The sequence below is a fragment of the Mesorhizobium sp. CNPSo 4688 genome, assembly GCF_057784295.1.
Map to the genome: position 1 here is coordinate 338,256 of NZ_JBWLUY010000002.1, position 55,177 is coordinate 393,432.

57 protein-coding genes and 1 pseudogene (2 of these 58 only partly in view) are annotated in these 55,177 nt (G+C 64.0%); 35 read left to right on the forward strand and 23 right to left on the reverse strand.

The window, feature by feature from the left end:
- From AC04SH_RS04665 to AC04SH_RS04680, 4 genes are all read right to left on the reverse strand, one after another.
- Positions 1 to 5 carry the 5' end (the start) of a hypothetical protein gene (locus AC04SH_RS04665; RefSeq protein WP_488574104.1) on the reverse strand. 238 nt of this gene lie to the left of the window's left edge, so only the first 5 of its 243 coding nucleotides appear in the window; its start codon is at positions 3 to 5; its stop codon lies beyond the left edge, outside the window.
- 18 nt (positions 6 to 23) lie between these two features.
- Complete coding sequence (locus AC04SH_RS04670) at positions 24 to 527, reverse strand: invasion associated locus B family protein (RefSeq protein WP_112560070.1); 504 nt, start codon at positions 525 to 527, stop codon at positions 24 to 26.
- Positions 528 to 845: 318 nt separating this feature from the next.
- On the reverse strand, positions 846 to 1,208 hold the full coding sequence (locus tag AC04SH_RS04675; RefSeq protein ID WP_477235528.1) for a YkvA family protein: 363 nt from the start codon (positions 1,206 to 1,208) through the stop codon (positions 846 to 848).
- Positions 1,209 to 1,340: 132 nt separating this feature from the next.
- Positions 1,341 to 1,637 carry a 4a-hydroxytetrahydrobiopterin dehydratase gene (locus AC04SH_RS04680; protein ID WP_488574105.1) on the reverse strand — a complete coding sequence of 99 codons (297 nt, stop codon included), beginning with the start codon at positions 1,635 to 1,637 and terminating at the stop codon, positions 1,341 to 1,343.
- Between the two features lie 102 nt (positions 1,638 to 1,739).
- On the opposite strand from AC04SH_RS04680, the gene AC04SH_RS04685 reads away from it, so the two are divergent.
- Positions 1,740 to 2,252, forward strand: a complete 513-nt coding sequence (locus AC04SH_RS04685) for a low molecular weight protein-tyrosine-phosphatase (RefSeq protein ID WP_488574106.1) — start codon at positions 1,740 to 1,742, stop codon at positions 2,250 to 2,252.
- On the opposite strand, the gene thpR is transcribed toward AC04SH_RS04685, so the two are convergent.
- Both thpR and AC04SH_RS04695 read right to left on the reverse strand, forming a co-directional pair.
- Entirely contained in the window at positions 2,156 to 2,752 is a 597-nt protein-coding gene (thpR, locus tag AC04SH_RS04690) for an RNA 2',3'-cyclic phosphodiesterase (protein ID WP_477235534.1), read from the reverse strand. The two genes, AC04SH_RS04685 and thpR, sit on opposite strands and share 97 nt — an antisense overlap.
- 137 nt (positions 2,753 to 2,889) lie before the next feature.
- The gene (locus AC04SH_RS04695) at positions 2,890 to 3,534 is read right to left on the reverse strand and encodes an arylesterase (protein WP_488574107.1); all 645 of its coding nucleotides are present in this window, start codon (positions 3,532 to 3,534) and stop codon (positions 2,890 to 2,892) included.
- Between the two features lie 85 nt (positions 3,535 to 3,619).
- Between AC04SH_RS04695 and AC04SH_RS04700 the strand changes: the two genes are divergently transcribed.
- From AC04SH_RS04700 to AC04SH_RS04715, 4 genes are all read left to right on the forward strand, one after another.
- Entirely contained in the window at positions 3,620 to 4,318 is a 699-nt protein-coding gene (locus AC04SH_RS04700) for an ABC transporter ATP-binding protein (RefSeq protein ID WP_488574108.1), read from the forward strand.
- Positions 4,318 to 6,867, forward strand: coding sequence for an ABC transporter permease (locus tag AC04SH_RS04705; protein ID WP_488574109.1), 2,550 nt, complete (start codon positions 4,318 to 4,320; stop codon positions 6,865 to 6,867). The genes AC04SH_RS04700 and AC04SH_RS04705 overlap by 1 nt, the downstream gene beginning before the upstream one ends.
- 241 nt (positions 6,868 to 7,108) lie before the next feature.
- Entirely contained in the window at positions 7,109 to 7,849 is a 741-nt protein-coding gene (locus AC04SH_RS04710) for a Bax inhibitor-1/YccA family protein (RefSeq protein ID WP_112560076.1), read from the forward strand.
- A gap of 118 nt (positions 7,850 to 7,967) precedes the next feature.
- Positions 7,968 to 8,546, forward strand: a complete 579-nt coding sequence (locus AC04SH_RS04715) for a GNAT family N-acetyltransferase (protein WP_477235542.1) — start codon at positions 7,968 to 7,970, stop codon at positions 8,544 to 8,546.
- A gap of 100 nt (positions 8,547 to 8,646) precedes the next feature.
- On the opposite strand, the gene AC04SH_RS04720 is transcribed toward AC04SH_RS04715, so the two are convergent.
- The 3 genes from AC04SH_RS04720 to acnA all read right to left on the reverse strand — a co-directional run bounded on the left by AC04SH_RS04720 (position 8,647) and on the right by acnA (position 13,525).
- The gene (locus AC04SH_RS04720; protein ID WP_488574110.1) at positions 8,647 to 9,036 is read right to left on the reverse strand and encodes a DUF2794 domain-containing protein; all 390 of its coding nucleotides are present in this window, start codon (positions 9,034 to 9,036) and stop codon (positions 8,647 to 8,649) included.
- A gap of 666 nt (positions 9,037 to 9,702) precedes the next feature.
- The gene (locus tag AC04SH_RS04725) at positions 9,703 to 10,512 is read right to left on the reverse strand and encodes a DUF1223 domain-containing protein (RefSeq protein WP_488574111.1); all 810 of its coding nucleotides are present in this window, start codon (positions 10,510 to 10,512) and stop codon (positions 9,703 to 9,705) included.
- A gap of 322 nt (positions 10,513 to 10,834) precedes the next feature.
- A complete protein-coding gene (gene acnA / locus AC04SH_RS04730; RefSeq protein WP_488574112.1) occupies positions 10,835 to 13,525 on the reverse strand; it encodes an aconitate hydratase AcnA in 2,691 nt (896 codons plus the stop codon).
- Positions 13,526 to 13,810: 285 nt separating this feature from the next.
- Here acnA and ccmA point away from each other — a divergent pair, with 285 nt between their 5' ends.
- From ccmA to AC04SH_RS04755, 5 genes are all read left to right on the forward strand, one after another.
- Positions 13,811 to 14,413 carry a heme ABC exporter ATP-binding protein CcmA gene (gene ccmA / locus AC04SH_RS04735; protein ID WP_488574113.1) on the forward strand — a complete coding sequence of 201 codons (603 nt, stop codon included), beginning with the start codon at positions 13,811 to 13,813 and terminating at the stop codon, positions 14,411 to 14,413.
- A 193-nt stretch (positions 14,414 to 14,606) separates the two neighbouring features.
- Positions 14,607 to 15,272 carry a heme exporter protein CcmB gene (gene ccmB, locus AC04SH_RS04740; protein WP_488574114.1) on the forward strand — a complete coding sequence of 222 codons (666 nt, stop codon included), beginning with the start codon at positions 14,607 to 14,609 and terminating at the stop codon, positions 15,270 to 15,272.
- Between the two features lie 105 nt (positions 15,273 to 15,377).
- Positions 15,378 to 15,557, forward strand: a complete 180-nt coding sequence (ccmD, locus tag AC04SH_RS04745; RefSeq protein ID WP_477235554.1) for a heme exporter protein CcmD — start codon at positions 15,378 to 15,380, stop codon at positions 15,555 to 15,557.
- The gene (locus tag AC04SH_RS04750) at positions 15,554 to 16,135 is read left to right on the forward strand and encodes a DsbE family thiol:disulfide interchange protein (RefSeq protein ID WP_477235556.1); all 582 of its coding nucleotides are present in this window, start codon (positions 15,554 to 15,556) and stop codon (positions 16,133 to 16,135) included. Before ccmD ends, AC04SH_RS04750 begins: the two co-directional genes overlap by 4 nt.
- A gap of 15 nt (positions 16,136 to 16,150) precedes the next feature.
- Positions 16,151 to 17,194, forward strand: coding sequence for a DUF2332 domain-containing protein (locus AC04SH_RS04755; RefSeq protein ID WP_488574115.1), 1,044 nt, complete (start codon positions 16,151 to 16,153; stop codon positions 17,192 to 17,194).
- 10 nt (positions 17,195 to 17,204) lie between these two features.
- Here the strand turns inward: AC04SH_RS04755 and AC04SH_RS04760 are convergent, their stop codons facing one another.
- Complete coding sequence (locus AC04SH_RS04760) at positions 17,205 to 17,372, reverse strand: hypothetical protein (protein WP_112560088.1); 168 nt, start codon at positions 17,370 to 17,372, stop codon at positions 17,205 to 17,207.
- A 288-nt stretch (positions 17,373 to 17,660) separates the two neighbouring features.
- Between AC04SH_RS04760 and AC04SH_RS04765 the strand changes: the two genes are divergently transcribed.
- Positions 17,661 to 18,581: an SMP-30/gluconolactonase/LRE family protein gene (locus tag AC04SH_RS04765; protein WP_488574116.1), complete on the forward strand. Its 921-nt coding sequence runs from the start codon at positions 17,661 to 17,663 to the stop codon at positions 18,579 to 18,581.
- Positions 18,582 to 18,746: 165 nt separating this feature from the next.
- A complete protein-coding gene (locus AC04SH_RS04770; RefSeq protein ID WP_013528835.1) occupies positions 18,747 to 18,953 on the forward strand; it encodes a tautomerase family protein in 207 nt (68 codons plus the stop codon).
- A 251-nt stretch (positions 18,954 to 19,204) separates the two neighbouring features.
- Here the strand turns inward: AC04SH_RS04770 and AC04SH_RS04775 are convergent, their stop codons facing one another.
- The 8 genes from AC04SH_RS04775 to AC04SH_RS04810 form a co-directional block, all read right to left on the reverse strand.
- Positions 19,205 to 19,735, reverse strand: coding sequence for an NADPH-dependent FMN reductase (locus AC04SH_RS04775; protein WP_488574117.1), 531 nt, complete (start codon positions 19,733 to 19,735; stop codon positions 19,205 to 19,207).
- A 36-nt stretch (positions 19,736 to 19,771) separates the two neighbouring features.
- Entirely contained in the window at positions 19,772 to 20,392 is a 621-nt protein-coding gene (locus tag AC04SH_RS04780; protein WP_488574118.1) for a pyridoxamine 5'-phosphate oxidase family protein, read from the reverse strand.
- A 65-nt stretch (positions 20,393 to 20,457) separates the two neighbouring features.
- Positions 20,458 to 21,129, reverse strand: coding sequence for a septation protein A (locus AC04SH_RS04785; protein WP_112560237.1), 672 nt, complete (start codon positions 21,127 to 21,129; stop codon positions 20,458 to 20,460).
- A gap of 61 nt (positions 21,130 to 21,190) precedes the next feature.
- Positions 21,191 to 23,194, reverse strand: coding sequence for a signal recognition particle-docking protein FtsY (gene ftsY / locus AC04SH_RS04790; protein ID WP_488574119.1), 2,004 nt, complete (start codon positions 23,192 to 23,194; stop codon positions 21,191 to 21,193).
- Positions 23,195 to 23,206: 12 nt separating this feature from the next.
- Positions 23,207 to 24,511 (reverse strand): tRNA (N(6)-L-threonylcarbamoyladenosine(37)-C(2))-methylthiotransferase MtaB, encoded by a 1,305-nt coding sequence (gene mtaB, locus AC04SH_RS04795; protein ID WP_488574120.1) that lies wholly within the window; start codon positions 24,509 to 24,511, stop codon positions 23,207 to 23,209.
- A complete protein-coding gene (gene dapF / locus AC04SH_RS04800; RefSeq protein ID WP_488574121.1) occupies positions 24,511 to 25,395 on the reverse strand; it encodes a diaminopimelate epimerase in 885 nt (294 codons plus the stop codon). The genes mtaB and dapF overlap by 1 nt, the downstream gene beginning before the upstream one ends.
- Before the next feature lie 73 nt (positions 25,396 to 25,468).
- Positions 25,469 to 25,630 carry a DUF1328 domain-containing protein gene (locus AC04SH_RS04805; protein WP_488574122.1) on the reverse strand — a complete coding sequence of 54 codons (162 nt, stop codon included), beginning with the start codon at positions 25,628 to 25,630 and terminating at the stop codon, positions 25,469 to 25,471.
- Positions 25,631 to 25,693: 63 nt separating this feature from the next.
- A complete protein-coding gene (locus tag AC04SH_RS04810) occupies positions 25,694 to 26,704 on the reverse strand; it encodes an MBL fold metallo-hydrolase (protein WP_488574123.1) in 1,011 nt (336 codons plus the stop codon).
- A gap of 274 nt (positions 26,705 to 26,978) precedes the next feature.
- Between AC04SH_RS04810 and AC04SH_RS04815 the strand changes: the two genes are divergently transcribed.
- A complete protein-coding gene (locus tag AC04SH_RS04815; protein ID WP_112560096.1) occupies positions 26,979 to 27,518 on the forward strand; it encodes an AprI/Inh family metalloprotease inhibitor in 540 nt (179 codons plus the stop codon).
- Between the two features lie 30 nt (positions 27,519 to 27,548).
- Positions 27,549 to 28,760, forward strand: a complete 1,212-nt coding sequence (gene zapE / locus AC04SH_RS04820) for a cell division protein ZapE (protein WP_488574124.1) — start codon at positions 27,549 to 27,551, stop codon at positions 28,758 to 28,760.
- Between the two features lie 4 nt (positions 28,761 to 28,764).
- Here the strand turns inward: zapE and AC04SH_RS04825 are convergent, their stop codons facing one another.
- Positions 28,765 to 29,103 (reverse strand): hypothetical protein, encoded by a 339-nt coding sequence (locus AC04SH_RS04825; protein WP_488574125.1) that lies wholly within the window; start codon positions 29,101 to 29,103, stop codon positions 28,765 to 28,767.
- 30 nt (positions 29,104 to 29,133) lie between these two features.
- Positions 29,134 to 29,553, reverse strand: coding sequence for a GNAT family N-acetyltransferase (locus AC04SH_RS04830; protein WP_488574126.1), 420 nt, complete (start codon positions 29,551 to 29,553; stop codon positions 29,134 to 29,136).
- Positions 29,554 to 29,785: 232 nt separating this feature from the next.
- On the opposite strand from AC04SH_RS04830, the gene mdh reads away from it, so the two are divergent.
- The 10 genes from mdh to lpdA all read left to right on the forward strand — a co-directional run bounded on the left by mdh (position 29,786) and on the right by lpdA (position 41,055).
- A complete protein-coding gene (gene mdh, locus AC04SH_RS04835) occupies positions 29,786 to 30,754 on the forward strand; it encodes a malate dehydrogenase (protein ID WP_112560100.1) in 969 nt (322 codons plus the stop codon).
- A gap of 19 nt (positions 30,755 to 30,773) precedes the next feature.
- On the forward strand, positions 30,774 to 31,967 hold the full coding sequence (gene sucC / locus AC04SH_RS04840; RefSeq protein ID WP_203280382.1) for an ADP-forming succinate--CoA ligase subunit beta: 1,194 nt from the start codon (positions 30,774 to 30,776) through the stop codon (positions 31,965 to 31,967).
- Between the two features lie 4 nt (positions 31,968 to 31,971).
- Positions 31,972 to 32,343, forward strand: coding sequence for a cupin domain-containing protein (locus tag AC04SH_RS04845; protein WP_488574127.1), 372 nt, complete (start codon positions 31,972 to 31,974; stop codon positions 32,341 to 32,343).
- 3 nt (positions 32,344 to 32,346) lie between these two features.
- Positions 32,347 to 32,844: a DUF1579 family protein gene (locus AC04SH_RS04850; RefSeq protein WP_488574128.1), complete on the forward strand. Its 498-nt coding sequence runs from the start codon at positions 32,347 to 32,349 to the stop codon at positions 32,842 to 32,844.
- A 12-nt stretch (positions 32,845 to 32,856) separates the two neighbouring features.
- Positions 32,857 to 33,759, forward strand: coding sequence for a succinate--CoA ligase subunit alpha (gene sucD / locus AC04SH_RS04855; protein WP_477235587.1), 903 nt, complete (start codon positions 32,857 to 32,859; stop codon positions 33,757 to 33,759).
- A 141-nt stretch (positions 33,760 to 33,900) separates the two neighbouring features.
- Complete coding sequence (locus AC04SH_RS04860) at positions 33,901 to 36,888, forward strand: 2-oxoglutarate dehydrogenase E1 component (RefSeq protein WP_488574129.1); 2,988 nt, start codon at positions 33,901 to 33,903, stop codon at positions 36,886 to 36,888.
- A gap of 60 nt (positions 36,889 to 36,948) precedes the next feature.
- A complete protein-coding gene (odhB, locus tag AC04SH_RS04865) occupies positions 36,949 to 38,241 on the forward strand; it encodes a 2-oxoglutarate dehydrogenase complex dihydrolipoyllysine-residue succinyltransferase (RefSeq protein WP_488574130.1) in 1,293 nt (430 codons plus the stop codon).
- Positions 38,242 to 38,316: 75 nt separating this feature from the next.
- Positions 38,317 to 38,805 (forward strand): hypothetical protein, encoded by a 489-nt coding sequence (locus tag AC04SH_RS04870; RefSeq protein ID WP_488574252.1) that lies wholly within the window; start codon positions 38,317 to 38,319, stop codon positions 38,803 to 38,805.
- Positions 38,802 to 39,557, forward strand: coding sequence for an SDR family oxidoreductase (locus tag AC04SH_RS04875; RefSeq protein WP_488574131.1), 756 nt, complete (start codon positions 38,802 to 38,804; stop codon positions 39,555 to 39,557). Before AC04SH_RS04870 ends, AC04SH_RS04875 begins: the two co-directional genes overlap by 4 nt.
- A gap of 91 nt (positions 39,558 to 39,648) precedes the next feature.
- Positions 39,649 to 41,055, forward strand: coding sequence for a dihydrolipoyl dehydrogenase (gene lpdA, locus AC04SH_RS04880; protein WP_488574132.1), 1,407 nt, complete (start codon positions 39,649 to 39,651; stop codon positions 41,053 to 41,055).
- A 737-nt stretch (positions 41,056 to 41,792) separates the two neighbouring features.
- Here the strand turns inward: lpdA and AC04SH_RS04885 are convergent.
- Together AC04SH_RS04885 and AC04SH_RS04890 are read right to left on the reverse strand one after the other, a co-directional pair.
- The gene (locus tag AC04SH_RS04885; protein WP_488574133.1) at positions 41,793 to 42,860 is read right to left on the reverse strand and encodes a TraB/GumN family protein; all 1,068 of its coding nucleotides are present in this window, start codon (positions 42,858 to 42,860) and stop codon (positions 41,793 to 41,795) included.
- A gap of 62 nt (positions 42,861 to 42,922) precedes the next feature.
- Positions 42,923 to 43,861 (reverse strand): tyrosine recombinase XerC, encoded by a 939-nt coding sequence (locus AC04SH_RS04890; RefSeq protein WP_488574134.1) that lies wholly within the window; start codon positions 43,859 to 43,861, stop codon positions 42,923 to 42,925.
- Between the two features lie 96 nt (positions 43,862 to 43,957).
- Between AC04SH_RS04890 and rimM the strand changes: the two genes are divergently transcribed.
- Together rimM and trmD are read left to right on the forward strand one after the other, a co-directional pair.
- Positions 43,958 to 44,557, forward strand: a complete 600-nt coding sequence (gene rimM / locus AC04SH_RS04895; protein ID WP_488574135.1) for a ribosome maturation factor RimM — start codon at positions 43,958 to 43,960, stop codon at positions 44,555 to 44,557.
- Positions 44,554 to 45,252 (forward strand): tRNA (guanosine(37)-N1)-methyltransferase TrmD, encoded by a 699-nt coding sequence (gene trmD / locus AC04SH_RS04900; RefSeq protein WP_488574136.1) that lies wholly within the window; start codon positions 44,554 to 44,556, stop codon positions 45,250 to 45,252. Before rimM ends, trmD begins: the two co-directional genes overlap by 4 nt.
- Here the strand turns inward: trmD and AC04SH_RS04905 are convergent.
- On the reverse strand, positions 45,234 to 45,986 hold the full coding sequence (locus AC04SH_RS04905; protein WP_488574253.1) for a sulfite exporter TauE/SafE family protein: 753 nt from the start codon (positions 45,984 to 45,986) through the stop codon (positions 45,234 to 45,236). The two genes, trmD and AC04SH_RS04905, sit on opposite strands and share 19 nt — an antisense overlap.
- Positions 45,987 to 46,307: 321 nt before the next feature.
- Here AC04SH_RS04905 and rplS point away from each other — a divergent pair, with 321 nt between their 5' ends.
- From rplS to AC04SH_RS04950, 9 genes and pseudogenes are all read left to right on the forward strand, one after another.
- Complete coding sequence (gene rplS, locus AC04SH_RS04910) at positions 46,308 to 46,859, forward strand: 50S ribosomal protein L19 (protein ID WP_488574137.1); 552 nt, start codon at positions 46,308 to 46,310, stop codon at positions 46,857 to 46,859.
- A 428-nt stretch (positions 46,860 to 47,287) separates the two neighbouring features.
- A complete protein-coding gene (locus AC04SH_RS04915) occupies positions 47,288 to 47,716 on the forward strand; it encodes an organic hydroperoxide resistance protein (RefSeq protein WP_488574138.1) in 429 nt (142 codons plus the stop codon).
- Positions 47,713 to 48,210, forward strand: coding sequence for a MarR family winged helix-turn-helix transcriptional regulator (locus AC04SH_RS04920; protein WP_488574139.1), 498 nt, complete (start codon positions 47,713 to 47,715; stop codon positions 48,208 to 48,210). The genes AC04SH_RS04915 and AC04SH_RS04920 overlap by 4 nt, the downstream gene beginning before the upstream one ends.
- 237 nt (positions 48,211 to 48,447) lie before the next feature.
- Positions 48,448 to 49,248 carry a basic amino acid ABC transporter substrate-binding protein gene (locus tag AC04SH_RS04925; protein WP_488574140.1) on the forward strand — a complete coding sequence of 267 codons (801 nt, stop codon included), beginning with the start codon at positions 48,448 to 48,450 and terminating at the stop codon, positions 49,246 to 49,248.
- A gap of 164 nt (positions 49,249 to 49,412) precedes the next feature.
- Positions 49,413 to 50,228 (forward strand): amino acid ABC transporter permease, encoded by an 816-nt coding sequence (locus AC04SH_RS04930; RefSeq protein WP_488574141.1) that lies wholly within the window; start codon positions 49,413 to 49,415, stop codon positions 50,226 to 50,228.
- A 58-nt stretch (positions 50,229 to 50,286) separates the two neighbouring features.
- The gene (locus AC04SH_RS04935; protein WP_488574142.1) at positions 50,287 to 50,922 is read left to right on the forward strand and encodes a class I SAM-dependent DNA methyltransferase; all 636 of its coding nucleotides are present in this window, start codon (positions 50,287 to 50,289) and stop codon (positions 50,920 to 50,922) included.
- A gap of 555 nt (positions 50,923 to 51,477) precedes the next feature.
- Positions 51,478 to 52,887 (forward strand): 3-isopropylmalate dehydratase large subunit, encoded by a 1,410-nt coding sequence (gene leuC / locus AC04SH_RS04940; protein WP_477232455.1) that lies wholly within the window; start codon positions 51,478 to 51,480, stop codon positions 52,885 to 52,887.
- A gap of 162 nt (positions 52,888 to 53,049) precedes the next feature.
- Positions 53,050 to 54,247, forward strand: a pseudogene (locus AC04SH_RS04945) (GGDEF domain-containing protein).
- A gap of 166 nt (positions 54,248 to 54,413) precedes the next feature.
- On the forward strand, positions 54,414 to 55,177 hold the 5' portion of the coding sequence (locus AC04SH_RS04950; protein ID WP_488574143.1) for a GGDEF domain-containing protein. The gene runs 460 nt beyond the window's last position; the window shows 764 of its 1,224 coding nt (coding positions 1-764); its start codon is at positions 54,414 to 54,416; its stop codon lies beyond the right edge, outside the window.

Below are 55,177 nucleotides of genomic sequence, written 5' to 3' on the forward strand. Positions count from 1 at the left end.
GACAAGCTGCAGCTCCAACGGCTCTATTTGCACTTGGCGATGGACGACAACGCGGCCGAGATGCCCTTCAGCGAAAACACATAGGTTGTCGTGTTGCCGCGGCCGGACTTGGCCGACACCTTCATGTCGGTGCCGGTCTTCATTGCGGCGATCAGCACCGGCTCCTCGGCGGCGTTCTCCACCCAGGCCGACTTGCCGCGGGTGAACATCGAGAACGACTTCTTGTCGATGGTGACGGTGGCCTTGGAGCCTTCCTGGAAGGTGTAGCCGGCGATGAATTGCGGCTCGTAGGACACCTGCTGTCCCGGCCGCTGGCTGACGAAGAAGAACATGTCACCATGGTCGAGCGTCGGCGGCTGCTTGTCGGTCGGCACGGTCAGGACGTAGCAGACCTTGCCGCCCTGCGCCTGATAGCTGTAGGTGCCCCAGGCGTTGTGCTGGCCGATCTTGGTCGCCTGCTGCGCCAGCGCCGGCGCTGCAGAGGCCACCAGGACCAGGCTCGAGACTAGTGCAATCAATCCGCGCATCGTTTTTCCCGTATTCCAAATGGTGCGGGGGCAGGCCGGCTTGGCGTCCTGCCCGTCGCTTCATTTTGATTTAATCTGGGTTACCAAACGGTGAATTTCCCCTGGAAAAGGACATTCACCCATGGAAACCACCGCCATTTCCGTGCCGCTTGTTGAAAAACGGCTTTCGCAATGTCCCTGCGGCGACTTGGAGGCCACGAAAGCGGCAAGAGTTTGACTTTTTCAACGGCCGCAGCGGAACCCGAAGCCAAGCCGCTATCGCCCTGTTTGAACGCCGGATTTCTGAAAAACAAGTTCGCTGATGGGACGGCCGCCGGTTCAGCTCTTGTCGGCGATCGCCTCTTTGGCGGCCTGTCGGTGGGCAGGCGTGATATGGGCGCTGACGGCAGTGATCGCTGCGGTCAGCACAGCGATGTCGTCGGTGAAGCCGAGGCCGAGGACGAAATCGGGGATGACGTCGACCGGCAGTACGAAATAGCCGAGCGCGGCGAGCAATATGCCCTTGGCGCGCAAAGGCGTCTTCTTGTCGAGCGCGCAATAATAGGCAGCGACCACCTCTTCCATGAAGGGTATCTGCCGCGCCGCCTTCTTGGCCGTGCGCCAGAATTTCGCGCGCACTTCGCTTTCATCGCCCAGTCTGTTGCCGAAGCCGAAGAAATCAAAACCGGGTTGTTGCGCCATCAATGTCTCCTCTGCTGGCTTTCGCGCACCGTGTTGCGCGCGGCCGGCACGGGAAAATGTGGTGAAAGCCGAACCCCGCTGCAAGAGGATGACCCCGATTTGCCGGCACTGGCCCGTTGCGACGCTGGGCTGTCAGCCGCCGAAATACCCGTTCATCTTCTTGGCCAGCGCGATGTCGAGCGCAGTGACGCCGCCGGCATCATGGGTGTTCAGCGTCACGTCCACCGTCTTGTAGACATTCGACCAGTCGGGGTGATGGTCCATCTTCTCCGCGGCCAAAGCGACGCGGGTCATGAAGGCGAAGGCTTCGGAAAAATTCTTGAAGACGAAGCTGCGTTTGATGGAAGCGCCGTCCGCGGCCAGCGACCAGCCGCCCAGTTCGGCCAGTGCTGCGGCGATGGCGTCCGTGCTGAGTTTTTCTCTCGTCATGATGATTTCCCGTGCTATCCCGATTTTGATCCCACCATAAGGCAAGTTACCCAAACATGCCTTGCGTTTTGGGGTTCCAAATGCACAAACGGCGCATATCGAATGAACGTAAAGCCGATAAATTCCATTCTGTTCGTCTGCCTTGGCAACATTTGCCGCTCGCCACTCGCCGAGGGCGTGTTTCGCGCCGTGCTGGCGGAACGCGGCCTCGACATTGTGCTGGATTCTGCGGCGACGGGCGGCTGGAACCTCGGCGAAGCCCCCGACCCGCGCTCGGTCGCGGTCGCTGCCCGCCACGGCATCGACATTTCCGGGCAGCGGGCGCGCAAGGTCCGGCCGGAGGATTTTGCCCGCTTCGACCTGATCCTCGGTATGGACCGGCAGAATGTCCGAGACCTGAAGGTGATGGCGCCGGCCGGTGCCGGCGAACGCATCCATCTGCTGGCGGAGTTCGCGCAGGGAAAAGCCCGCGACGTGCCGGATCCCTATTACGACGGGGCGGAAGCCTTCGCTTCGGTCTACCGCATGATCCGCGAAGCGTCGGAGGCGCTGGCAAAGCTGCTTGAGGAGCGCGCATCGGCGCCGGACAGCGGCCAGGCTTCCTCGACGATGTAGGGGCCGCCGCCGACCGAATCGCGCGACGACATCAGCACGAAGCGGCCGACGCGGAACGGCAGCGTCGAGAAATTGCCCCGCGCCGACAGATATTGCGCGACGTCGAGCGGGCTCGAATTGCGCAAGCGCGCCAGCGTCACATGCGGTGTGAATTTGCGCGGGTCTGCCGGCAGGCCGAGCCGCTGGCAGATGCGGTCGATCTCGCCTTGCAGGGCGGAAAGGTCGGGCGAGGCGAAAACGCCGGCCCAGACGGCGTGCGGCTTTTTCTGGCCGAAGGCACCGACCCCGGACAGCGTCAGCGAGAAGGATGGGCGGTGAACCCGGTCGAGCGCGTTGGCGATCTCGTCAGCGACATGGCCTTCGACATCGCCGATGAAGCGCAGCGTCATGTGGTAGTTTTCGACATCGATCCAGCGGGCCCCGGGCAGGCCGCCCCGCAAAAGGGACAGCGAAAGCGCGGCGTCACGCGGCATTTCGAGGGCGGTGAAAAGACGCGGCATGGTGAGCCTCCCTTCCTCGAATCGAACTATGCCCCTACCGAATCATCGATATTAAAGCGGGGCAAGTGGTTTGTTGGTCGCAGGCTTTCCCTAATGTTTACCTTACGGAAGGTCGCGCCAGGAGCGAATGTCCGGCCTCAGGCGCCGCCCTCGACCGCTGCAATTGCCTTTTCCACGGTCGGCAGGATGCGCTCGACCATTGCATCGACGCCTTTCGGGTTGGGGTGCAAGCCGTCCTCCAGCTGCAGGCCGGACTGTCCGGCAACGCCATCGAGAAAGAACCGATAGAGCGGCACATCGTATTTCCCGGCCAGCTTCGGATAGATCGCATCGAAGGCGGTCTGGTAGTCGGCGCCGAGATTGGGGGCGGCGCGCATGCCGGCCAGAAGCACGGCGATCTTGCGCGCTTTCAGCTTCGCCAGCATGTCGTCCAGGTTCTTTTCAGTAATGCTGGGCGAGACGCCGCGCAGCATGTCGTTGGCGCCGAGTTCCAGGATGACAAGCTTGGTGCCGTCCGGCACCGACCAGTCGAGCCGCGACAGGCCACCGCTCGACGTATCGCCGGAAACACCGGCATTGGCGACGCTCACATCAAGGCCCTTGGCGCGAAGGGCTGCCTGCAATTTGTCGGTGAAGCCTTCGCCAGGCCCGAGGCCAAAGCCCGCCATCAGGCTGTCGCCAAAGCCGACGATGGTGAATGTCTCGGCCCGCGCCGACGAAATGGCGCCGCAAAGGGTGAGGAAAAGGATGAGCCCTGCGGCAATCGAACGTTTGAAAGACATGCGGCAGGCCCCATATGACCAAGAATTCTTCCGGCGACGGCTTCCGGCAGGCAGAGCCTTCATCTCCATATAGGACGCTTTAATTGTGACAGAAGCCGTCATCGAGCTGAAAGACATATCCCTGACCCTCGGCCAAGGCGCGTCGTCCGTGCATGTGCTGAAAGGCGTCAGCCTCGACGTCACGCGCGGCGAGGCGACCGGCATTGTCGGTCCCTCAGGCTCCGGCAAGTCGACCTTGCTGATGGTTCTGGCCGGACTGGAGCGGGTCGATTCGGGCACGGTGCGCATCGCCGGCGAATCGCTTAACGGCAAAAGCGAGGACCAGATTGCATCGTTTCGGGGCCGAAACATCGGCATCGTCTTCCAGTCCTTCCATCTCATTCCCAATATGACGGCGCTGGAAAATGTCGCGGTGCCGCTGGAACTGGCCGGCCATGCCGATCCGTTCGGCGTGGCCGCGCGCGAACTGGCAGCCGTAGGCCTCAGCAACCGCGTCACCCACTATCCCGGCGAACTCTCCGGCGGCGAACAGCAGCGCGTGGCGATCGCCCGCGCGCTGGCGCCTGCGCCGCGCATTCTCATCGCCGACGAACCGACCGGCAATCTCGACCAGGCGACGGGGCGGCAGGTCGCCGACCTTTTGTTCGCCAAGGCGGCCGAGCGCGGCATGACGCTGGTGCTGGTCACCCATGATCCGGCCCTTGCGGCGCGCTGCTCGCGCCAGGTGTCGATGCGCTCGGGCCGCATCGAGGATGCGCCTCTGCAGGTCAAGGTGCCGGCCTGATGCCGCTGTCGCAGACGCTGAAACTCGCGTTTCGCTTCTCGCTGCGCGAAATGCGTGGCGGGCTGTCGGGCTTCATGATCTTCCTGGCCTGCATCGCGCTCGGCGTGGCTGCCATCGGCGGCGTCAATTCGGTGGCACAGGCGATCACCGCCGGCGTTGCCGACCAGGGCCAGACTCTGCTCGGCGGCGATCTGCGCTTCCAGCTCAACCAGCGCGATACGACGCCGGCCGAAAGCGCCTTCCTCGGTGGCCTGGGTGCGGTGTCGCACAGCGCCAACATGCGCTCGATGGCGCGGCTTGAGGACGGCTCCGACCAGGCGCTGGTCGAGGCCAAGGCAGTCGACGACGCCTATCCGCTCTATGGCGCGCTGCAGACCGAGCCGCAGCTTGGCCGGCAGGATCTGTTCGGCGAGAAATCCGGAATCTTCGGCGCCGTGGCGCCCGACCTGCTGTTCGATCGGCTCAATGTGAAGATCGGCGACCGGTTGAAACTCGGCAGCGCGACATTCGAATTGCGCGCCAGGCTGGTGAGCGAGCCGGACGCGGTGTCGGATGGATTCGGCTTCGCGCCGCGGCTGATGGTCTCGACCGCAGGGCTTGCCGCATCCGGGCTGATCCAGCCGGGCAGCCTGGTCGAGAATGCCTACAAGGTTCGCCTACCGGCCGGCGCTAGCGAGGCCGATCTCAAAAGCATCCAGAAACGGGCCGCGAGCGATTTCCCCGAAGCCGGCTGGTCGATCCGCACGCGCTCCAACGCCGCACCCGCACTGTCCTCCAACATCGAACGCTTCTCGCAGTTCCTGACGCTGGTCGGGCTGACGGCGCTGGTGGTCGGCGGCGTCGGCGTCGCCAATGCGGTGCGCGCCTATCTCGACGGCAAGCGCGGCGTCATCGCCACCTTCAAGAGCCTCGGCGCTTCGGGCGGCTTCGTCTTCACCGTCTATCTCGTGCAGATCCTGATGATCGCCGGCCTCGGCATCGTGCTCGGCCTCATCCTCGGCGCCGTCATGCCGTTCGCGGCGAGTGCCGCGCTGCAGTCGGTCATTCCGGTTCCGGCCGAAGGCGGTTTCTATCCCGGCGCGCTCGGCATGGCGGCGCTCTTCGGGCTGCTGGTGACGCTGGCTTTCGCGCTGCTGCCGCTCGGCCGCGCCCGCGATGTGCCGGCAACCGCTTTGTTTCGCGAAATGGGATTCGAGGGCCGCGGCTTTCCCCGCCTGCCCTATCTTGCCGCAGCGGTCGGCATCGCGCTGGCTCTGGCGGCGCTGGCCATCCTGTTTTCCGGCGACCAGCGCATCGCCTCGATCTTCGTCGGCGCGACGATCTTTGCTTTTCTGGTGCTGCGCCTGGTCGGGGCGCTGGTGCAATGGGTGGCGCGCAAAAGCCCGCGTGTGCGCTCGGTTGCGCTCAGGCTCGCCATCGGCAACATCCACCGGCCCGGCGCGCTGACGCCTTCCGTCGTGCTGTCGCTGGGGCTCGGGCTGACGCTCTTGGTGACGTTGGCGCTGATTGACGGCAATCTCAGGCAGCAGATCTCCGGCAGCCTGCTGGAGCGGGCGCCGAATTTCTTCTTCGTCGACATCCAGAACGGCGATGTCGACGCCTTCTCGGCGCTGGTCGGCAAAGAGGCGCCCAAGGGCACGCTGGTCAAGGTGCCGATGCTGCGCGGCCGGGTGATGGCGCTGAACGGCGTCGATGTCGACAAGGCCGATGTGCCGGCTGAAGGCGCCTGGGTGCTGCGCGGTGATCGCGGCCTGACCTATGATGCCAAACAGCCGGCCAACGCGACGCTGACCGAAGGTAGCTGGTGGCCGGACAGCTATGCCGGCGAGCCGCTGGTTTCGTTTTCCAACGATGAAGGCAAGGCGCTGGGGCTGAAACTCGGTGACACCGTCACCGTCAATGTGCTGGGCCGCAATGTGACGGCCAGGATCGCCAATTTCCGAGAGGTGCAATGGGAGTCGATGGGCATCAATTTCGTCATGGTGTTCTCGCCCAACACCTTTGCCGGCGCCCCGCATGGCTGGCTGGCGACGCTGACCGAGAAGGATGCGTCGGTGGCGGACGATGCCCGACTGCTCAACGCCGTCACCCGTGCCTTTCCGGCGGTGACGACGGTCCGCGTCAAGGACGCGCTCGATATCGTCAACCGGCTGGTCGGCCAACTCGGCACGGCGATCCGGGCTGCAGCCGGCGTGGCGCTGATCGCTTCGGTGCTGGTGCTGGCCGGCGCGCTCGCGGCCGGAAATCGCGCCCGTATCCACGATGCGGTCGTGCTGAAGACGCTGGGCGCCACGCGGCGGACGCTGATCACGGCGTTTTCGCTCGAATACATGCTGATTGGGCTCGCCACCGCGGTGTTCGCGCTTGCCGCCGGCGGCATCGCGGCCTGGTACATCATCACCCGCATCATGACGCTGCCATCGCATTTCATGCCGGAGGTGGCCGTGGCGACTTTGATCTTCGCGCTGGTGATCACCGTCGGCATCGGCCTGGCCGGCACCTGGCGGGTGCTCGGCCACAAGGCGGCGCCGGTGCTGCGCGACCTCTAGGTTTCAAGCGGCAAAGCCGGCCGAATCCGGCCGTTTCCGATTAAATCTTTGTAATGCAGCTGCCGCGAAAGCCTGGAAAACCGGCTTCCGGCGATTCACCAAGCGTTGCAGCCCGTTACGGTCTTGTTCTTGACGTCAAGAACCATCATATTTCGCCACAGGCATGCTGGAGCCCCGCCAGCGGCGCCCAGGCCAAAAAAGGGCCTGACACCGTACGGGGCAGAAGCAACAGAGGATTCCAATGGCTGAGCCCATTCGCAACTACCAGACTTCGGCCGTGCCGGGCGCGCGCGCCGACATTGACCAGGGCCTGCGCAGCTACATGCTGAAGGTCTACAATTTGATGGGGCTTGGTCTCCTCATCACCGGCATCGCCGCCTGGGGCGCTTTCCAGCTCGCCGTCACCGGCGACGGACAGCTGACCGCTTTCGGCACGCTGATCTACGCCAGCGCCTTCCGCTGGGTGGTCATCCTGGCCCCGCTCGCCGCCGTCTTCTTCCTGTCGTTCAGGATCCAGTCGATGAGCGTGGCCGCGGCACAGACAACCTTCTGGGTCTATTCGGGCCTGGTCGGTCTGTCGCTGTCGACCATCTTCCTGGTCTACACCGGTGCCTCGATCACCCAGACCTTTTTCGCCACGGCGGCCGCCTTCGGCGGACTGTCGCTCTATGGCTACACGACCAAGCGCGACCTTTCGGCGTTCGGCTCGTTCCTGGTCATGGGCGTCGTCGGCCTGGTGATCGCCATGCTGATCAACATCTTCCTGCAGTCGTCGGCGCTCGGCTTCGCCATCTCGGCGATCGGCGTGCTGATCTTCGCCGGCCTCACCGCCTATGACACGCAGACCATCAAGGAAATGTACTACGAAGGCGACCAGGCCGACGTTGCCGGTCGCAAGGCGATCATGGGCGCGTTGAGGCTCTATCTCGACTTCATCAACCTGTTCATGTTCCTGCTGCAGTTCATGGGCGATCGCCGCTAAGCGGTCTCCATCCAGGCAACTGGACCAGCTGATATCGAAAGGGCGGCCTAACGGCCGCCCTTTTCTTTTGTGCCGGCCTTTGCTGTGATGGCGGGCAGATGAATCGTTTGCACAAATTATGAGCATTATTGCCATACGAACGGCCCTGGAGGGCGACCTCGACCGAATCACCGAGATCTACGCCGATGCGGTGACGCATGGCACGGCGAGCTATGAACTGGAGCCGCCGAGCCGTGCCGAGATGGGCGCGCGCTTCGACAGCCTGACAGATGGCGGCTTTCCCTATCTGGTGGCGGAAAAGGACGGCGGGTTGCTTGGCTACGCCTATGCCGGCGCCTTCCGGCCGCGCCCGGCCTACCGCTTCATCGTCGAGGATTCGGTCTATGTCGCACCTGACGCCAAGGGCCAGGGCGTCGGGCTGCTGCTGATGCAGGCGCTGATCGAGGCCTGCCGGGTCGCGGGTTTTCGTCAGATCATAGCTGTGATCGGCGACGGCCATGCCGACAGCGCGTCGGTTCGGTTGCACGAAAAGCTTGGCTTTCGCCATTCCGGCCGCCTGGAAGGCTCAGGCTACAAGCATGGGCGCTGGCTGGACACGGTGTTCATGCAGCTGTCGCTGAATGGCGGGGCAACGGCGCCGCCCGATCCGGATTCGCTGCCGGAGCGGAAATTTCGCAAGAGTCTTGGCGGGAAGTGAGCGGGGTTGACGAACTTAGGAACTGGAGAATTGGAGAAAAGAGACTCAGTCCTGGCGTAAATCCCGTTTTTTCCGTTCCCCAAGTCTTCAATTCCGCAGCTCAGGCCTCGACAACTTTCAGCTTGGGATCGAAGACGCCGAGCACGCGGCCGAGTTCCTGGCCGCGCTTGAGGATGCGGCCGCCGGCAGCGATGACGGCGAACGCGCCTTGCCGTCGCGTCAGTTTCGGATCCTTGACGATCTGGAACAGCGGCACTTCGCTGGCTCGGCGGAAGACCGAAAACACAGCGCGATCAGCGAGATGATCGATGGCGTAGTCGCGCCATTCATTGGCGGCGACCATACGTCCGTAGAGTCTCAGGATCTCATCGAGCTCGCGCCGGTCGAAGCGAACCGGCTGGTCGAGGCGTTCGCGTCGCGCCTCCTGCAGCGGGATCAATATTGCGGATGAGTCCCCATCCTCCGCTCCACCGCTGCTGCGATCGGTCATACCGCGATCCCTTTAAAAATGAATCTCGCTTGCAGAAGTTGGCGTGTTCGCGGTGGAATTGCAAGACCCGGCTAACCATCCCGGGGCTGCGCTGTTTTCGCAACGTCCAGTCACTTTTATAAAACGCGGTGTTTGAATTGGTGATGCTCCGCCACATTCCTGCCTTATTTTATCCGCGCTCATGCCCCAATGTCCGACGAATTTACCGGCGTTGCCTGAGACGGTTCGGTCCGGCACCGGCTCGTAAACCCCAAGCCCCCCGCCCACGGGTCTGCGTCGGATCGAACCAACCTCGGACTTTCCTTAGGGAGAGACCGGGTGCGACGATCCCAAAACCTAAATGACCGACGTCAGAAGCAAGCTGACGTCGGTTTTTTGTTGGCTGAAACGGACTTCGGACCACCGCGACTTCGTCATCCACGGGCGGAGCGGAAGCGAAGCGGACGCGCAAACCCGAGGATCCATGCCGCGACGCTTGTCAAAGCATGCTGCCCTCAGGACGGCCGCTGGCGCCTCAGGGCGCCCTACCAAGCAGGCCGCTCCCTATTCTTGACCGCTTTCGTGCGTGGCTGATGTCCCGGCATGGATCCTGGGGTCTCCGCGACGGAGCTTCGCTCCTGCTTCGCCCCAGGATGACGAAGGCGCGGGTCGTTTCGGCACTCTATCTTACGGCTTGTGAATAAAAGCCGCCCCCAAAATCGGGCCGGGTAGGCCGTCCTTGCCGACCGATTGCAGCAGCACGGCGCAGCCGCCTTTCTTGGCGATCTCGGTCATCGGCAATTCGTAGCGCTGCGCCTTGCCGTGCCACATGCCGGCGGTCTGGATACCGGAGACGGCGTTCCAATAGGTCATGCTGCGGCCGGTGTTCTCGCCCTTGGCGATGGTGACCGTCTGCGGCGGTTCGAAATAGACGATGACGACATGGGCGTCGCTCGGGCCGCTGCCGGCGTCGCCGGTATCGATCATGACGCGGTCGCTGGTGCGGCTGACCTTGATGCTGACCCGCATGCCTTCGCCGGATTTCTCCATGCGGGCAAGCGCGCCGTCGACTTCCCTGCGGCTGGCGCCGTTGACGTGGCTGCGGCCATTAATGACGGCTTGCGGCGTGTAGACGGAGCGGGTGCCGAAGGCGCGCATATAGTCATATTGCCGGTCGGTGTTGTCCTTGTTGCTCAGCGTGTCCTGCCAACCGAGATAGTCCCAGTAATTGACGTGGTAGGCGAGCGCGACGACGTTGTCCTTGGCTGCCAGCTCGGCAAAGAAAGCGTCGGCCGGCGGACAGGAATTGCAGCCCTGGCTGGTGAAAAGCTCGACCACGCCCAAGGGCCTGTCAATCTGGGGCCTGTCAATCTGGGGCTTGTCGGTCTGCTGCTTGTCGGCCTGGGTGGTGCCGGACTCCTCGGCAAACCCGGTCCCGGCAAGCGCCGAGAAGGCCAGCGCAAAAGCCGCAAGCCGTAGAGATTGTCGAGGTGCCATGGCCGTTCCGATTCCCGCCGGTGACGCCGGCCTTGTTCTGGTTGCCCAGATTTGTGGCAGAAGCGACAGTCAACGGGAAGTCACGTTGCGGTGAAATTTTTGCTGCCGCAACCGCGGGTATCGCCGCTATGGGCGGAGCACTTCACCGCCCGGTTCGATCGGGAGCATGGCATAAGGAGCTTGCGGCAGATCTTGCTGAGCCCAGCCGGTTTTTACTGCAAGCGAACAGGGCGGAACTTCCGTCCGCCCGGCCAATGCTTTGGAAAGACTGGGCAGTAGGGTTTGTGTCCCCCTACTGCCCTACTGCCGTATTCCCTTCCTGCTACGCAGCCAGGTCGCGCAGCACATATTGCAGGATGCCGCCGTTCTTGAAGTAGTCGAGCTCGTCCAGCGTATCGATGCGGCAGATGATCGGCACGTTCTTCACCGTGCCGTCGCCATAGGTGACCTTGGCGATCATCGTCTGGCGCGGCTTGATCGTGCTCAGCCCGTCGATCTCGACGATCTCGTCGCCCTTGAGGTTGAGCGAGGCCCAGGAGGTGCCTTCCTCGAAGACGAAGGGGATGACGCCCATGCCGACCAGGTTCGAGCGATGGATGCGCTCGAAGGACTGGGCGATGACGGCGCGGACACCGAGCAGGTTGGTGCCCTTGGCCGCCCAGTCGCGCGACGAGCCGTTGCCGTATTCGACGCCGGCGAAGATGACCAGCGGCACGCCTTCCCTTTTGTACTCCATCGCCGCGTCGTAGATCGATTCCTCTTCCTTCGACGGGTAGTGGATGGTGTAGCCGCCCTCGCGGCCGTTCTCGCCCAGCATGTGGTTGCGGATGCGGATGTTGGCGAAGGTGCCGCGCATCATCACTTCGTGGTTGCCGCGCCGCGTGCCGTACTGGTTGAAGTCGGCGACGCCGACGCCGTGGTCGGTGAGATACTTGCCGGCCGGCGACGCCGCCTTGATCGAACCCGCCGGCGAGATGTGGTCGGTGGTGATCTTGTCGCCGAACAGACCCAGCACGCGCGCGCCCTTGATGTCGCCGATCTTGCCGAAACCGGCGGTCATCCCAGCGAAATAGGGCGGGTTCTGCACATAGGTCGAATTGTCGTCCCAGGCATAGGTCTGGCCTTCCGGCGCCTTGACGTTCTGCCAGTACTCGTCGCCCTTGAAGACGTCGGCATATTTGCGGGCGAACAGCTCGCGGGTGACGTTCTTCTCGATGAACTCCTGGATCTCGGCCGAGCTCGGCCAGATATCCTTCAAGTAGACCGGCTTGCCGTCGCGGCCTTCGCCGAGCGGCTCGGTGGTGAGGTCCTTGGTGACGGTGCCGGCCAGCGCATGCGCGACGACCAGCGGCGGTGAGGCCAGGTAGTTCGCCTGCACATCGGGCGAGACACGGCCTTCGAAATTGCGGTTGCCGGACAGCACCGCGGCAGCGATCAGACCCTTATCGTTGATGGTCTTGGAGATCGGCGCCGGCAGCGGACCGGAATTGCCGATGCAGGTGGTGCAGCCGAAGCCGACCAGGTTGAAGCCGATCTGGTCGAGCTCCTTCTGCAGGCCGGATTTTTCGAGATATTCGGCGACCACCTGGCTGCCGGGCGCGAGCGACGTCTTCACCCACGGCTTCTGCTTGAGGCCGAGGCGGTTGGCGTTGCGCGCCAACAGGCCGGCGCCGATCAGCACGCTCGGGTTGGAAGTGTTGGTGCAGGAGGTGATGGCGGCGATGACGACGTCGCCATGGCCGAGATCATGGTCGGTGCCTTCGACGGCGTAGCGCTTGTGGATTTCGGCGGCCTTCTTGTATTCGGTCTCCATCGCCTTGGCGAAGCCGGCCGGAATGCCTTCCAGCGCAACGCGGCCTTCGGGGCGTTTGGGGCCGGCCATCGACGGCACGACCTCGCTGAGTTCAAGCTCGAGCAAATCGGTGAAGACCGGATCGGCCGATCCGGTGTCGCGCCACATGCCTTGCGCCTTGGAATAGGCTTCGACCAGCGCGATGCGGCTTTCCTCACGGCCCGACATTGTGAGATAGCGGATGGTCTCGCCGTCGACCGGGAAGAAGCCGCAGGTGGCGCCATATTCGGGCGCCATGTTGCCGATGGTGGCGCGGTCGGCCAGCGTCATGTTGGAGAGGCCGGGGCCGAAGAACTCGACGAACTTGCCGACGACACCCTTCTTGCGCAGCATCTGGGTGACGGTGAGCACGAGGTCGGTGGCGGTGACGCCTTCTTTCAGCTTGCCTGTGAGGCGGAAGCCGATCACTTCCGGCAACAGCATGGAGACCGGCTGGCCGAGCATGGCCGCCTCGGCCTCGATGCCGCCGACGCCCCAGCCGAGCACGCCAAGGCCGTTGATCATGGTGGTATGCGAATCGGTACCGACGCAGGTGTCGGGATAGGCGGTGGTTTCGCCGTCCTCGGTGTTGGTCCAGACGACCTGACCGAGGTACTCGAGATTGACCTGGTGGCAGATGCCGGTGCCGGGCGGCACGACGCGGAAGTTGCGGAACGCTTGCTGGCCCCATTTCAGGAACTTGTAGCGCTCTTCGTTGCGCTCATATTCGAGCTCGACATTGCGGGCGAAGGCCATCGGCGTGCCGAATTCGTCGACGATGACCGAATGGTCGATGACGAGGTCGACCGGCACCAGCGGATTGATCTTCTGCGGATCGCCGCCGAGCGCCTTGAGGCCGTCGCGCATTGCCGCCAGATCGACCACCGCCGGAACGCCTGTGAAATCCTGCATCAGGACGCGGGCCGGGCGATAGGCGATCTCGACGCCGGCGGTGCCCTTGTCGGTCAGCCAGCCGGCAACCGCCTGGATGCTCTCCTTGGTGACGGAGCGGCCGTCTTCGTTGCGCAAAAGGTTCTCCAGCAGCACCTTCATCGAATAGGGCAACTGGGCGATGCCGGTGAGGCCGTTCTTCTCGGCCTCGACCAGATTGTAATAGACATAGTCCGCGCCACCCACGGTGAGGGTGCGGCGGCAATTGAAACTGTCGAGGGATTTTGACACGTGCGGTCCGTCCTTGTCTGTTCAGCCTGAAAGGGAACGGACGCCGATGGGCATGCAATCACGCGCAAAGGTGCGGGTACGGCCATTTCCGCTGTCCGCTCCCAAGCAACCCGAGCCGTTCAAGGCGGCGCGTGCGCTGGTTCGGCGCAAATTCTCTTCCCGTGCCGACCGCTGGCACGGATGACCCGCATATAGAGAATTTTCTGGAATAGTTCTAGACAGTCGACAGGCAATTTTGTGCGATGCGGCAGCTGTCGCACGGTAAAGTTTTCGGGACGGGCAAGGATGCGGCTGATCGCCGAAAATCTGGGCGGCGAACGCGGCGGCGAGACGGTCTTTTCCGGCATCGGTTTCGTGATTGAGGATGGCCAGGCGCTGGTCGTCACCGGACCGAACGGATCAGGCAAATCGACGCTGCTCAGGGTCATCGCCGGGCTGCTGCCGAAAGCAGAAGGCGACGTGCGGCTTGAAGGCGGCGGCGAGACGTTTCCGACGATCGCTTCGGCCGTCCATTATCTCGGCCATCTCAATGCGATGAAGACGGCGCTGAGCGTGGCGGAAAATCTGCGCTTCTGGCGCGATTTCAATGGCGAGGGCCAGCTGGGTGTCGAAGAGGCGCTGGAGACGGTCGGGCTCGGCGGCATCGGCCATCTGCCGTTCGGGTTCCTGTCGACCGGTCAAAGAAGGCGGGCGGCGATTACGAAGCTTTTGGTCAGCCACAGGCCGCTGTGGCTGCTGGATGAGCCGACGGCGGGGCTGGACAAGGCTTCGGAGACGCGGTTTGCGGGGCTGATGGCGAAGCACTGCGCGGAGGGTGGGATTATTGTCGCGGCGACGCATCTGCCGCTGGGGTTGGATGGGGCACAGGAATTGAGGATGGGGATTTGATGTCGGTGCCAGGCACCCCCCTTTGCCCTGCCGGGCATCTCCCCCTCAAGGGGGGAGATTGGCAGTTCGGGCAACCTGCGCGTTTTCTCACGTTGGAGATTGGCGAAGGCCGAAATTCCATCCAATCTCCCCCCTTGAGGGGGAGATTGCCGGCCGGCCAGAGGGGGGTGCTCAAGTGCGAGCATCTCACATCATGCTAGCCCTCTTCCTCCGCGACATCCGCCTCTCCATCCGCGCCGGCGGCGGGGCATTGACGGGCGTCATCTTCTTCCTCGCCGTCATCGCCACCATCCCCTTCGGCGTCGGACCGGACCTCAAGCTGCTTGCCCGTATCGGCCCGGCGATCCTGTGGATCGGCGCTCTGCTCGCCTGTCTGCTCGGCCTCGATCGGCTGTTCCAGGCCGACCGTGAGGACGGCTCGCTCGACCTTCTGGTGCTGGGCCACGATCGCCACATGCTGGCGCTGACGGTGCTGGTGAAATGCCTGGCGCATTGGGCGGGCAGCGTCTTGCCTCTGGTGGTCGCGGCACCTTTGCTTGGCCTGTTCATGAATATGGAACCGCTCGGCATCGGCGCCACCGCGCTGACGCTGCTGGTCGGCACGCCGGCCATCACCTTCATCGGTGCTGTGGGCGCGGCGGTGGCGGTGGCGCTGCCGCGCGGCGGGCTGTTGATCTCGGTGCTGGTGCTGCCGCTGACCATCCCGGTGCTGATCTTCGGGGTGTCGGCCAGCTACGGCGCGGTGGCCGATCCCGACCCGTTCGCGCAGCCCTTCCTCATTCTTGCCGCGCTGACGCTGTTTCTTGCCGTGCTGGGGCCGGTGGCGGCAGCGCTGGCGCTGCGGCATGGAACGGATTGATGTGGCCGCTGCGGCGCGCCGGCCAATTGCGAAGCCGAAGCGGCAAAGCTATGGGAAGACCATGATCGAGCACGGCGAAGCGACAGCGGAAGGGAAGCGGGCTGCATGAGCGCACACGCCCTCTATGTCACCGCCGCCTATGGCATCACGGCGATCGTGCTGGCCGGGCTGATCGGTTGGATCCTGCTCGACCAGCGTGGGCGCAAACGCGAACTGGCGGAACTCGAGGCGGCCGGCGTGCGGCGGCGTTCGGACAAGGCCGGCACTGGGGCCAGCAAACCATGAGCACGGAAAGCGAAATGCCGGCGCCGCCACGCCGCCGCCTGATCGTGCTGTTGCCGCTGCTGGTTTTCCTCGGCCTTGCCGGGCTGTTCCTGTTGCAGCTTTTGTCGGGGCGCGACGAGGCGGAAGTGCCGTCGGCGCTGCTTGGCCTGCCGGCGCCGCAGACCAATTTGCCGGCGCTGGAAGGGTCAAACCTGCCCGGCCTCGATTCAAAAACCTTCGCCGGCAAGGTGACGCTGGTCAATGTCTTTGCATCGTGGTGCGCGCCGTGCCGGGAAGAACATCCGGTGCTGCTGGCGCTGTCGCAAGACAAGCGCTTCGTCATGGCAGCGCTGAACTACAAGGACGAGCCGCAAAACGCGCGCCGGTTCCTCGGCGATCTCGGCAATCCGTTCCAGGCCATAGGCGTCGACGAAGCCGGCCGTACGGCCATCGACTGGGGTGTCTACGGCGTGCCGGAAACCTTCGTCATCGGCAAGGACGGCAAGATCGCCTACAAGCATGTCGGGCCGCTGACGCCTGATACGGCGCAGACGCTGCTTTTGCCGGCGATAGAGAAGGCGCTGGCGGCACCGGGCTGAGGCACCGGAAACGCGATGGACGAACGAGACATCCGCGATCATTTTCTGGCTCAGGCGAAAGGCTGCGACGGGCTTGGCTCGCCGTTCACCGCGAAATTATGCCGTGCGCTGGCCAAGGTTCTCGACGCAAACACCAGGACCGGGCAGGCGGTGCTCGGCTGGCCGGGCGACGCGCGCGCCGACGGCCTCTCATTGCGGCTCTGCGGCGCGCTGCACGCGTTGGTCCTGACGGGTGCGGATGAGCGACTGACACAACTTTATCCGCCCAACCAAACAAGCGAAGATGAGATCGCGGCGGTGCTGCCGGAAGCAATTGCGCGATCCGACGAGCGGATCGTCGCTGGTCTCGCCGGCGCCCCGCAGACGAATGAGATCGCCCGGTCGGCGATGCTGCTGCCTGGATTTCTGACGGTCGCGCGCGAAACCGGCTTGCCGCTGGATCTGTTTGAGATCGGCGCCAGCGCCGGGCTCAATCTCCTGTTCGACAGCTTTCACTATCGCTATGGCGATGCTGAGTGGGGCGACCCGGCCTCCCCCGTCCGGTTGGCGCCGGAGGTGCGTGGCTGTGCTGTTCCGCTGAATGGAGACATCAACGTTCGCCACCGCTCCGGCTGCGACATCGCGCCGGTCGACTTCGCCGACGCGGCCGCGCGGCTACGGCTTCGGTCCTTCATCTGGGCCGATCAGGCAGCGAGGCTGGCCCGGCTCGACGCCGCGCTGTCACTTGCCGAAAAGTTGCCGCCGCTGCTTGTCAGGGCGGATGCAGCGGAGTTTGTCGAGAAGGCGCTGGCCGCACGGCAGCAGGGCGGCGCCTTCGTGCTCTATCATTCGATCATGTGGCAATATTTGCCGCGGACGACAAAGGATGCCATCACCGCCACCCTGGAGCGGGCGGGCAGACAGGCTACGGCCGATGCGCCTGTCGCAAGGCTGAGGATGGAGCCGCGCGATCCCACAAAGAAGTGGGCAGTGCTCAGCCTGACTCTATGGCCGCTCGGCGAGACACGCCGCCTGGCCCATTGCGATTACCATGGCCGTTGGATCGAATGGATCGGCTGAGCCCGTTCGCTCAGCCGTAGATCTGCTTGCGGACCTGGTAGAGCATTTCCGAGCGATCGGCGCGCAGGTCGGCGAGGTCGCGGCCGGAAAGGTTCTCGATTTCGGCGACGAGGCGGTTGTAGTGCTTGCGCTTGGCAATCGAGGTGCGAGCGCGGGTCATGAGACTGTCGAAGATCATAGCAAGGGTCCTTTCGTGCCGCATATCAGCGGCGAATTTGTTCCTCCCTTGACTGTACGCAGCATGACATAGGAATGGTGCGATGCAAAAAGAAGATGTTGCAATGCACCATTGCACGGAACGCATAGCCGGTTAATGCAGCGCTAACAGCACCATGCACGGCCGGACACCTTTCCGAGCCAACACTGGCCGTGCGCCTTTTGTCTTACAAATTGCGCATGCGCCATCTTGCCTTCTCGCGCGCAGGCTGGCTTGATCCGCGCGTCACGTGATGCCTGGAGGAAAAGCATGGCGGCCGCAGACTATTACGAAATTCTCGATCCGCGTTTCGCGCGGCTGTTCAATGGCAACGCGCAGGTGGAAAAGCTGTTCACCGGATGTCAGTGGGCGGAAGGGCCGGCCTGGTTCGCTGCCGGCCGCTATGTGGTCTGGTCCGACATCCCCAACAATCGCATGCTGCGCTATGACGAGACCGACGGCAATGTCAGCGTGTTCCGTCAGCCCTCCGGCAATTCCAACGGCAACACTGTCGACCGCCAGGGCCGGCTGGTGACGTGCGAGCATTCGGGCCGCCGCGTCAGCCGCACCGAGTATGACGGCTCGATCACCACCATCGCGGCCAAATGGAAAGGCAAGCGGCTGAATTCGCCCAACGACGTCGTGGTGCGCTCCGACGGCTCGATCTGGTTCACCGATCCGAGCTACGGCATCGACACCGACTATGAGGGCGACAAGGCCGAGAGCGAAATCGGCGCCTGCTACGTCTACCGGGTCGATCCCGACAGCGGCGAAGTCGAGGCCGTCATCACCGACATGGTCCGGCCGAACGGGCTTGCCTTCTCGCTGGATGAAAGCCAGCTCTATGTCGTCGACACCGGCCGCACGCATGGCGCACAAAACCCGGCGCATATGCGGGTTTTCAACGTGGGCAAGCACGGCAAGAAGGTGTCGGGCGGCAAGGTGTTCGCCGACTGCACGGCCGGCCTGTTCGACGGCTTCCGGCTCGACGAGGCCGGCCGCATCTGGACCAGCGCCGCCGACGGCATCCATTGCTACGATCCCGACGGCACGCTGATCGGCAAGGTGAAGGTGCCGGAAGTCACCGCCAATTGCGTGTTCGGCGGCAACAAGCTGAACTGCCTCTACATCGCCGGCACGACGTCGCTTTACATGGTGCGGCTGATGGTGAACGGGGCCAAGACCTATTGAGGCTGCTGGAAACGCTTCTCTGGCGGCCCTTGATGGCGCTCCTGCGCATGCTCGCGGCGCCCGTTGCGCTGCGGCTGCCGGAACCACCGCCAAGTGGTTCGCCGGAGCGGATTTCTAAGCCGTCTGCCAGTGGCGGTATCAGACACAATTCAAGGGGAGGACGTCATGCCATTCGTCAACATCCGCATCGTCAAGGAAGTGATCGCCGCTGATCCGGCGGGCAAGAAGGCTGACATCGCCAAAAAGGTCACGGCGGCCATCATGGACGCAACCGGGCTTAGCAATGACGATGTCTGGGTGGTGTTCGAAGAGGTCAATGCGCGTGACTGGTATGTTGGCAAGACCGACGTCGAGACGTTGCGGAAGGGGTAGCGCCTTCCTTCTCCCCTTGTGGGGTGAGCAGCCGGTTCGCGTAAGCGAATTTATCGTCCCAGTGGCACGATGAAAGGCCGACGAACGCCGGGACGCTGCGAAGCAGCGGGGACCCGGCAGGTGGATCGGCCACCACCACCCCGGCCCTTCGCATAGCTAAGGGCGTTCGAAGCTCGAAAAGCCAAGCAATTGGCTTTTCGTCCGCTGAAGCGGACCGCTTCTCACCCCACAAGGGGAGAAGGGAAAGCCGCTCACCGCCCGCGTATAAAACCCGCGAACCCCTGCACCGCGTCGCGCATCGCTCGCTGGTTTGCGCCCTCGCCCAAGATCGTCTCCACCTCCGCCGGCTTCTTGCCCAGCAGCGCGATTTCAAGCGCATCCTCATACATCGCAAACGACATCGTTCGCATGATCTCGGCCAGCGCGGCGCGGGCGTAGAGCGAGCGCGCGGAGGCATGCACCAGCATGGCCGGCTTGCCGACGGCGGCGTCGCGCGAGACCAGCCAGTCGAGCGCATTCTTCATGCCGCCCGGCACGCCATGTGCATATTCGGGGCAGGAGATGATAATGCCGTCTGCGCTGGTGACGGCCGCGATCAGCCGTGCGGCTTCGGCCGGCGTGCGCGCGCCTTCGTCGTCGGGATTGAAGATCGGCAGCCGGCCGAGCCCGTCATAGATGGTTACGCGGCAATCCGAAGGCGCGTTCGCAGCCAGCGCCGCGAGCAGCGCCGAATTGGTCGAGGCGGCGCGCAGGCTGCCGGAGATGGCGAGGAGTTCGATCACGGGAAAACCGGGCAAGGGGCCGGAATGGCCCGAAATCTACCACAGGGTCTTGCTGTAGGCCTCGTCCAGCGAGCGGTCGAAATCGCTGGGCGTTTCGGCATGCGCCATCTGGTCGGACAGGATCTGGCCGAGCGTCGGCAATGTCGCGCGGTCGTACCAGCTGTCAGGCTTCCACAGTTCGGAGCGCATGAAGGCCTTGGCGCAGTGCATGTAGGCGACCTTGACGGTTACCACGACGACGCTTTGCGGTTGCTTGCCGTCGACGGCGAGACGCTCGCGCAAATCCGCATCGACGGTGATGCGGGCATCGCCGTTAATGCGCAGCGTCTCGTTCATGCCGGGGATGAGGAAGAGCAGCCCGACCGAAGGGTTGAGCAGGATGTTTTCCAGCGTGTCCAGCCGGTTGTTGCCGGGTCGGTCGGGAATGGCGATGGTCTTGTCGTCAAGGACAAGGGCGAAGCCCGGCTTGTCGCCTTTCGGCGTCACGTCGGCATTGCCGGCATTATCGGAAGAACCGATCAGCACGAAGGGGCTCTTCCCGATGAAGGAGCGGCAGTGGCCGTCGAGGACCTTTAGTTCCTTGCGCATCGAGGCGTCCGTCGACCGCGGCGTCTTGTAGATCGTCCTCAGCTCGTCGCGCGTGGTGACGAATTCCATGGCCCCTCTCCTCCAATTCCAGAGCAATTCCTTGGGAAACCACCCCTCACCTTCCCGGAATTGGTCTACTTGCCGGCTTCTTCCACCTTCTCGGTCTTATCCTCGATCGAATGGCGCAGGATCAGCGGCATCTGGCTGAAGGTGAACAACAGCGTGATCGGCATGATGCCCCAGACCTTGAAGGTAACCCAGAAGTCGGTCGAAAAATTCCGCCACACCACTTCATTGGCAAGAGCCAGGAACAGGAAGAACAGGCCCCAGCGAAAGGTCAGCTTGCGCCAGCCTTCGGCATCGAGGCGAAAGGCCGAATCGAAGACATAGCCAAGCAGCGAGCGGCCGAAATACAGGCCGCCGAGCAGCACGCCGCCGAACAGCGTGTTGACGATGGTCGGTTTCATCTTGATGAAGACGTCGTCCTGCAGATAGAGCGTCAGCGCGCCGAAGATGAAGACGACGACGCCCGAAACCATCGGCATGATCGGCAAGGTGCGCATCAGCAGCCAGGAGGCAATCAGAGCGATTGCGGTCGCGGCCATGAACAGGCCGGTGGCGACGAAGATCGGCCCGCCGAATTCGGCCAGCACGGGGAATTTCTCGACCAGCCAGGCGCCGCGCGCATTGGCGAAGAAGAACACCATCAAGGGTCCGAGCTCCAGCACCAGCTTGAGCAGCGGATTGACGCTTTCTTTCTTCTTCTGCGGGTCGGACGGGTCGCGTTCGAGGATGGGAGGGTTCATGACTTCCTTCTGACGCATGATCGTGTCCAAAAAGCCGTCAGCTCTTCGAGATCATTGCCTGTTACGCTACGCCCGCGATCGCCCTGGCGAATTCGCTGGCTGAGAAAGGTTCGAGGTCGTCGACCTGTTCGCCGACGCCGATGAAATAGACCGGCAGTTTGTGTTTTGCCGCGATCGCCACCAGAATACCGCCGCGCGCCGTGCCGTCCAGCTTGGTCATCACCAGGCCGTTGACGCCGGCGACATTGCGGAAGATCTCGACCTGGTTGAGCGCGTTCTGGCCGGTGGTGGCGTCGACCGTCTGCAGCACGGTGTGCGGCGCTTCGGGGTCGAGCTTGCCCAGCACGCGGACGATCTTTTCCAGTTCGGCCATCAGTTCGGTCTTGTTCTGCAGCCGGCCGGCGGTGTCGATGATCAGCACGTCTGAGCCAGCCTCTTTCGCCTTCTCGAAGGCGTCGTAGGCGAGGCCGGCGGCATCGGCGCCGATCTTGGAGGCGATGACCGGCGACTTAGTCCGCTCGCCCCAGATCTTCAACTGCTCGATCGCGGCAGCGCGAAAGGTGTCGCCGGCGGCCAGCATTACCGACAAGCCGCCATCGGTCAGTTTTGCCGCCAGCTTGCCGATGGTGGTGGTCTTGCCGGTGCCGTTGACGCCGACCACGAGGATGACATGCGGCTTGTGCGAAAGGTCGAGCTCCAGCGGCATGGCGACATGGGTCAGCACCTTCTCCACCTCGGCCGCCATGATGGAGCGGACGTCGGCGTCCGAGACATCCTTGCCGTAACGGCTGGCAGCGAGCGCATCGGTGACGCGCAAGGCCGTTTCCAGGCCGAGATCGGCGCGGATCAGCACATCTTCCAGGTCCTGCAGCGTGTCCTCGTCCAGCTTCCGCTTGGTGAAGACGCCGGCAATGTTGCCGGTGAGCTCGCGCGACGACCGCGCCAGCCCGTCGCGCATGCGCTGGAACCAGGAGCGCCGCGGCGCCGGCTCCGGCGCTTTGACCGGCTCAGCCTTCTGCTCGACCTTCTTGGTGACGGTCACCTTGCCGGGAGCGGGCTTGGGCTCTGGCGAAGGTTGCGGGGCCGATTGCGGGATTGGTGCCGGCGCAGGTTTTACCTCCCCCTCGATGGGGGAGGTCCCGAGCGCAGCTCGGGGGTGGGGGTGACTGGCACCAACGTCAGCGCTCTCACCCCACCCCGCCGCTTCGCGTCGACCCTCCCCATCGAGGGGAGGGTGGGGCGTTGGCGCTTCTTCCTTCTCCCCGTCCCTATACGGGGAGAAGGTGCCTGCAGGCGGATGAGGGGCGGCGCTGGCTTCTGAGATCGGCTGCGCGGGAGACGGCGCCGGTGGCGGCACCTCGATCGGGGGCGCTTCGGCGGGAACCTCGGCCGGTGTCGGCACCTCGACAGGCGCTGGCTCAGGCAGCCTTTCCGGGCGCGACGGCTCGATCTCCGGCTCGGCCGGTGCCGGCGGCACCTCTTGCGGCTGCGGTTCAGGCTCAGGAGCGGCGGGCGACGCAGGAACTTCCTCCGGCGCCGGCGGCTCGGGTGCCTCCGGCACAGGCTGCGGCTCTTCTGCCGGCGCGGGCTCCGGCAGCGGTTCTGGCTCGGGTGGGACAACCGGCTCCGGCGGCTGCGGTTCCTCGACCGGCTCAGGCTCCGGCTTCGGCTCCTCGACAGGCGCTGGCTCGGGCTTCGGTTCTTCGGGTGCGGGCTGCGGCGCAGGCTTTACCGCCCCCTCGATGGGGGAGGTCCCAAGCGAAGCTTGGGGGTCGGGGTGACTGGCGCCGGCATCGGCGCCCCGCCCCGCCGCTTCGCGTCGACCCTCCCCATCGTGGGGAGGGTGGGGCGCTGGCGCCTCGGGCTCCGTCGCCGGTGTCGGCACAACTTCGGCTTCGGGCGCCTCGTCGCGCTTCAAAAACTCAGGTAGCGCCTGCTCCGCGGCCGGCTTCAGCGCCTCAAGCGCGTCCCATTTGATCGGCGGCAGCGGCGCGGTTTCGTCGACGCGCTCCTCGACGACTTCCTTCTTGCCGAACGAAAATATCTTCTTGAAAAAACCGGCCATGCTTTATCAGTCTCAGGCGGCGCGGGCGGTGAGCGGCGCCGCAAGCAGGCGCGCGCCGTCATGGCCGGTAATGGCGGCCTCGACGATCTCGCCCGGCGCACCGGCAGCGATGGCGGCCAGCGTAAACCCTTCGGTGCGGCCAAGGCCGTCGCGCTCGACCAGGATCGACTGGCGCGTTCCCGGCAGTGACGACAGATGGCGGCGATAGGCGGCTTCGCCGGCGGCGCGCAGCCTTGCGGCGCGCTGCTTCACCAGTTCGCGGCGGACCTGCGGCATGCGCGCGGCGGGCGTGCCTTCGCGCGGCGAGAACGGGAAGACATGCAGATGCGTCAGCCCGCACTCCTCGACGATTTTTATCGAATTCTCGAACATGTCCTCGGTCTCGGTCGGGAAGCCGGCGATGATGTCGGCGCCGAAGACGATGCCAGGGCGCAATTTGCGCACATCCTCGCAGAAGCGGATCGACTGGTCGCGCAAATGCCGGCGCTTCATGCGCTTCAAAATCATGTCGTCGCCCGACTGCAGCGACAGATGCAGATGTGGCATCAGCCTGGGCTCGGTGGCCATCGCATCGAGCAGGTCGTCGTCCGCTTCGATCGAATCGATGGAAGACAGCCGCAGCCGCTTCACGTCGGGCACTTGCTTGAGGATGGTCTTCACCAGCTTTCCGAGTTTCGGCGCGCCCGGCAGATCGGCGCCGAAAGACGTCATGTCGACGCCGGTCAGCACGATTTCGGCATAGCCGTTGCCGGCGAGCCTTTTGACCTGCTCGACCACGGCGCCCATTGGCACCGAGCGCGAATTGCCGCGGCCGTAGGGGATGATGCAGAAGGTGCAACGATGGTCGCAGCCATTCTGCACCTGCACGAAAGCGCGGGCCCGGCCCTCGATGGCGTCGACCATGTGGCCGGCGGTCTCGCGCACCGAAAAAATGTCGTTGACGCGCGCCTTCTCGGTGTCGTTGACGCCGAAATCCGGCAGCGCGCGGTAGGAGTTCGCCTTCAGCTTCTCCTCATTGCCGAGAACGAGGTCGACTTCGTCCATGGCGGCAAAATTCTGCGGTTCGGTCTGCGCAGCGCAGCCGGTGACGATGATGCGCGCCGCCGGGTGTTCGCGGCGGGCCTTGCGGATCGACTGCTTGGCCTGGCGCACCGCTTCCGAAGTGACGGCGCAGGTGTTGAAGATGATGGCGCCGCCTTTGAGCGCGCCGAGGCCGGCACGTTCCGCCTCACGCCGCATCACCTCGGACTCATAGGTGTTCAGCCGGCAGCCGAAGGTGACGACGTCTATGCCTTTTGCGTTGGCAAGACCAGACATCAGGCCGCGCTTTCGGTGTCGCGAGCCCAGCTTCCGGTCGACGGATCGAAACTGCCGGAAAACTCCCATTCGGCAGCGCCGGTCAGGATAACGTGGTCATCGTCGCGCCATTCGACATGCAGCGAGCCGCCGCCGGGCGTCATCAGCGTAACGCTGCGGCCGGTGCGCCGGGTGCGGGCAGCGGCGACCACGGAGGCGCAGGCAGCCGAGCCGCAGGCCTTGGTCAGGCCGGCGCCGCGCTCCCAGGTGCGGATGATCATCGTCTCCGGCGACGTCACCTGGGCGATGGTGATGTTGGCGCGCTCGGGAAAGATCGGGTGGTTTTCGAGCAGCGGGCCGAAACGCTCGAGCTCGTAGGACCAGACATCGCGGTCGACCCAGAAGATGGCGTGCGGGTTGCCCATCGAGAGAGCCGAAGGCGAATGCAGCACCGGCGCGTCGATCGGGCCGATCTGCAATTCGATCATGCGGGTGTCGCGAAACTCTTCCGCCAGCGGAATATCCTGCCAGCCGAAGCGCGGCGTGCCCATGTCGACCGAGATGGTGCCGTCAGCGTGCTCGACGGCGTTGAGGATGCCGGCGCGGGTCTCGAAGGTGAAGTTCTTCTGGCCGGTTTCGGCGGCCAGCGCCTGGACGACGCAGCGCATGCCGTTGCCGCAGGCCTGCGCGCTCGAGCCGTCGGAATTCAATATGTCGATGTAATAGGCGGTGCCAGGTGTGCGGGCGTCGTGGATGGCCATGATCTGGTCGAACCTGGTCGCCGCATCGGCGTTGAGCGCGACCGCCGACGACGCCATCACCCGGTCGGCACGACCACGCATGTCGGCAACAATGATCTCGTTGCCGATGCCGTTCATCTTGGCGAAGGGGGCCGTGCCTGCCATAGCTTCCAGTAGTTCCTGTCCGTTTTGCCGCTATATGGCGGAAACGGGCGGGAATTACCAGTGCGACGGGGTCTCAGGTCACGGCAAAGACGCCGAGCATGATCAGCAGGAAGATGACGAGAACGATGCCGATGAGGATGCGCGCGCCGGTGGCGGCGGCACCCGCCAGTGCCGGCATGCCGAGCAGGCTCGCGGCGGCGGCGACGATCAGAAGAATGATGATCCATTTGATCATGGAAGGGCTCCCGGCCAAATTGCGTTGCGCAAACAACGCGTTTCGACCCGTTGGGTTCCTTCCCTAAGCGTCCGGTACATCCCAGATTTCGCCCGGCCGCAAGGCGCGGAAGCGCTCGTGCGGAACACCCTCTGCCTCCAGCGCCTCGGCCAGTTTTCGAACCGGCTCGTCGACCGGTTCATCAGTGAGATGGAACGTGCCCCAGTGGCAGCCTGCGGCGTGAGCCGCGTTGCACAGCTGCATGCCTTGCACCGCCTCTTCCGGGTTCTGGTGCTGCGGCGCCATGAACCAGCGCGGCTCGTAGGCGCCGATCGGCAGGATGGCGAGGCGAAAGCCGCCATGCTTCTCAGCCATCAGCCGGTAATTGGCGCCGCCATGGAAGCCGGTATCGCCAGCGAAATAGATTTTTCCGGCGGGAGTTTCGACCACGAAGCCGGCCCACAGCGCCATGCGGCGGTCGCGCGCGCCACGTGCCGACCAGTGATGCACCGGCTCGACATGGACAGCGACATCGTTGCCGATGTCGACACGCTCGCCCCAGTCATGGGCGGTCAGCCGCATGCCGGGAATGGCTGCTTCTATGATGGCGTCGTTGCCGAGCGGCGTCAGCACAAGCGGGTCGTGCCTGGCCTTCAGCCGCTTGAGCGTGGCGAGGTCGAGATGGTCATAATGATTGTGGCTGACCAGCACCAGGTCGATCGGCGGCAGTTGGGAAAAGGCGATGCCTGGAGGATTGACGCGCCTGGGCCCGGCAAAGGAGAGCGGCGACGCGCGCGGCGACCACACCGGGTCGGTCAGGATGTTGACGCCGGCGGTCTGGATCAGCAGCGTGGAATGACCGACCATGGTCAGACGCAGCCCGCCGCTGTCGATGCGCGCCGCCGGCTCCGTTGGTTCAAACGGGCTTGGATTGGCTGCCGGCCATTTCGAACGCTCGCCGCTCAGCTGCCATTTGAGCAGATCGGTGAAGCGGCCGGGCATCTGGCCGTCGGGATTGAAGAAGAGAGTACCGTCGAAATGGTCGCTGGGCGGGCCGCTGTAATAGCGGTTGGCGGCTCTCTTTCTCGCGGCCAAGGTTTCGGCTCCGGCAGGTTTCTGTCCTTGCTAGATAGGGATGAGGGCCTCCGGCGCAAGCAGGTGCCGCTGTCGCAACCACTCTACCGGTTCGAACCGCGCTAGAGCCAAGGCACGCCCTCGTCCGCCAGCCATTTTGCGATAAATTTGCAACATTTCTTGCTGCAAACCCTATTTTAACCATATCGGGTTGAAATTTCGCCACCTTCTCCATCTTGGTGAGGGTGAGAGTGTGCGGACGGCTTCCCCCCAGCCGGATCCGACGGAGGTTGAAATGACTTTTTCGAGAAGCGGCCTGGTGGCCGTATCGCTGGCAGCGCTGTTTGCAAGCGGCTGTTCGACCTCGCGTTTTTCATCGATGGATGACCAGCAGCCGGCGCCGCTGCAGCCCGCGCCCGCCGGTACGGTGAGCGGAAGCCAGCTGCCGCCACCGGCAGCGCCGGGCACAACCGACCCGTCGCAATTCCCGACGGCGCCGGCCGGCACTCAGGTCGCCTCGCTGCCGCCGGATGGATCGGCGCCTGCGGGCGCCACCGACCTCACCGCGGCCAGCGTCGCCGGCGTCTGGAACGCCAGCGTTTCCGGACAGAGCTGCAAGGTGGCGACGCCACAGACCAAATTCGGCGCCGGCTATCGCGCCGGACCATTGCATTGCCCCGCACCGATCGACGGCATCAAGTCGTGGAACGTCGCCGGCAAGCAGCTGACGCTCTATGACGAGAATGGCGGCACGCTGGCGCGGCTCTATTCGTCGGGCGGTTCGAAATTCGACGGCCAGACTTCCACCGGCCTGCCGATTTCGCTTACAAGATAAGCTGCCTATCCCTAGACAGCGACGTGACCGATGCATCTGCGTGACGGCCTCCAGACCCATGCGACCGTCAGGCAGCGCTACGACCATCTGGTCGACACCGGCGCCATCGAACGCGATCCGGCGCAGGAGCGTATCGCCGCCGCACTCGACCGGCTGACCGATGAGATCTCGGTCAAGCGGCTGGCGCAGAAGTCGAGTGCGCTCGGCTGGCTGTTTGCCCGCAAGCGCGAGACGCGCGAGGTCGTCAAAGGCCTCTACATCCATGGTGGCGTCGGCCGCGGCAAGACCATGCTGATGGACATGTTCTTCGAACTGCTGCCGGTCCGCCGCAAGCGTCGTGTCCATTTCAACGACTTCATGGCCGATGTGCAGGACCGCATCCAGAAGCACCGGCAGGCGCGCAAGAACGGCGACGCCAAGGAGGACGATCCCATCCCGCCGGTGGCGCTCCAGCTTGCCGAACAGGCCTGGGTGCTGTGCTTCGATGAGTTTTCGGTCACCGACATTGCCGATGCGATGATCCTGTCGCGGCTGTTCTCGGCGCTGTTTGCCAATGGCGTGGTGCTGGTCGCCACCTCCAATGTCGCGCCCGAAAACCTCTATCGCGACGGGCTGAACCGCCAGCTCTTCCTGCCCTTCATCGGCATTCTCGAGCGCCACGCCCATGTGCTGACGCTTGACGCCGACAAGGACTACCGGCTGGAAAAACTCGCCCGCACGCCGGTCTATGTCACGCCGGCGGATGCCGAAGCCGACCGCGTGCTGGACGAGGCCTGGCAAGCGATGACACGCGGGGCGCCGGTCGCCGAAACCACCGTGGCAGTCAAGGGCAGGCAGGTGGCGGTGCCGGCCGCCGCCGGCAATGCTGCGCGGTTTTCCTTTGCCGATCTCTGCGAAAAGCCGCTCGGCGCGCGCGATTTCCTGGCCATTGCCGGCCGCTTCTCGACCATCTTCATCGATCACATCCCGGTGCTCGGCGAAGGCAGGCGCAACGAGGCCAAGCGCTTTATCCTGCTGATCGACACGCTCTACGATCATCACACGCGGTTGGTGGTGAGCGCCGCCGCGCCGCCGCCTGAGCTTTACACGGCCAAGCGCGGCGTCGAGGTGTTCGAATTCGAGCGCACGGCCTCGCGGCTGATAGACATGCAAAGCCGCGACTGGCTGGAAGACTGGGCGGAACGGCAGAAGGCGCAGAAGCCCGAAGGCAGGCATACCGAGCCTCCGGTCGCGATGGCCTAAGCCTTCAAGTGGGCGGCAAGGTTCCGGCAACAACCGTGTAGTGGTCGACGAATTCGGGCTTTTCCAGAAGGTAGTGATCGTCTTCGGGATAGTAGCGGGCCAGTTCGGGTGCATCCCCGGCAAAGCTTCGCACGGCGTCCATTGATGACCACCAGCTCAATGTGACGATCTCCGTCGAGCCATCGTCGCGATCGCGCATAAGCATCTGGAAACCGCGATTGCCGGCCGTAGCCGCGTAGTCGAGGCCTCCCGTCCTCTCGACATAGGCGGCATAGGCAACGCGATCCTGAGTACGGATGACGGACGACCAGCGACGCAGAATGAGCGGTTCTGTCTCAGTCATGGCTAACCTCCCTGTTGTCGTGGCGGCATTCTAGAGCCTGTAGACATACATCACGAATGGCTCGGCTACTGAACCGCGCGATTCATAAAGCGCGCGCGCTGGAAAATTGTCGGGCTCGGTGCCGACCCAGGCTTCGCCGCAGCCTTGCTCGCGGCCAAGCGCGAACATGGCGTCCAAGATCTTTCGGGCGATGCCCTGGCGCTGGAAGGTCGGGGACACGCCGACCTCGTCGATGTAGAGTTCGCTGACCTTGTCGGGGTGGCGGTGGATGACGGCGGCGCACTGGCCGACGACGACATTTTCGGACAGTGCCACGATCATGAAATGGCCTGGTGCGGCGAGATAGGCGGCGAGCCTGTCGGGGCGCACCGGCTCGTCGAACACGTCTTCGGCGATCTGCTTCACAAGGGCGTCATCGCCGGCATATAGTCTTCTGATTTCCACGTTCATTGTGTAAAACCTCTCAAGTCGGCTTACAAACTTTGACGTTTACGTAAATCCCGATGTTTCTAACCGATTGAAATTATTCACTCGAAAATAATCGATTGAATATATTTTCCGCCGGGGCTACTGGATGCGGCGAAATTCGCGGTTCCGCAGCCTTCCGGCCTCTTCCTCGACGCCGTCAACCAGTTCGCCAGAGATTTGGGCGTCGTCACAGACAAAGGGAAAATTTCCTCACATGGCACGCAACAAGATAGCGCTTATCGGCTCCGGCATGATCGGCGGCACCCTCGCTCACATGATCGGCCTCAAGGACCTCGGCGACGTGGTGCTGTTCGATATTGCCGAGGGCATTCCGCAAGGCAAGGGGCTCGATATCGCGCAGTCTTCGCCGGTCGACGGCTTCGATTCCAGGCTGACCGGCGTCAATGATTATGCCGGCATCGAGGGTGCGGATGTCTGCATCGTCACCGCCGGCGTGCCGCGCAAGCCGGGCATGAGCCGCGACGATTTGCTCGGTATCAACCTGAAGGTCATGGAACAGGTCGGCGCCGGGCTGAAGAAGTACGCGCCCAAAGCCTTCGTCATCTGCATCACCAACCCGCTCGACGCCATGGTGTGGGCGCTGCAGAAGTTCTCCGGCCTGCCCAAGACGCATGTCGTCGGCATGGCCGGCGTGCTCGACAGCGCGCGCTTCCGCTATTTCCTGGCCGAAGAGTTCAAGGTCTCGGTCGAAGACGTCACCGCCTTCGTGCTCGGCGGCCACGGCGATTCCATGGTGCCGATGATCCGCTATTCGACGGTGTCGGGCATTCCGCTGCCCGATCTCATCAAGATGGGCTGGACCTCGAAGGAAAAGCTCGACCAGATCGTGCAGCGCACCCGCGACGGCGGCGCCGAGATCGTCGGCCTGCTCAAAACCGGCTCGGCCTTCTACGCGCCGGCCGCTTCGGCCATCTCGATGGCTGAATCCTATCTCAAGGACAAGAAGCGCGTGCTGCCTTGCGCCGCGCATCTCTCGGGCCAGTATGGCGTCAAGGGCACCTATGTCGGCGTTCCCGTGGTCATTGGCGCCGGCGGCGTCGAGCGCATCATCGAGATCGACCTCAACAAGAGCGAGCAGAAGATGTTCGACGCTTCGGTGGCGACGGTGCAGGGCCTGACCGAGGCCTGCGTCAAGATCGCCCCGCATCTCGCCTCGAAGTGATCCCCCGGAGACCATCCAGATGAACATCCATGAATATCAAGGCAAGGCGCTGCTGAAGAGCTTTGGCGCGCCGGTGGCCGAAGGCGTGCCGGTGTTCAAGGCGAGCGAGGCGGAAGCCGCGGCACAAGCGCTTCCCGGCCCGCTCTATGTGGTGAAGAGCCAGATTCATGCCGGCGGCCGCGGCAAGGGCAAGTTCAAGGAGCTTGGCCCGGACGCCAAGGGTGGCGTGCGGCTGGCGAAGTCGGTTGCCGACGTCGTCGCCAACGCCAATGAGATGCTTGGCCACACGCTCGTCACCAAGCAGACCGGCCCGGCCGGCAAGCAGGTCAACCGCCTCTATATCGAAGACGGCGCCGATATCGAGCGCGAGCTCTATCTGTCGATCCTGGTCGACCGCGCGGTCGGCCGCATCGCCTTCGTCGTCTCGACCGAAGGCGGCATGGACATTGAAGGCGTCGCCCACGACACGCCGGAAAAGATCATCACCCGCGCCATCGACCCGCTGGCCGGCGTGACGAGCATCGACGTCGACATATTGGTGGAAGCGCTGGGGCTCACTGGCGATGCCGCCAAGGATGCCGCCACGCTATTCCCGATCCTCTACAAGGCCTTCGTCGAAAAGGACATGAGCCTGCTCGAGGTCAACCCGCTGATCGTCATGAAGAACGGCCGGCTGCGCGTGCTCGACGCCAAAGTGTCGTTCGACAACAACGCTCTCTTCCGCCACCCCGAGCTGATGGAACTGCGCGACACCACCGAAGAGGACGAGAAGGAGATCGAGGCGTCGAAATACGACCTCGCTTATGTCGCGCTCGATGGCAATATCGGCTGCATGGTCAACGGCGCAGGCCTTGCCATGGCGACGATGGACATCATCAAGCTCTATGGCGCCGAACCCGCCAACTTCCTCGATGTCGGCGGTGGCGCGTCGAAGGAGAAGGTGACGGCGGCGTTCAAGATCATCACCAAGGACCCGGCGGTCAAAGGCATTTTGATCAACATCTTCGGCGGCATCATGAAGTGCGATATCATTGCCGAAGGCGTCATTGCCGCGGTCAAGGAAGTCGGCCTGCAAGTGCCGCTGGTGGTGCGGCTCGAAGGCACCAATGCCGAGCTCGGCAAGAAGATCATCAACGACAGCGGCCTCAATGTCGTGTCGGCCGATGATCTCGACGACGCAGCCAAGAAGATCGTGGCGGCGGTGAAGGGCTGAGCGGATGCCTCCGCGCAAGATAAACCTCGTCGAGGCGGCGGATCAGAAGATCACGAAGGTCTTCGATCCGCATATTGCCGGCGATGTCAATGACAGCCAGGCCAAGGTCGCCAAGTTTGGTGAGACCTTCGACTGGCATGCGCATGAGCATGAGGACGAGGCCTTCCTCGTGCTGCGCGGGCGCATCGCCATCGATTTCCGCGACGGTCCGGTCGAGCTTGGCGAGGGCGATTTCATTGTCGTGCCGAAGGGTGTCGAACACCGGCCGCGTTCGCTGACTGCGGAGCCGGTGGTGCTGATGTTCGAGCCGGCAACGACGCTCAACACCGGCAACGCCAAGAGCGACCTCACCGTGACCGACCTGAAGCGGCTCTGACCCATGAACGCGGCTTCCTTTTCCTCGCTCTCGGCCGATCACCAGCGCCTGCAGGCGCTGGTCGGCGCGTGGCGCGGCGAGGAAGAGGTGGCGGAAACGCAATGGGCCGATGGCGGCGCAGCGACGTCGGAAGTGCTGGCAGAGGCTGAGTTCGGCGGCCTGTTCGTGATGCAGCGCTATCGCCAGCGCCGCGACGGCACCGTCTCGTTCGGGTCGCACAGCGTGTTCGGCTTCGACCAGCAGAACAGCCTCGTCACCATGCATCAATTCGATTCGATGGGGTTTGTGCCGGCCTCGCCGGCCACAGGCATATGGAACGGCGATGATCTGGTTCTGGAGCGGTCGTCGCCGCGCGGCTCAGCGCGCGCGACGTACAGTTTCGACAATGCCGATGCCTACCGCATGCGACTGCATTTCAAACCTGCCGGCGTCGACAGCTGGCAAGACATGGTGAGCGGCGTCTACCGGCGCGTCTCGCCTTCCTCGATCAACGGTTTTTAGAAAAGGGCTCCGATGTCCATTCTCATCGACAAGAACACCAAGGTGCTGGTTCAGGGCCTGACCGGCAAGACCGGCACGTTCCACACCGAACAGGCGCTGGCCTATCACGGCACCAAGATGGTGGGCGGCATCCATCCCAAGAAGGGTGGCGAGACCTGGACCGGCGCCAAGGGCGAGACGCTCCCGATCTTCGCCTCGGTCGCCGAGGGCAAGGCCAAGACCGGCGCCAACGCCTCGGTCGTCTATGTGCCGCCGGCGGGCGCCGCCGAAGCCATCCTTGAAGCGATCGAGGCCGAAATTCCGCTGATCGTCTGCATCACCGAAGGCATTCCGGTGATGGACATGGTCAGGGTCAAGGCGCGGCTCGACCGCTCGACCTCACGGCTGATCGGGCCGAACTGCCCGGGCGTGCTCACCCCCGACGAATGCAAGATCGGCATCATGCCCGGAAACATCTTCCGCAAGGGCTCGGTCGGCGTTGTTTCGCGCTCGGGAACGCTTACCTATGAGGCGGTGTTCCAGACCACCAATGTCGGCCTCGGCCAGACCACCGCCGTCGGCATTGGCGGCGACCCCGTCAAAGGCACCGAGTTCATCGACGTGCTCGAGATGTTCCTCGCCGACGACGAGACCAAGTCGATCATCATGATCGGCGAGATCGGCGGTTCGGCCGAGGAAGACGCCGCGCAGTTCCTCAAGGACGAGGCCAAGCGCGGCCGCAAGAAACCGATGGCGGGCTTCATTGCCGGGCGAACCGCGCCGGCCGGCCGCACCATGGGCCATGCGGGCGCGGTCATCTCCGGCGGCAAGGGCGGCGCGGAAGACAAGATCGCGGCAATGGAATCGGCCGGCATCAAAGTATCGCCATCGCCGGCGCGACTTGGCACGACGCTGGTCGAGGCGATCAAGGGTTAGGGCAGTAAGGGAGTAGGGCAGTATGGCAGTAGGGGAATAAGACAGACGGGATAAGCGCGGCTTGCTTTCCTTACTGCCCTATTCCCCTACTGCCCTACTCCCCTCCAACAAAGGAGACGGAGCCAGGCTCCGCAGACAAAAATGGCAAGACAAGATCAGGCCAACGACCAGTTTTCGCTCACCTCTTTCCTCTATGGCGGCAATGCCGACTATATCGACGCGCTCTACGCGTCCTATGAGGATGATCCGGAGTCGGTAAACCCCGAATGGCAGGACTTCTTCGCGGCGCTGAAGGACGACGCCGGCGATGTGCGCAAGAACGCCAAGGGCGCCTCCTGGGCAAAGCCCTCCTGGCCGCTGCAGGCCAATGGCGAGCTGGTGTCGGCGCTCGACGGCAATTGGGGCCTGGTCGAGAGGACGGTCGAAAAGAAGGTCAAGGACAGAGCGGTCACCAACGGCGTCGTGCTGTCGGATGCCGACGTGCACCAGGCGACGCGCGATTCGGTGCGCGCCATCATGATGATCCGCGCCTACCGCATGCGCGGCCATCTGCACGCCAATCTGGATCCGCTCGGCATCGCCAAGCCGCTCGAGGACTATAACGAGCTGTCGCCGGAGAATTACGGTTTTACATCAGCCGACTACGACCGGCCGATCTTCCTCGACAATGTGCTCGGCCTCGAATTCGGCACCATCCGGCAGATGCTGGAGATCCTCACTCGCACCTATTGCTCGACGCTCGGCGTCGAGTTCATGCACATCTCCGATCCCGAGGAGAAGGCCTGGATCCAGGCCCGCATCGAAGGCACCGACAAGGAGATCTCCTTCACCGCCACCGGCAAGAAGGCGATCCTGCAGAAGCTGGTCGAGGCTGAAGGCTTCGAGCAATTCATCGACGTCAAGTACAAGGGCACCAAGCGCTTCGGCCTCGATGGCAGCGAAGGCCTGATCCCGGCCCTAGAGCAGATCATCAAGCGCGGCGGCCAGCTCGGCATGAAGGAGATCGTGCTCGGCATGGCGCATCGCGGCCGGCTCAACGTGCTGTCGCAGGTGATGGCCAAGCCGCACCGCGCCATCTTCCACGAGTTCAAGGGCGGCTCTGCCGCTCCCGACGAGGTCGAGGGCTCGGGCGACGTCAAGTACCATCTCGGCGCTTCGTCGGACCGCGAGTTCGACGGCAACAAGGTGCATCTGTCCTTGACCGCCAACCCTTCGCATCTGGAAATCGTCGACCCGGTGGTGATGGGCAAGGCGCGCGCCAAGCAGGACTATCTGTTCGGCCGCAGCCGCGAGGAGATCGTGCCGCTGGAAGAGCGCGCCAAGGTGCTGCCGCTGCTTCTGCACGGCGACGCCGCCTTCGCCGGACAGGGCGTGATCGCCGAAATCCTCGGCCTGTCGGGCCTGCGCGGCCATCGCGTCGCCGGCACGCTGCATTTCATCATCAACAACCAGATCGGCTTTACCACCAATCCGCGCTTCTCGCGCTCGTCGCCCTACCCGTCCGACGTCGCCAAGATGATCGAGGCGCCGATCTTTCACGTCAATGGCGACGATCCGGAAGCCACGGTCCACGCCGCCAAGGTGGCGATCGAATTCCGCATGAAGTTCCACAAGCCGGTGGTCGTGGACATGTTCTGCTATCGCCGCTTCGGCCACAACGAGGGCGACGAGCCGGCCTTCACCCAGCCGATCATGTACTCCAACATCCGCAACCATAAGACAACGGTGCAGATCTATGGCGACCGGCTGATCGCCGAGGGCCACATCACCCAGGCCGAACTCGACAAGATGAAGGCCGACTGGCGCGCGCATCTGGAATCGGAATGGGAAGTCGGCCAGCACTACAAGCCCAACAAGGCCGACTGGCTGGATGGTGCTTGGTCGGGCCTGCGCACCGCCGACAACCAGGACGAACAGCGCCGCGGCAAGACCGCCGTACCGGTCAAGGTGCTGAAGGAGATGGGCAAGAAGCTGACCGAGGTGCCGAAGGGTTTCGAGGCGCACAAGACCATTATCCGCTTCCTCGAAAACCGCCGCCAGGCGATCGAATCCGGCGAAGGCATCGACTGGTCGACGGCCGAGGCACTGGCTTTCGGCGCCATCCTGCTCGACGGCAACCCGATCCGGTTGTCGGGCCAGGATTCCGAGCGCGGCACCTTCTCGCAGCGCCATTCGGTGCTCTACGACCAGCGCGACGAGACCCGCTACATCCCGCTCAACAATCTGTCGGCGGCGCAGGCGGGCTACGAAGTCATCAACTCGATGCTGTCGGAAGAGGCGGTGCTCGGCTTTGAATATGGCTACAGCCTGGCTGAGCCGAAGGCGCTGACCCTGTGGGAAGCGCAGTTCGGCGATTTCGCCAACGGCGCCCAGGTCGTGTTCGACCAGTTCATCTCCAGCGGTGAGCGCAAGTGGCTGCGCATGTCGGGCCTGGTCTGCCTGCTGCCGCATGGCTATGAGGGCCAGGGTCCGGAGCATTCCTCGGCGCGTCTCGAACGCTTCCTGCAGCTCTGCGCCGAAGACAATATGCAAGTCGCCAACTGCACGACGCCGGCTAACTACTTCCACATCCTGCGCCGCCAGCTGAAGCGCGATTTCCGCAAGCCGCTGATCCTGATGACGCCGAAGTCGCTGCTGCGCCACAAGCGGGCGGTGTCGACGCTGCCGGAGATTTCGGGCGAAAGCTCGTTCCACCGGCTGCTGTGGGACGATGCCCAGCTGCTGCAGAACCAGGCGATCAAGCTGGTCAAGGATTCCAAGATCCGCCGCGTCGTGCTGTGCTCGGGCAAGGTCTATTACGACCTCTATGAGGAGCGCGAGAAGCGCGGCATCAACGATATCTATCTGCTGCGCGTCGAACAGCTCTATCCGTTCCCGGCCAAGGCGCTGATCACCGAATTGTCGCGTTTCCGCAACGCCGAGATGGTGTGGTGCCAGGAAGAGCCGAAGAACATGGGCGCCTGGTCGTTCATCGATCCGTATCTGGAATGGGTGCTTGCGCATATCGACGCCAAGCATCAGCGGGTGCGCTACACCGGACGTCCGGCGGCGGCATCGCCGGCGACCGGATTGATGTCGAAGCATTTGGCGCAGCTCGCCGCCCTGCTCGAAGACGCGCTTGGTGAGTAAAGCAGAATTGGGCGAATAGCTCGGCACACAGAACAGACAGAGAAGAAACGGACAGGCACAATGGCTACCGAAATCCGCGTTCCCACTCTCGGCGAATCCGTCACCGAGGCGACCATCGGCAAGTGGTTCAAGAAGGTCGGCGATGCCATTGCCGTCGACGAGCCGCTGGTCGAGCTCGAAACCGACAAGGTGACGGTGGAAGTGCCTGCCGCTGCTGCCGGCACGCTGGGCGAGATCACCGCCAAGGAAGGTGAGACCGTCGGCGTCGGCGCGCTGCTGGGGTCGATCTCGGCCGGCGGAGCCGCCGCCGCACCTGCAAACAAGCAGGAGGCCAAGCCGCAGGCCGTCTCGCAGGCTTCGAGTCCGGACGCCGCGCATACCACCAAGCAGGCCGCCGCCGAGACGGCCAAGATCGCGGGCGATGCAGGCCCGGTCGAGCCCCGCACCATGCCGCCGGCGCCGGCTGCCGCAAAGCTGATCGCCGAGGCCAATCTGTCGGTCGACCAGGTGTCCGGCTCGGGCAAGCGCGGCCAGGTGCTGAAGGGCGATGTGCTCGACGCGATTTCCAAGGGCGCACCGTCGCAGCCGGCTGAAACGCCGAGAGCCGCACCGGCGCCCGTCGCGGTGCGCGCGCCCTCCTCCGGTGACGATGCCTCGCGTGAAGAACGCGTGCGCATGACCAAGCTGCGCCAGACCATCGCGCGCCGACTGAAGGAAGCGCAGTCGACCGCCGCCATGCTGACCACCTTCAACGAGGTCGACATGTCAGCGGTGATGGCGCTCAGGACCAAGTACAAGGACATCTTCGAGAAGAAGCACGGCGTGAAGCTCGGCTTCATGGGCTTCTTCACCAAGGCGGTCACCCACGCCTTGAAGGAGATTCCCTCGGTCAATGCCGAGATCGACGGCACCGACATCATCTTCAAGAACTATGCCCATATCGGCGTCGCCGTCGGCACCGAAAAGGGCCTCGTCGTGCCGGTGGTGCGCGATGCCGACCAGATGTCGATTGCCGAGATCGAGAAGGACATCGGCCGGCTGGGCATTGCCGCGCGTGACGGCAAGCTGTCGGTCGCCGACATGCAGGGCGGCACGTTTACGATTTCCAACGGCGGCGTTTACGGCTCGCTGATGTCGACGCCGATCCTCAATGCGCCGCAGTCGGGCATTCTGGGCATGCACAAGATCCAGGACCGGCCCGTCGTGGTCGGCGGCCAGATCGTCATCCGGCCCATGATGTATCTGGCGCTCAGCTACGATCACCGCATCGTCGACGGCAAGGAAGCGGTGACCTTCCTGGTCCGCGTAAAGGACAGCCTGGAAGATCCGGAACGGCTGGTGCTTGATCTCTAGAGGCTGGTCGGTTTTGAGCCGGGGAAAGGACTGCGCCGCCGCATGACGACCCATTCCTCGCGCTTCCGGTCCGGAATGGTTTTCACGGCAGTGTGTGCGGTCGGCGTCACGCAAGCTGTATCGACAGCCCATGCCGCCTGCCCGCTGGCGCTTGCCGTCTATGGCGATGCCGAGAGCGATGCCGGCATCGATTTCCGGCCAACGATGGGTGCGGCCACCGTCACCAACGCCTTCAAGATGGCGCTCGACAAGGGCGTCGTGCTCGACGGCATCGTCATGTGGACATCAGGTGTTTCGCGGCCGCACGGATCGCTGATGTACAAATGCCCGACCGGCGACGTCACCGGCGACGAGCTTGCCTACTGCACGGTCTGGCAGGGCGTGATCTACAGCGCCGACGACAGAGGCAACATCGCGCTTCTGGCGGCGGAAGGCACGGACGCACCGCAGAGCCTGATTTTTCCCGATCTCGGGCCATCGCTGCAAATGTCGTCGGCCTTCGGCGCCAACGGTTTCTCGAAACTGCCGTGGGATGTGTTTCTGCTGAAAGGTTGTCAGGAATGAGCGCGGCCATGAAGGTTCTTCTGGTCACTGGCGGCAGCCGCGGCATCGGCGCGGCCACCTGCCGGCTTGCGGCGAAGGCCGGCTACCGCGTGGCGGTCAACTACGCTTCGAACGAGGCGGCCGCCAGGGCGCTGGTCGCCGAGATCGAGGCGGCGGGCGGCGAGGCTTTTGCCGTCAAGGGCGACGTCGGCGTCGAAGCCGACATCGTCGCCATGTTCGAAGCCGTCGATCGCGGCTATGGCCGACTCGACGCGCTAGTCAACAATGCCGGCGTCGTCGACGTCAAGGCGCGCGTCGACGAGATGAGCCTGGCGCGGCTGGAACGCATGATGCGCATCAATGTCATCGGCTCGTTTGTGTGTGCGCGTGAGGCGATCAGGCGCATGTCGACGAAGAATGGCGGCCAGGGCGGCGCCATCGTCAACATCTCGTCGGCGGCGTCGTTACACGGTTCGCCCGGCGAATATGTCGACTACGCCGCGTCCAAGGCGGCGATCGACACCTTCACGCTCGGACTGGCGCGTGAAGTCGCGACTGAAGGCGTGCGCGTCAACGCGATACGGCCGGGCATCATCGACACAGAGATCCACGCCTCCGGCGGCCAGCCAGACCGGGTCGAGCGGTTCCGCGACATGCTGCCGATGAAACGCGCCGGCACGGCGGATGAAGTCGCGCATGCGGTTCTCTATCTTTTGTCGGATGAAGCGTCCTATACGACAGGCGCGATCCTGAATGTTAGCGGCGGCCGCTGAAGGCCACAAATCAAAGGGATAGAGCATGATGGTCTCCGAAAACCGCTTCACACTTTTCGGCATCATGCTCTAGGCAAGAAGGACACCCATCATGGCTTATGACGTCGTTATCATCGGATCGGGACCGGGCGGCTATGTCTGCGCTATCAAGGCGGCGCAACTCGGCCTGAAGGTCGCGGTGGTCGAGAAGAACGCCACTTTCGGCGGCACCTGCCTCAACATCGGCTGCATCCCGTCCAAGGCGCTGCTTTATGCCTCCGAGATGTTCGCGGAGGCCGGCCATTCCTTCGATACGCTGGGCGTCGAGATACCGGCGCCGAAACTCAATCTGAAGAAGATGATGGCGCACAAGGACGCGACCGTTTCGGCCAACGTCAACGGCGTCGCCTTCCTGTTTAAGAAGAACAAGATCGACTCGTTCCGCGGCACCGGCAAGGTGGTCGCCGCTGGCAAGGTCTCGATGACGGCTGAGGACGGCAAGGTCGAGGAGATCGAGACGAAGAACATCGTAATTGCCACTGGCTCGGATGTCGCCGGCATTCCCGGCGTCAAGGTCGACATCGACGAGAAGGTGATCCTGTCGTCGACCGGCGCCCTGTCGCTGGCCAAGGTGCCGGAGCGACTGGTGGTGGTCGGCGGCGGCGTCATCGGGCTCGAGCTGGGCTCGGTATGGGCGCGGCTCGGCGCCAAGGTCACCGTGGTCGAGTTCCTCGACACCATCCTGGGCGGCATGGACGGCGAGGTGTCCAAGCAGTTCCAGCGCCTGCTGTCCAAGCAAGGCTTCGAGTTCAAGCTCGGCGCCAAGGTCACCGGGGTCACCAAGGCCAAGAAGGGCGCGACGGTAACTTTCGAGCCGGTCAAGGGCGGGGCGGCCGAGACCATCGAGGCCGACGCGGTGCTGATCTCGACCGGACGCCGGGCCTATTCCGACAGTCTCGGGCTGAAGGAAGCCGGCGTCGAGGTCGACGAGCGCGGCCGGGTCAAGACCGACGGGCATCTCAGGACCAACGTCGCCGGCATCTACGCCATCGGCGATGTCATCGCCGGACCGATGCTGGCGCACAAGGCGGAGGATGAAGGCGTGGCGGTTGCCGAGACCATTGCCGGCCAGGCAGGCCATGTGAACTACGACGTCATCCCGAGTGTCGTCTACACCAGCCCGGAAATCGCTTCGGTCGGCAAGACCGAGGAGGAGCTGAAGAAGGCCGGCATCGATTACAAGATCGGCAAATTCCCGTTCACCGCCAACGGCCGCGCGCGCGCCATGCTGCACACCGACGGCTTCGTGAAGATCCTCGCCGACAAGGTCAGCGACCGGGTGCTCGGCGTCCACATTGTCGGCTTCGGCGCCGGCGAGATGATCCATGAGGCTGCGGTACTGATGGAGTTCGGCGGCTCGTCCGAAGACCTAGCCCGCACCTGCCACGCGCACCCGACCATGTCGGAAGCGGTCAAGGAAGCGGCGCTGGCCACGTTCTTCAAGCCGATCCATATCTAGGAATTGCTGGAGGGACAGCACTCCTCCTCTGTCCGGCAGAGGAGGGCGGTGAAGGATCGCGACGCTCGCCAAGAGGCCCCTAAAAATAAAACGGCCCGCTTTGCAGCGGGCCGTTCTTCGTTGAAATCAGGGGCCTGATCAGTTGGCCGGTGCGGGCGCCGGCGCCGGGGCCGGAGCAGGCGCGGGAGCCGGGGCTGGTGCCGGTGCCGGAGCGGGCTCAGGCGCCGGGGCTGGCGCGGGAGCCGGTTCGGCGGGCTTCATCGGCTCAGCTGGTGCAGGCGCAGGTGCCGGTGTGCTGGCTGCCGGCGGCTCGGCGGGTGCCGGAGGCTCGCCGCTTCTTCCAAAAACATAGTACGCGACAATCGCAAGGATGACGACGACCAGCGCGATCAGCCAGCCGCTGCCACCGCCCGATTTGGGCGCCGGGCCCGGGTCGTTAGGGTTCGACATAAAAGTGTCCTCCGTGGATGAAAAGCATCAAACAACACCCATCAACGCGCAACCGTTGAACGGGTTTCATACTAGGCCTGGAAATCGCCGAACGCAGGAAAATTCTGATCTGCAACCGGTCGGTGGCCTGTATTTCCCCCGCAAAATCAATCGCGAGTGAGCAAAAAAGAGCTTACCTGTCCTTTTTCGCCAAGAATAGTGCCAACCTGGTCTTCGGACCGCGAATCAGCTGCGGACCCAGACACAACCGAGCCTTGCGTGATTCGGCAGGCAAGGAGCCGCGCAGATCAGTCGACGGCAGTGACAGTATAGCCGGCTTTGCGAAAATCCTCCACCAGGCCTTCGGGGCCGGGAAGATGCAGGGCGCCGACCGCCATGAAGGCGTTGCCCTTGGCCAGGATCGGCTGGGCATGGTCGACCATCACCTTGTTGCGGTCGGTGATCATGGCCTGCTCGAAGGCGGCGTACCCTGCGGCGTCGTCCTCTTCGCCTGGGGACATTGACCGCAGGAGCGGCCAGAACGTGCCGGTGTCGCCGCGCTGGTAGAGCATGATCATGGTCTCGTTGATGTCGTTTATCTTGTCGCCGAGCTTCAGGGTTTCAACCAGCCCCTTGATGTGAAAGGCGATCGGCAGCGAAGCCATGGCGCGGAGCTGGCCGGCGGCGGTTTCCAGGCCTTCCACCGGCTTTCCATTAGCCTTGGCCTCCTCAGCCAGCTTGACGTCGAGAACCGACGCGCCGCCTGCCTGGCGGGCGACCTCGCAGACCGGCAGCGCGACCATGGCCGACAGCAGCCACGGCTTCATCTTGGAGACGCTCGCCGGCGGAATGCCGCGCGCATCGAGCCCCTTGTTCACCACCGCCGCATCCTCCGGCGACAACAGCGACGACAGCGTGGTGCTGTCGGTGAACATCATCAGCTCGGGCTCCTTGAGCATGGCCTCCATCATCTTCTGCTTGTCGAGCACATCGGTGGTTTCGATGATGATGGTGCCGGCGTCGTCGTAGGCCCGCTTGGCGGCCGGCGGCAGCGCGGTCACGCGCGGGTCGGTCATGTGCATGGTGCCGAACAGGAAGGATGGCTTTTCGCCTGATTTTTCCAGCTTCCACAATAGGCCCTTGCCATTCAGCGTCGCCGCCGCCTCGGTCTCGATCCTGGCATAGGTGGCGGGGTCGTCCTTCTGCAGGGCCGACAGCAGATCAGCGCCGGTGCAGACCGGGACGTCGGCATGCGCCTTACCGGCGGCGAGCAGCAGCACGATGAGGAAAGACAGGAAAAACAGCGCGTTGAGCGCGACAAGCAGCTTCAGCGACGCAAGGGCCGCGCGGTCGGCGATGGCGATGACGCGTTTCATGATCGCTTTTCTAGGACCGAAAAGCGGCGAAACGGTTAATCGGCGCCGCAAATTTGAAGAGTTCACGCCCTTGGGTGGGCGGACTCATAGATTTCGAGCAGCCTTGCGGTGTCGACGCCGGTGTAGACCTGTGTCGTCGACAGGCTGGCGTGGCCGAGTAGCTCCTGGATGGTGCGCAAGTCACCGCCGCGGCCGAGCAGATGGGTGGCGAAGGAGTGGCGCAGCGCGTGCGGGGTGGCGGTATCCGGCAGGTTGAGCGCCGAGCGCAGTTTGGCCATGTCGCGCTGGACGATGGCCGGATTGAGCGGTCCGCCGCGGGCGCCGCGAAACAAAAGGCCCTTGGGGTCGAGATGGTAGGGGCACAGTTTGCGGTATTCGGCGATGGCGCGCAGCGCCACCGGCAGCACCGGCACCAGCCGCGTCTTGCCGCCCTTGCCGGTGACGCGCAGCACGGTGTCGGCTTCCGAGGCCAGGTCGACGGCACTGAGGCCAAGCGCTTCGGAAATGCGCAGGCCCGAACCGTAGAGCAGCGTCAGCACGGCGGCGTTGCGGGCGGCGATCCAGGGCTCCTCCGCCAATTGGCCTTCCACCGAGACGACATGTTTTGCGTCGCTGGCGGTGAGCGGCTTGGGCAGCGATTTCGGCTGGCGCGGCGCGCGCAGTGCTGCTGCTCCCGCTGCGTTGGCGAGACCGCGCCGTTCGAGGAAACGCAGCAACGAGCGGATGCCGGCAAGACCCCGGCCGAGCGTGCGGGCGCCGGCGCCGGCGTTGCGCCGCGCGGCAAGAAAGCCACGCAGATCGGCCGGGCGCAGCGTGGCGATGTCGGCAATGCCGGGCGAGCCGCCGCAATGTCCGGTGAGGAAATGCAGGAACTGTCTGGTATCGCGCTCGTAGGCTTCGACCGTCGCCGGCGACAGCCGGCGTTCGCGGGCCAGCATCTTCAGCCAGCTCTCGCGCGCTGCCTGGAGGTCGGGTTTTGCCGGGATGAGAAATTCCTGCATGCGGCCATTGTCAGACAGCCGGGTTAGGAAGCGGTGAAGAAGCTGTCATTGAAATGGCCACGGGAGGGCGTTAGAGCAGGGCAAAGGACATCAGCCATGAGCAAGCCCCAGAACCCCGTCCAGATGGCCGTGATCGGCGCCGCCCACGGTATCAAGGGCGAACTCAGGGTGAAGACCTTCACCGGCGAGCCGCTGGCGCTGGCCGATTACGGGCCGCTCTACGCCAAGGACGGCCGCGCCTTCCAGATCATCGACATAAGGCCCGCCAACACGGTCGTCGTGGTGCGCTTCAAGGGCATTGCCGACCGCAATGCCGCCGAGGCGCTGGCTGGCACTGAGCTGTTCGTCGACCGCTCGATGCTGCCGGACGATGGCGAGGAGGACGAGTTCTACCACGCCGATCTCGTCGGGCTCGAGGTCCGCGACGACAAGGACGCTGTCATCGGCAAGGTGGTCGCCGTGCACAATTTCGGTGGCGGCGACATTCTCGACGTTACACTCGGCGGGCGCAAAGGCGTGCTGATCCCGTTCACCCAGGCCGCCGTGCCACAGGTGGTGGTTGCCGAGGGCTTTGTCCGCGTCGATCCGGCCGCCGCCGGCCTGATCGACGACGAGGACGGCGATGCGCCGCGCGAGGAGGGCTTCGACGCGAAGGGCCGGCCGCGCGGACCCAAGGACGCCGGAGGCAACCGGTGACGTTCAAGGCATCGGTGCTGACGCTCTATCCCGAGATGTTTCCGGGTCCGCTCGGCGTGTCGCTGGCCGGGCGGGCGCTGGAGGCAGGTACGTGGTCCCTGGAAGCGGTCCAGATCCGTACCTTCGCCGAGGATCGCCACCACACGGTCGACGACACACCGGCCGGCGGCGGCGCTGGTATGGTGATGCGCGCCGATGTGCTGGCCAAGGCGATCGACCACACGGCGCCAGAGGGCGATCCGCGGCCAAAACTGCTGATGAGCCCGCGCGGCAAACCGCTGACGCAGGCGCGCGTGCGCGAGCTTGCGGCCGGGCCGGGCGCCGTCATCGTCTGCGGCCGCTTCGAAGGCGTCGACCAGCGGCTGATCGAGGCGCGGAACCTGGAGGAGGTCTCCATCGGCGACTTCATCCTCTCCGGCGGCGAGCCGGCCGCCCTTGTGCTGCTCGACGCCGTGGTGCGGCTGTTGCCCGGCGTCATGGGCAATGCGGTGTCGGGCGAAGAGGAAAGCTTTGAGAACGGCCTGCTCGAACATCCGCACTACACGCGGCCACAGGAATTTGAGGGCAGGCCGATCCCCGAGGTCCTGGTCTCCGGCAACCACAAGAAGATTGCTGCCTGGCGCCGGACGGAATCCGAGAAGCTGACCAAGGAGCGGCGGCCGGATTTACTGGGCGCTCACCCCTTGGTGAAGTAGTAGAACGCCAGAAACAGGCCGACGGCGACGACAAAGCCGCGCACCGCGTTTTGCGGCACGCGCTTGGCGATCCAGACGCCGGCATAGCCGCCGAGCGCGCCGCCGGGGATCATGACGATCGCCTGCGGCCAGGCGACGACGCCGCCTCCGACGAAGACCAGTATGGCAACGGCGGCGATGACCACGGCCAGCATGTTCTTCAGCGCATTCAGCCGGTGATAGTCGCCGGCCTGGGTCAGGCCGAGCGTCGCCAGCATCATCACGCCCATGCCGGCGCCGAAGAAGCCGCCATAGATGGCGGTGGCGAACTGCGCCAGCGAACCGGCCAGCGAGCCGACCGTGGCTTCATGCCCAGGCTTCGGCGCCGGTTTCAGCCACGGCCCGGCGGCGAACAAGGCGGTTGCGGCCAGCAGCAGCCACGGAACCATGACGCGGAAAGACGGGTTGGACAGCGCCAGCAGGATGAAGGCACCGGCCAGCGCGCCGGCGGCCGAGATCAGGCAGAGCAGCAGCGCGCCGCGCCAGAAATGCTTGATGTCGGTCCAGTAGGCGAGCGTCGAGGTGATGTAGCCCGGAAACTGCGTCACCGAGGAGGTGGCGTTGGCGACGATCGGCGGTACGCCGACCAGCGACATGGCGCCGAAGGTGATGAAGGTGCCGCCGCCGGCGACCGCGTTGCATGCGCCCGACAGAAAGCCTGCCGCAAACAGCAGGGCCGCGTCGAGAACGGACATGTCGAAAATCGTCATGAGAGTGGCGCCGGACAAGTATGCGTCGTCCGGCTTAGGAAGCTTGGAGGGTCGGCGCAACCCTGCACTGGACGATTGCGTGGTGGCATGCGACCAAAAAAGACAGGGCCAAGGCGTGACAAACAGGTGAAATAGCTGTATGTGCCCGCCCGAACCGGAAGAAATATCTACCGGACCCGTCAACAATGACGGTGTAGTCGCCCCTGCCCAATGTTTCGACAAAGGGCATAGCCGAGCGGTCAATGGAACTGCAAGGCGAGTGTCGGACGCTCTGACTGTCGGAAGAACAAGAAGTGGACTATTGAGATGGATATCATCCGTCAGCTCGAGGCCGAACAGGCCGCCAAGATCGAAGCCAAGCGCAAGCTTCCCGAATTCCAGCCCGGCGACACCGTGCGCGTCCAGGTCCGCGTGACCGAAGGCACCCGCACCCGCGTCCAGGCCTACGAGGGCGTCGTCATCGCCCGCTCCGGCGCCGGCTTCCAGGAAAACTTCACCGTCCGCAAGATCTCCTATGGCGAAGGCGTCGAGCGCGTTTTCCCGGTCTTCTCGCCGATGGTCGAGGGCGTCGAGATCGTGCGCCGCGGCAAGGTGCGCCGCGCCAAACTCTATTACCTGCGCGACCGTCGCGGCAAGTCGGCCCGTATTTCGGAAAACACCGGCGTGCGCGCCCGCAAGCTGAACGATGAGGAGCGCGATGCGCTGAACGCCGAGAAGGCCCGCATCGAAGCCGAGAAGGTAGCCGCCGCCCAGGCGCTGGCCGCCGAGACGGCCGCCAAGGAAGCCGCCGAGAAGAAGGCCGCCGACGAAGCTGAAGCAGCAGCCAAGGCCGCCGCGGAAACGACCCCGGCCGAATAAGATCTCGACCAAGGATTTTGAAAAGGCGGCTTCGGCCGCCTTTTTTCGTTTGGCGAACAGTTCTTCATGGTTGCGGACACCTTGGCGATTGGCCGAGACATCTGTGCTTCGTCATCCACGGGCGAAGCAAGGAGCGCAGCGACGCGGCGCAGACCCGAGGATCCATGCCGCGACCTCCAGGCGTCGCGCGGTGCAGAACCGACTCTGGTGAGCGCCACCGTCATTCTGAACCGCTGTGCCCGTGTCGACCGTCACGGCATGGATCCTAGGGTTTCCGCGACGGCGCTTCGCGACTGCTCCACCCTAGGATGACGAAGTCCGGGATTCCGGCCGTCGTTCAAAGATAGCGAAAACACAGCAGCGAGAGGCTTGATAGTCCATTACATTGTGTACTAAATAATCGTGTACAAGATAATTGGAGAACTGACATGGCACTCTACACCACACAGGCCCGCGTCACCGGCGGCCGCGCCGGCCATGGCGAAACCAGCGACGGCCTGCTCAAGATCGACCTCGCTTTGCCTAGGGAGCTCGGCGGGCAGGGTGGCGCCACCAATCCCGAGCAGCTGTTCGCGGTCGGCTATGCCGCGTGCTTCGAAAGCGCCATCCGCTTCGTCGCGCGCAAGCAGAAGCTGCCGCTCACGGATGCGGCGGTGAATGCCACCGTCAGCCTGCTTCCCAATGGCGAAGGCTTCAAGCTCGGTGTCGCGCTCGCCGCCGAGACGAAGGGCCTTGATCAGGAGGCGGCGGAAGCGCTTGTATCGGAAGCGCACAAGATCTGCCCCTATTCGAACGCGATCAGGGGCAATGTCGAGGTGGCGCTTTCGACAGTGGCGCTTGCGGCAAAGGCAGCATGACGACGAAGACCGAAATCAGAGCAAGTGAAGTCCCGGCGGATACCGCCGGGACGATTGCTGTTCCGCGCCTCGACCAGCAGCTCTGCTTCGCGCTCTATTCGGCGAGCGGGCTGATGACCAAGCTCTATCGGCCGCTGCTCGACCCGCTCGGCCTCACCTATCCGCAATATCTGGCGATGCTGGCGCTGTGGCAGCATGCGCCGAGCACGGTCGGCGAGCTCGGCGAGGCCCTGGGGCTCGATTCGGCGACGCTGACGCCGCTGCTCAAGCGAATGGAAGCGGGTGGTCTCGTCACCCGCCGGCGCGATCCGGCCGACGAGCGCCGCGTGCTGGTTGAACCGACAGCCAAAGGCCAGGCGCTGCGCGCCCGAATCAAGGATGTGTCAGCGGGGCTCGCATGCGCCATGCCGCTGGAAGTCGACGAGCTGAGATCGCTGCACCGCACCTTGACCGGCTTTGTCGCAAAATTGCGTGACGCGACGTCAACACCCTGACCCTTCATTTGACGGTTTCCCTTCTGTCCGGGAGCGGCCTGGTTAGCCATGGCGGGTCACGGAAGAAATGCCGGCCGCGAGGCGTTCTAAAACCGCGCCGGTTGAAGGCATTGGAATCCACTTTCACCGGACGCTAAGCACCGGACCGGCTTGCAAGCCGTCTGCGGACGGCTAAAGTCGCGCCTGGATTTTCATGTGAGCCCGGCTGCAAGCGGGCTTCTCATCCTGGAGTGTATCATGACCAAATCGAAACTGCTGCTGGCCGGCCTGCTGGCCTGTTTCCTCGCGCCCGTCGCTGCATGGGCGGCCGATGCGCTGCCCGACCTCGGCGGCAAGAAGGTGGTGGTGGTGACGGAAAACGCCTATCCGCCGCTGCAGTTCATCGACCCCAAGACCGGCAAGCAGATCGGCTGGGAATATGACGCGATGGACGAGATCGCCAAGCGGCTGAACTTCAAGGTCGAGTACCAGAACACCTCCTGGGATGCGATGATCCAGGCGGTTTCCGACAACCAGTACAACATCGGCATGACCGGCATCACCATCAAGGACGACCGCAAGGAGAAGGTCGATTTCTCCGACCCCTATATGCGTTCGGAACAGTTCATGCTGGTGCGCGGCGACGAAAGCCGCTTCACCGACGCCAAGACCTTCGCCGACTTCAAGGACGGGCTGATCGGCGCACAGGCCGGAACCACGCCGTTCTACACCGCCGTCTACAGCGTGCTCGACGGCAATGAGCAGAACCCGCGCATCAAACTGTTCGAGACGTTCGGCGCCACCGTGCAGGCGCTGAAGTCGGGCGATGTCGATGTCGTGCTGACTGACGGCACCGCCGGCAAGGGCTATGTCGATGCCTCCGAAGGCAAGCTCAAGCTGATCGGTGGACCGCTCGGCACCGAGGATTTCGGCTTCATCTTCCCGAAAGGCTCGGACCTGGTGAAACCGGTCAACGCCGCGATCGCCGCGCTCAAAGCCGACGGCACGCTGGAAGCGCTGAACAAGAAGTGGTTCCTTGATTACAAGATGGGGCAGTGATGTCCGACGCCTTACCTTCCCCCTTGTGGGGAGGGTCGATCCGCGAAGCGGGGTGGGGGTGCCAGCGCCGGCGCCTTGTCACCACCCCCACCCCGGCTCACCAGCTTTGCGATGCAAAGCTTGTTCGCCGACCCTCCCCACAAGGGGAAGGGTAAAGCGCCCTGATGGCCACGCCCCCCGTCTCCGCCCCCAAAGCCGACTTCCCCTGGTGGCTTGCCGCCGCGATCGTGCTTGCCGTCTTGGCCGCGCTCTTTATTGCCGCCAGCGATCTTTACGCCCAGGTTTTCGCCACCGTCGCCAAGGGCATCGGCATCACCGTCTTCGTCACCGTGGTCGCCTTTGCGCTGGCCTCGGCCATTGGGCTCGGCATCGCCTTGATGGGGCTGTCGGGGTCGCGCTGGCTCAGACAAATCGCGCGCTTCTATGTCGAGATCATCCGTGGCGTACCGATCCTGGTGCTGCTGTTCTGGATCGCCTTTGCCGGTGCGCCGGCTTTCGTGGCGGCATGGAACGCGCTGATCGCGCCGCTGCAAAACGCCGGCCTGATGGGCGAGCTTTTGGTGCGTGACGTCTCGCTGCTGTGGCGCGCCGTCATGGCGCTGACCATCGGCTATTCGGCCTTCATATCCGAGGTCTTTCGCGCCGGCATCCAGTCGGTGGAGAAGGGCCAGATCGAGGCGGCCAAGGCGCTCGGGCTATCGCGCACGCAGCGCTTCCGGCTGATCGTCTTCCCGCAGGCGATCCGCACCATATTGCCGCCGCTCGGCAATGACTTCGTCGCCATGGTCAAGGATTCCTCGCTCGTCTCGGTGCTCGGCGTCGCCGACATCACCCAGATGGGCAAGATCTACGCCGCAGGCTCGTTCCGCTTCTTCGAGACCTATTCGATCGTCGCCTATATCTATCTCATCCTGACCGTCGGCCTGTCGCTGGCGCTGCGGGCGCTGGAGAAGCGGCTGCGCCGCGCGCACGAGAAATAGAAGTCCCGCGGAGACTGGGCTACGATCGAGACCAGATACTGCCGGGAGGATGCAAGCGATGAATGTCGACAAGGCCAACGCGGCGCTGGACTCCGTCTATTCGGCCGACACGCCGGAAGGGCTGGCCAAGGCCTATGCCGACTGGGCCGCGACCTATGACAGCGAGACCGCCTCGCTTGGCTATCTCTTGCCGTTCCTGATCACCGCCTGGGTGGCGCGCCATGTGCCGGCAGGCGAGGGCCCGCTGCTCGACGCCGGCTGCGGCACCGGCCTGTCGGGCCCGTCGCTCAAGGCGCTTGGCTATCACGACATTGCCGGGCTCGATCTCTCCGACGACATGCTGAAGATCGCCGGCAGCCGCAATGCCTATGGCGAGCTGAAACGGGCCATGCTTGGCGGCCCACTGCCTTGGCCCGACGGACATTTCCGCGCCTTCTTCTCGACCGGCGTGTTCACCATCAGCCATGCGCCGGCATCCGGCCTGCACGAGCTTGTGCGCATCACCAGGAAGGGTGGCCACGCCATTTTCACCGTGCGCGACCAGGTGTTCGAAAGCGGCGGCTTTCAAGCCGTCTTTGATGAACTCACGACAGCGAACAAATGGCGGCTCGTCGAGCAAAGCCCGTGGTTCCGCTGCTACGCCATCGCCGAGCCGGATGCACTGGTGAAGACCTTTGTGTTCGAGGTGCTTTGAGCGGCGAGTTTGCCCACCTTGGCGCCCTTCCTCTCCCTCCGGAGGGGGAGAGGTGGCGCTGCGAAGCAGCGACGGAGTGGGGGAAGCCGCTCGTCAATCGCGCCGCCGCTGACAACTCACCATGGCTCAATCAAAGCGAAGCATCATCCCGGTTTTAAGCAACAACGGCAGAGCCAGATCGACCCCCACTCCGTCGAGCTTCGCTCGACACCTCTCCCCCGATCGACGGGGGAGAGGAAAGGCGCGAGTTCGCCGACCTTGGCGCTCTTCCTCTCCTCCGAAGTGCGGAAGTGAGGGCGAGTAACGCACGTTTCTGCTGAGCTCTCCGCAATTGCCGAAAAGCCAAAACATTGGTATGAGCCACGCCATGGAAGAGCTTTTTGGCGATCCGGCCTATAAGGGTTTCGTGCTGCAGGACAGAAAACGTCTGCCGTCGCGTTTCTCCGCGCGCGTTTCGGGCGCGCTTACCAGCCGACTTAGCTGAGCCGTCCGGCGCGCCGGCCGTTATCCGGCGCCTCATCTCTTCCCTTTTTGCAAATCGACGGATTTACGCACATGAGCGCACCGCGCACCCTCTACGACAAGATATTCGACGACCATGTCGTCGACCGCCAGGACGACGGCACCTGCCTGCTCTATATCGACCGCCACCTCGTCCATGAAGTGACCAGCCCGCAGGCCTTCGAAGGCCTGCGCATGAGCGGCCGCAAAGTCCGGCATCCGGAAAAGACGCTGGCCGTGGTCGACCACAATGTATCGACCTCGCCCGAGCGCAAGTTCGGCATCAAGAACGAGGAAAGTCGCATCCAGGTCGAGGCCTTGGCCAAGAACGCCAAGGATTTCGGCGTCGAGTATTATTCCGAAAACGATATCCGCCAAGGCATCGTCCACATTATCGGACCGGAGCAAGGCTTTACGCTGCCGGGCATGACCATCGTCTGCGGCGACAGCCACACCTCCACGCATGGCGCCTTCGGCGCGCTGGCGCATGGCATCGGCACGTCGGAAGTCGAGCATGTGCTGGCAACGCAGACGCTTATTCAACGCAAGGCCAAGAACATGCTGGTGCGCGTCGACGGCCAGCTGCCGGAAGGCGTCACCGCCAAGGACATCATCCTGGCCATCATCGGCGAGATCGGCACCGCCGGCGGCACCGGCTATGTCATCGAATATGCCGGCGAGGCGATCCGCGCGCTGTCGATGGAAGGCCGCATGACGATCTGCAACATGTCGATCGAGGGCGGCGCCCGCGCCGGCCTGATCGCGGCCGACGAAACGACCTTCGCCTACGTCAAGGACAAGCCGCGCGCGCCGAAAGGCGCTGCCTGGGATGCCGCGCTCGAATACTGGAAGACACTGCAGTCCGACGAGGGCGCGCATTTCGACAAGGTAGTCGTGCTCGACGCGGCCAAGCTGCCGCCGATCGTCTCCTGGGGCTCGTCGCCCGAGGACGTGGTTTCGGTGCAGGGCGTCGTTCCCAATCCGGAAGAGATCACGGACGAAAACAAGCGCACCTCGAAGATCCGCGCGCTCGACTATATGGGACTGACGCCTGGAACCAAGATCACCGACATCACGCTCGATCGCGTCTTCATCGGCTCCTGCACCAATGGCCGCATCGAGGATCTGCGCGCGGTGGCCAAGGTGGTCGAAGGCAAGACCGTGAGTGCGCATGTCGATGCGATGATCGTGCCGGGCTCCGGCCTGGTCAAGGAACAGGCGGAAGCCGAGGGTCTGGACAAGATCTTCATCGCCGCCGGTTTCGACTGGCGCGAGCCGGGCTGCTCGATGTGCCTCGCCATGAACGACGACCGGCTGAAGCCGCATGAGCGCTGCGCCTCGACCTCGAACCGCAATTTCGAGGGCCGGCAGGGCTTCAAGGGCCGCACCCATCTGGTGTCGCCGGCAATGGCGGCGGCGGCGGCGATCGCCGGCCATTTCGTCGACATCCGCGACTGGAAATAGTTTCCGGCGCGCAGTTCATAATCCATATCAGGCCCCGGACCGCATCGCGGTTCCGGGGTCCTTTTTCATCCGCTCTGCCCGCATATTCGCTCTGGCTTAACCGCTTGTTGGGGCTTGCGCACTAAGGTCTTCCCCGACGTCAAGCGGGGAAGTCACTGTCCTTTGGACACCGGTCTGTTCATTGCGCTGCTCAATCCGACGATCGCGCTGGCGCTCGGCGCGGCGTTCCTCGTGCTGTGGTTCTATCAGCGCCACCGGCCTTATCTGGCGGTGCTCGGCGTAAGCTATTGCCTGTCCGCGCCCGGCTTCCTGCTGCAGTATTTCACGCTGCCCGTCGGCATGGTGCTGACCAAGCTCGCCTCCAACCTCTGCTTCACCTTCGCCGCCTGCTGCCTCGTCGGCGCGATCATCTCGCGCTACGGCAGGCGTGTGCCGTATATCGCAATCGGTATTCTGACCGGCGGCGGGCTGGCCGCATTCTGCTGGTACATGTTCGTGGAGCCGGACCTCACCTGGCGCATCCTGTCCATCAATTTCGGCTTTGGCGGCCTCAGCCTGCTGGTCGCCGCCGAGCTGCGCGTCGTGCGCGACAATGGCCCGACCGAAAAGATCCTGTTCGTGCTGTCGCTGCTGTCCGGGCTGAACTTCATCGGCCGGACGCTGCTCGTCGTCATCTCGCACGGGGCCCTTCACCAGCTATGACGGGTTTTACGGCTCGTCTTACTGGACGACGGCACTGCTGACGCACGCACTGCTGTCGCTGCTGATCGCGCTCTGCCTGTTTTCGGCCGCAGCACTCGACGTTATGAAGGCGCTGAAGACGGAGACGCATACCGACCCGCTGTCCGGCCTGCTCAATCGCAGGGGGTTCGAGGAGCGCGCCTTGCTGGTGCTGCAACACTGCGCCGCCGCCAAGGTGCCGGTCGCGCTGGTGCTGGCCGACCTCGATCACTTCAAGGCGCTCAACGACCGCTACGGACACGCCGCGGGCGACCAGGTGATCGCCGACTTCGCGGCCAAGCTTCGTGCCGCCGCCGGCGCGCGCGCCGTTGCCGGGCGCATCGGCGGCGAGGAGTTCGCCGTGCTTTTGTCGCTGAGCGACCTTGCCACGGCGCGGCTGTTTGCCGAAGCCGTGCGCACGCACTATTCGGCCGGCGGCGTCGACGGGTTGCCGCCGGGAACCAGGGTGACCGCGAGCTTCGGTGTCGCGGCACGCACCGGCGACGAAGGGCTGGAGCCGCTGATGCGACGCGCCGACGAGGCGCTCTACAAGGCCAAGAAGAACGGCCGCGACAGCGTGCGGCTGTCCTATGAGCGGGCCGAAACGGTGTTCATGCCGGATTCCGGCAGCGCCAGCTAGAACGCCTCGCCGTTTCACGGAAACGGCGAACTGCCCTATCTATTTGTTTGAGCATGATCTTAGCCGAAAACCGGATGCCACTTTTCGGGATCATGCTCGAAAGGGCGGCGTTAACGCCTTTTTCGCCCGTCGATGATTTGCTGTCGGCCCGAGCGCGAAAGAGGCCATGAGCAGCGCAGACGTCATTCTTGTCATCAACATGTGCGTTGCCGCCCTGCTGGCCGCGGCCTTCATGACGATCGCTGTTCATGGGGTCGGTCGTGCGGCGGCGCGCTGGCTGGCGTTCGGCTATGTCCTGGGCATAGTCTATTGTATCACCGAGTTCAGCATCCCGGCCTTCGCCAATGCGCGGCCCCCGGTTGTCGCCGCCTTTGCTGTTTTCCTCGCCGCCACCATCGCCTTCAACGGTGGGCTCGCCCGCAAATACGGTGTGACGCCGCCTTGGGTGCCGATGCTGGTCTTCCTGGTCTTCGCCACCGTCGCCGTCTATTTCGTGCAGGACCTGCCGCGGCAATCGCTTGTCCGCATGATGGCCTACCAGCTTCCCTATGCCGCCATGCAATTCACCGGGCTGGCCATCGTCTGGTCGTCGAGGCGAAGGCGCGGGTGGCTCGACACCATTTTGATGATCGTTCTGGCGGCCAGTGCGGTGCAGTTCGCCTCAAAGCCATTCATTGCCGGGGCTCTGGGCGGCTGGGGCGCCAACCCGCAGTCCTATCTGCAGAGCAGCTACGCCTTGGTGTCGCAGTCGCTGGGTACCGTGTTTGCGCTGGCGCTCGCGCTTCTGATACTGGCCGTGCTGGTTCGCGACGTGCTGGCCGAGGCGACGTCAAGGTCGGAAACCGACATGCTCTCGCAGCTGCTCAACCGCGGCGGCTTCGAGCGCCATGCCAAGCTGGCGCTACGCGACGCCGTGCGTCAGGGTGTTCC

Bases quoted from the DNA above. Each gene is read 5' to 3' on its own strand.
- AC04SH_RS04715 (WP_477235542.1), top strand. From the start codon at position 7,968: ATGAGCATTATTGCCATACGAACGGCCCTGGAGGGCGACCTCGACCGA.
- AC04SH_RS04825 (WP_488574125.1), bottom strand. From the start codon at position 29,103: ATGACTGAGACAGAACCGCTCATTCTGCGTCGCTGGTCGTCCGTCATC.
- AC04SH_RS04935 (WP_488574142.1), top strand. From the start codon at position 50,287: ATGAATGTCGACAAGGCCAACGCGGCGCTGGACTCCGTCTATTCGGCC.
- AC04SH_RS04710 (WP_112560076.1), top strand. From the start codon at position 7,109: ATGGCTGAGCCCATTCGCAACTACCAGACTTCGGCCGTGCCGGGCGCG.
- rplS (WP_488574137.1), top strand. From the start codon at position 46,308: ATGGATATCATCCGTCAGCTCGAGGCCGAACAGGCCGCCAAGATCGAA.
- sucC (WP_203280382.1), top strand. From the start codon at position 30,774: ATGAACATCCATGAATATCAAGGCAAGGCGCTGCTGAAGAGCTTTGGC.
- AC04SH_RS04890 (WP_488574134.1), bottom strand. From the start codon at position 43,861: ATGCAGGAATTTCTCATCCCGGCAAAACCCGACCTCCAGGCAGCGCGC.
- AC04SH_RS04670 (WP_112560070.1), bottom strand. From the start codon at position 527: ATGCGCGGATTGATTGCACTAGTCTCGAGCCTGGTCCTGGTGGCCTCT.
- AC04SH_RS04805 (WP_488574122.1), bottom strand. From the start codon at position 25,630: ATGATCAAATGGATCATCATTCTTCTGATCGTCGCCGCCGCCGCGAGC.
- AC04SH_RS04875 (WP_488574131.1), top strand. From the start codon at position 38,802: ATGAGCGCGGCCATGAAGGTTCTTCTGGTCACTGGCGGCAGCCGCGGC.
- AC04SH_RS04860 (WP_488574129.1), top strand. From the start codon at position 33,901: ATGGCAAGACAAGATCAGGCCAACGACCAGTTTTCGCTCACCTCTTTC.
- mdh (WP_112560100.1), top strand. From the start codon at position 29,786: ATGGCACGCAACAAGATAGCGCTTATCGGCTCCGGCATGATCGGCGGC.
- mtaB (WP_488574120.1), bottom strand. From the start codon at position 24,511: ATGTCTGGTCTTGCCAACGCAAAAGGCATAGACGTCGTCACCTTCGGC.
- odhB (WP_488574130.1), top strand. From the start codon at position 36,949: ATGGCTACCGAAATCCGCGTTCCCACTCTCGGCGAATCCGTCACCGAG.
- zapE (WP_488574124.1), top strand. From the start codon at position 27,549: ATGCATCTGCGTGACGGCCTCCAGACCCATGCGACCGTCAGGCAGCGC.
- AC04SH_RS04755 (WP_488574115.1), top strand. From the start codon at position 16,151: ATGGACGAACGAGACATCCGCGATCATTTTCTGGCTCAGGCGAAAGGC.
- AC04SH_RS04680 (WP_488574105.1), bottom strand. From the start codon at position 1,637: ATGACGAGAGAAAAACTCAGCACGGACGCCATCGCCGCAGCACTGGCC.
- AC04SH_RS04770 (WP_013528835.1), top strand. From the start codon at position 18,747: ATGCCATTCGTCAACATCCGCATCGTCAAGGAAGTGATCGCCGCTGAT.
- AC04SH_RS04815 (WP_112560096.1), top strand. From the start codon at position 26,979: ATGACTTTTTCGAGAAGCGGCCTGGTGGCCGTATCGCTGGCAGCGCTG.
- AC04SH_RS04930 (WP_488574141.1), top strand. From the start codon at position 49,413: ATGGCCACGCCCCCCGTCTCCGCCCCCAAAGCCGACTTCCCCTGGTGG.
- AC04SH_RS04725 (WP_488574111.1), bottom strand. From the start codon at position 10,512: ATGGCACCTCGACAATCTCTACGGCTTGCGGCTTTTGCGCTGGCCTTC.
- AC04SH_RS04845 (WP_488574127.1), top strand. From the start codon at position 31,972: ATGCCTCCGCGCAAGATAAACCTCGTCGAGGCGGCGGATCAGAAGATC.
- lpdA (WP_488574132.1), top strand. From the start codon at position 39,649: ATGGCTTATGACGTCGTTATCATCGGATCGGGACCGGGCGGCTATGTC.
- AC04SH_RS04905 (WP_488574253.1), bottom strand. From the start codon at position 45,986: ATGTCCGTTCTCGACGCGGCCCTGCTGTTTGCGGCAGGCTTTCTGTCG.
- thpR (WP_477235534.1), bottom strand. From the start codon at position 2,752: ATGCCGCGTCTTTTCACCGCCCTCGAAATGCCGCGTGACGCCGCGCTT.
- ftsY (WP_488574119.1), bottom strand. From the start codon at position 23,194: ATGGCCGGTTTTTTCAAGAAGATATTTTCGTTCGGCAAGAAGGAAGTC.
- AC04SH_RS04695 (WP_488574107.1), bottom strand. From the start codon at position 3,534: ATGTCTTTCAAACGTTCGATTGCCGCAGGGCTCATCCTTTTCCTCACC.
- AC04SH_RS04915 (WP_488574138.1), top strand. From the start codon at position 47,288: ATGGCACTCTACACCACACAGGCCCGCGTCACCGGCGGCCGCGCCGGC.
- AC04SH_RS04765 (WP_488574116.1), top strand. From the start codon at position 17,661: ATGGCGGCCGCAGACTATTACGAAATTCTCGATCCGCGTTTCGCGCGG.
- AC04SH_RS04685 (WP_488574106.1), top strand. From the start codon at position 1,740: ATGAACGTAAAGCCGATAAATTCCATTCTGTTCGTCTGCCTTGGCAAC.
- sucD (WP_477235587.1), top strand. From the start codon at position 32,857: ATGTCCATTCTCATCGACAAGAACACCAAGGTGCTGGTTCAGGGCCTG.
- AC04SH_RS04920 (WP_488574139.1), top strand. From the start codon at position 47,713: ATGACGACGAAGACCGAAATCAGAGCAAGTGAAGTCCCGGCGGATACC.
- ccmD (WP_477235554.1), top strand. From the start codon at position 15,378: ATGAGCGCACACGCCCTCTATGTCACCGCCGCCTATGGCATCACGGCG.
- AC04SH_RS04870 (WP_488574252.1), top strand. From the start codon at position 38,317: ATGGTTTTCACGGCAGTGTGTGCGGTCGGCGTCACGCAAGCTGTATCG.
- rimM (WP_488574135.1), top strand. From the start codon at position 43,958: ATGAGCAAGCCCCAGAACCCCGTCCAGATGGCCGTGATCGGCGCCGCC.
- AC04SH_RS04705 (WP_488574109.1), top strand. From the start codon at position 4,318: ATGCCGCTGTCGCAGACGCTGAAACTCGCGTTTCGCTTCTCGCTGCGC.
- dapF (WP_488574121.1), bottom strand. From the start codon at position 25,395: ATGGCAGGCACGGCCCCCTTCGCCAAGATGAACGGCATCGGCAACGAG.
- leuC (WP_477232455.1), top strand. From the start codon at position 51,478: ATGAGCGCACCGCGCACCCTCTACGACAAGATATTCGACGACCATGTC.
- AC04SH_RS04785 (WP_112560237.1), bottom strand. From the start codon at position 21,129: ATGAACCCTCCCATCCTCGAACGCGACCCGTCCGACCCGCAGAAGAAG.
- AC04SH_RS04850 (WP_488574128.1), top strand. From the start codon at position 32,347: ATGAACGCGGCTTCCTTTTCCTCGCTCTCGGCCGATCACCAGCGCCTG.
- AC04SH_RS04885 (WP_488574133.1), bottom strand. From the start codon at position 42,860: ATGAAACGCGTCATCGCCATCGCCGACCGCGCGGCCCTTGCGTCGCTG.
- ccmA (WP_488574113.1), top strand. From the start codon at position 13,811: ATGCGGCTGATCGCCGAAAATCTGGGCGGCGAACGCGGCGGCGAGACG.
- AC04SH_RS04925 (WP_488574140.1), top strand. From the start codon at position 48,448: ATGACCAAATCGAAACTGCTGCTGGCCGGCCTGCTGGCCTGTTTCCTC.
- AC04SH_RS04780 (WP_488574118.1), bottom strand. From the start codon at position 20,392: ATGGAATTCGTCACCACGCGCGACGAGCTGAGGACGATCTACAAGACG.
- AC04SH_RS04750 (WP_477235556.1), top strand. From the start codon at position 15,554: ATGAGCACGGAAAGCGAAATGCCGGCGCCGCCACGCCGCCGCCTGATC.
- ccmB (WP_488574114.1), top strand. From the start codon at position 14,607: ATGCTAGCCCTCTTCCTCCGCGACATCCGCCTCTCCATCCGCGCCGGC.
- AC04SH_RS04760 (WP_112560088.1), bottom strand. From the start codon at position 17,372: ATGATCTTCGACAGTCTCATGACCCGCGCTCGCACCTCGATTGCCAAG.
- AC04SH_RS04675 (WP_477235528.1), bottom strand. From the start codon at position 1,208: ATGGCGCAACAACCCGGTTTTGATTTCTTCGGCTTCGGCAACAGACTG.
- AC04SH_RS04830 (WP_488574126.1), bottom strand. From the start codon at position 29,553: ATGAACGTGGAAATCAGAAGACTATATGCCGGCGATGACGCCCTTGTG.
- AC04SH_RS04720 (WP_488574110.1), bottom strand. From the start codon at position 9,036: ATGACCGATCGCAGCAGCGGTGGAGCGGAGGATGGGGACTCATCCGCA.